Origin of the sequence: Acinetobacter sp. 102 (assembly GCF_037028485.1) — a bacterium.
Classification (GTDB): Bacteria; Pseudomonadota; Gammaproteobacteria; order Pseudomonadales; family Moraxellaceae; genus Acinetobacter; species Acinetobacter higginsii.
In genome coordinates, this window is the sequence record NZ_JAZEZK010000003.1 from 172,219 (window position 1) to 229,889 (window position 57,671).

At 38.9% G+C, this 57,671-nt stretch carries 59 protein-coding genes and 2 pseudogenes (2 of these 61 only partly in view); 34 read left to right on the forward strand and 27 right to left on the reverse strand.

What is annotated here, in order from left to right:
• From zapE to WA352_RS04460, 4 genes are all read left to right on the forward strand, one after another.
• Positions 1-129 carry the end of a cell division protein ZapE gene (gene zapE / locus WA352_RS04445; RefSeq protein ID WP_005313475.1) on the forward strand. The gene continues 1,017 nt to the left of window position 1, outside the view, so the window shows 129 of its 1,146 coding nt (coding positions 1,018-1,146); the start codon falls outside the window, past its left edge; its stop codon occupies positions 127-129.
• Positions 130-418: 289 nt separating this feature from the next.
• Positions 419-2,581: a malate synthase G gene (locus WA352_RS04450; RefSeq protein ID WP_033132911.1), complete on the forward strand. Its 2,163-nt coding sequence runs from the start codon at positions 419-421 to the stop codon at positions 2,579-2,581.
• A gap of 184 nt (positions 2,582-2,765) precedes the next feature.
• Positions 2,766-3,386 carry a 2OG-Fe(II) oxygenase gene (locus tag WA352_RS04455; RefSeq protein WP_005313478.1) on the forward strand — a complete coding sequence of 207 codons (621 nt, stop codon included), beginning with the start codon at positions 2,766-2,768 and terminating at the stop codon, positions 3,384-3,386.
• Between the two features lie 76 nt (positions 3,387-3,462).
• Complete coding sequence (locus WA352_RS04460; protein WP_005188056.1) at positions 3,463-4,125, forward strand: SOS response-associated peptidase; 663 nt, start codon at positions 3,463-3,465, stop codon at positions 4,123-4,125.
• Between the two features lie 66 nt (positions 4,126-4,191).
• On the opposite strand, the gene WA352_RS04465 is transcribed toward WA352_RS04460, so the two are convergent.
• On the reverse strand, positions 4,192-4,656 hold the full coding sequence (locus WA352_RS04465; protein ID WP_004653790.1) for a MarR family winged helix-turn-helix transcriptional regulator: 465 nt from the start codon (positions 4,654-4,656) through the stop codon (positions 4,192-4,194).
• A gap of 702 nt (positions 4,657-5,358) precedes the next feature.
• Positions 5,359-6,216, reverse strand: coding sequence for an alpha/beta hydrolase family protein (locus WA352_RS04470; RefSeq protein ID WP_336141387.1), 858 nt, complete (start codon positions 6,214-6,216; stop codon positions 5,359-5,361).
• Positions 6,217-6,351: 135 nt separating this feature from the next.
• On the opposite strand from WA352_RS04470, the gene WA352_RS04475 reads away from it, so the two are divergent.
• Positions 6,352-6,807 (forward strand): hypothetical protein, encoded by a 456-nt coding sequence (locus WA352_RS04475; protein WP_033132909.1) that lies wholly within the window; start codon positions 6,352-6,354, stop codon positions 6,805-6,807.
• Between the two features lie 11 nt (positions 6,808-6,818).
• Here the strand turns inward: WA352_RS04475 and WA352_RS04480 are convergent, their stop codons facing one another.
• Both WA352_RS04480 and brnQ read right to left on the reverse strand, forming a co-directional pair.
• Positions 6,819-7,079, reverse strand: a complete 261-nt coding sequence (locus WA352_RS04480) for a hypothetical protein (protein ID WP_005204103.1) — start codon at positions 7,077-7,079, stop codon at positions 6,819-6,821.
• 414 nt (positions 7,080-7,493) lie between these two features.
• The gene (gene brnQ, locus WA352_RS04485; protein ID WP_005204102.1) at positions 7,494-8,795 is read right to left on the reverse strand and encodes a branched-chain amino acid transport system II carrier protein; all 1,302 of its coding nucleotides are present in this window, start codon (positions 8,793-8,795) and stop codon (positions 7,494-7,496) included.
• A gap of 359 nt (positions 8,796-9,154) precedes the next feature.
• Between brnQ and map the strand changes: the two genes are divergently transcribed.
• Entirely contained in the window at positions 9,155-9,949 is a 795-nt protein-coding gene (map, locus tag WA352_RS04490; RefSeq protein ID WP_005313487.1) for a type I methionyl aminopeptidase, read from the forward strand.
• Between the two features lie 26 nt (positions 9,950-9,975).
• On the opposite strand, the gene WA352_RS04495 is transcribed toward map, so the two are convergent.
• Both WA352_RS04495 and WA352_RS04500 read right to left on the reverse strand, forming a co-directional pair.
• Positions 9,976-10,896 carry a LysR family transcriptional regulator gene (locus WA352_RS04495; RefSeq protein WP_004806707.1) on the reverse strand — a complete coding sequence of 307 codons (921 nt, stop codon included), beginning with the start codon at positions 10,894-10,896 and terminating at the stop codon, positions 9,976-9,978.
• A gap of 55 nt (positions 10,897-10,951) precedes the next feature.
• A complete protein-coding gene (locus tag WA352_RS04500) occupies positions 10,952-11,380 on the reverse strand; it encodes an HD domain-containing protein (protein ID WP_033132907.1) in 429 nt (142 codons plus the stop codon).
• Positions 11,381-11,459: 79 nt separating this feature from the next.
• Between WA352_RS04500 and WA352_RS04505 the strand changes: the two genes are divergently transcribed.
• A complete protein-coding gene (locus WA352_RS04505) occupies positions 11,460-11,783 on the forward strand; it encodes a hypothetical protein (protein ID WP_336141388.1) in 324 nt (107 codons plus the stop codon).
• Between the two features lie 51 nt (positions 11,784-11,834).
• Here the strand turns inward: WA352_RS04505 and grxD are convergent, their stop codons facing one another.
• Positions 11,835-12,176: a Grx4 family monothiol glutaredoxin gene (grxD, locus tag WA352_RS04510; protein ID WP_004639270.1), complete on the reverse strand. Its 342-nt coding sequence runs from the start codon at positions 12,174-12,176 to the stop codon at positions 11,835-11,837.
• 163 nt (positions 12,177-12,339) lie between these two features.
• Here grxD and WA352_RS04515 point away from each other — a divergent pair, with 163 nt between their 5' ends.
• Complete coding sequence (locus WA352_RS04515; protein WP_033132905.1) at positions 12,340-13,554, forward strand: aspartate aminotransferase family protein; 1,215 nt, start codon at positions 12,340-12,342, stop codon at positions 13,552-13,554.
• Positions 13,555-13,616: 62 nt separating this feature from the next.
• Here WA352_RS04515 and WA352_RS04520 read toward each other — a convergent pair whose 3' ends face one another.
• The 3 genes from WA352_RS04520 to WA352_RS04530 form a co-directional block, all read right to left on the reverse strand.
• The gene (locus tag WA352_RS04520) at positions 13,617-14,048 is read right to left on the reverse strand and encodes a CBS domain-containing protein (protein ID WP_005313493.1); all 432 of its coding nucleotides are present in this window, start codon (positions 14,046-14,048) and stop codon (positions 13,617-13,619) included.
• Between the two features lie 138 nt (positions 14,049-14,186).
• On the reverse strand, positions 14,187-14,564 hold the full coding sequence (locus WA352_RS04525; RefSeq protein ID WP_004806719.1) for a DUF2750 domain-containing protein: 378 nt from the start codon (positions 14,562-14,564) through the stop codon (positions 14,187-14,189).
• Positions 14,565-14,870: 306 nt separating this feature from the next.
• Complete coding sequence (locus WA352_RS04530; protein ID WP_004653777.1) at positions 14,871-15,104, reverse strand: hypothetical protein; 234 nt, start codon at positions 15,102-15,104, stop codon at positions 14,871-14,873.
• 226 nt (positions 15,105-15,330) lie between these two features.
• On the opposite strand from WA352_RS04530, the gene WA352_RS04535 reads away from it, so the two are divergent.
• From WA352_RS04535 to WA352_RS04575, 9 genes are all read left to right on the forward strand, one after another.
• A complete protein-coding gene (locus WA352_RS04535; RefSeq protein WP_004806721.1) occupies positions 15,331-15,690 on the forward strand; it encodes a hypothetical protein in 360 nt (119 codons plus the stop codon).
• Positions 15,691-15,801: 111 nt separating this feature from the next.
• Positions 15,802-16,131: a hypothetical protein gene (locus WA352_RS04540; RefSeq protein ID WP_004806727.1), complete on the forward strand. Its 330-nt coding sequence runs from the start codon at positions 15,802-15,804 to the stop codon at positions 16,129-16,131.
• Positions 16,132-16,249: 118 nt separating this feature from the next.
• Positions 16,250-17,368, forward strand: coding sequence for a signal recognition particle-docking protein FtsY (ftsY, locus tag WA352_RS04545; RefSeq protein WP_005212624.1), 1,119 nt, complete (start codon positions 16,250-16,252; stop codon positions 17,366-17,368).
• A gap of 182 nt (positions 17,369-17,550) precedes the next feature.
• A complete protein-coding gene (locus WA352_RS04550; RefSeq protein ID WP_033132896.1) occupies positions 17,551-18,147 on the forward strand; it encodes a nitroreductase family protein in 597 nt (198 codons plus the stop codon).
• A 392-nt stretch (positions 18,148-18,539) separates the two neighbouring features.
• A complete protein-coding gene (locus tag WA352_RS04555) occupies positions 18,540-18,740 on the forward strand; it encodes a hypothetical protein (protein WP_004806733.1) in 201 nt (66 codons plus the stop codon).
• Between the two features lie 227 nt (positions 18,741-18,967).
• Positions 18,968-19,429 (forward strand): hypothetical protein, encoded by a 462-nt coding sequence (locus WA352_RS04560; protein WP_033132895.1) that lies wholly within the window; start codon positions 18,968-18,970, stop codon positions 19,427-19,429.
• Between the two features lie 82 nt (positions 19,430-19,511).
• Positions 19,512-19,748, forward strand: a complete 237-nt coding sequence (locus WA352_RS04565; RefSeq protein ID WP_033132894.1) for a hypothetical protein — start codon at positions 19,512-19,514, stop codon at positions 19,746-19,748.
• Between the two features lie 873 nt (positions 19,749-20,621).
• Complete coding sequence (locus WA352_RS04570; RefSeq protein WP_005204082.1) at positions 20,622-21,305, forward strand: YccT family protein; 684 nt, start codon at positions 20,622-20,624, stop codon at positions 21,303-21,305.
• Positions 21,306-21,368: 63 nt separating this feature from the next.
• Positions 21,369-21,887, forward strand: coding sequence for a GNAT family N-acetyltransferase (locus WA352_RS04575; protein ID WP_033132893.1), 519 nt, complete (start codon positions 21,369-21,371; stop codon positions 21,885-21,887).
• Positions 21,888-21,940: 53 nt separating this feature from the next.
• Here WA352_RS04575 and WA352_RS04580 read toward each other — a convergent pair.
• Positions 21,941-22,497: pseudogene (locus WA352_RS04580) on the reverse strand (PepSY domain-containing protein); the annotation flags it as partial.
• 389 nt (positions 22,498-22,886) lie between these two features.
• Here WA352_RS04580 and WA352_RS04585 point away from each other — a divergent pair.
• Positions 22,887-23,720 (forward strand): LemA family protein, encoded by an 834-nt coding sequence (locus tag WA352_RS04585; protein ID WP_033132891.1) that lies wholly within the window; start codon positions 22,887-22,889, stop codon positions 23,718-23,720.
• A 100-nt stretch (positions 23,721-23,820) separates the two neighbouring features.
• Here WA352_RS04585 and WA352_RS04590 read toward each other — a convergent pair whose 3' ends face one another.
• The 8 genes from WA352_RS04590 to WA352_RS04625 all read right to left on the reverse strand — a co-directional run bounded on the left by WA352_RS04590 (position 23,821) and on the right by WA352_RS04625 (position 29,671).
• Entirely contained in the window at positions 23,821-24,117 is a 297-nt protein-coding gene (locus WA352_RS04590) for a cyd operon YbgE family protein (RefSeq protein WP_004806745.1), read from the reverse strand.
• A gap of 4 nt (positions 24,118-24,121) precedes the next feature.
• Positions 24,122-24,223, reverse strand: a complete 102-nt coding sequence (cydX, locus tag WA352_RS04595; RefSeq protein WP_004653762.1) for a cytochrome bd-I oxidase subunit CydX — start codon at positions 24,221-24,223, stop codon at positions 24,122-24,124.
• 14 nt (positions 24,224-24,237) lie between these two features.
• Positions 24,238-25,383, reverse strand: coding sequence for a cytochrome d ubiquinol oxidase subunit II (cydB, locus tag WA352_RS04600; RefSeq protein ID WP_005204073.1), 1,146 nt, complete (start codon positions 25,381-25,383; stop codon positions 24,238-24,240).
• Positions 25,380-26,957 carry a cytochrome ubiquinol oxidase subunit I gene (locus WA352_RS04605; RefSeq protein ID WP_004806748.1) on the reverse strand — a complete coding sequence of 526 codons (1,578 nt, stop codon included), beginning with the start codon at positions 26,955-26,957 and terminating at the stop codon, positions 25,380-25,382. Before WA352_RS04605 ends, cydB begins: the two co-directional genes overlap by 4 nt.
• Positions 26,957-27,148: a cytochrome oxidase putative small subunit CydP gene (gene cydP / locus WA352_RS04610; protein ID WP_004806751.1), complete on the reverse strand. Its 192-nt coding sequence runs from the start codon at positions 27,146-27,148 to the stop codon at positions 26,957-26,959. Before cydP ends, WA352_RS04605 begins: the two co-directional genes overlap by 1 nt.
• 553 nt (positions 27,149-27,701) lie before the next feature.
• A complete protein-coding gene (locus WA352_RS04615; RefSeq protein ID WP_162180560.1) occupies positions 27,702-28,313 on the reverse strand; it encodes an OB-fold-containig protein in 612 nt (203 codons plus the stop codon).
• 22 nt (positions 28,314-28,335) lie between these two features.
• Positions 28,336-28,641: a Rieske (2Fe-2S) protein gene (locus tag WA352_RS04620; RefSeq protein ID WP_017402009.1), complete on the reverse strand. Its 306-nt coding sequence runs from the start codon at positions 28,639-28,641 to the stop codon at positions 28,336-28,338.
• A gap of 16 nt (positions 28,642-28,657) precedes the next feature.
• Positions 28,658-29,671: an adenosine kinase gene (locus tag WA352_RS04625; RefSeq protein ID WP_033132888.1), complete on the reverse strand. Its 1,014-nt coding sequence runs from the start codon at positions 29,669-29,671 to the stop codon at positions 28,658-28,660.
• Positions 29,672-29,791: 120 nt separating this feature from the next.
• On the opposite strand from WA352_RS04625, the gene WA352_RS04630 reads away from it, so the two are divergent.
• The 4 genes from WA352_RS04630 to WA352_RS04645 all read left to right on the forward strand — a co-directional run bounded on the left by WA352_RS04630 (position 29,792) and on the right by WA352_RS04645 (position 35,034).
• Entirely contained in the window at positions 29,792-30,241 is a 450-nt protein-coding gene (locus WA352_RS04630; RefSeq protein WP_033132887.1) for a GNAT family N-acetyltransferase, read from the forward strand.
• A 132-nt stretch (positions 30,242-30,373) separates the two neighbouring features.
• Positions 30,374-33,313 (forward strand): insulinase family protein, encoded by a 2,940-nt coding sequence (locus WA352_RS04635; protein ID WP_033132886.1) that lies wholly within the window; start codon positions 30,374-30,376, stop codon positions 33,311-33,313.
• A 23-nt stretch (positions 33,314-33,336) separates the two neighbouring features.
• Positions 33,337-34,506, forward strand: a complete 1,170-nt coding sequence (locus WA352_RS04640) for a phospholipase A (protein WP_033132885.1) — start codon at positions 33,337-33,339, stop codon at positions 34,504-34,506.
• On the forward strand, positions 34,507-35,034 hold the full coding sequence (locus WA352_RS04645; RefSeq protein WP_005204061.1) for a cysteine peptidase family C39 domain-containing protein: 528 nt from the start codon (positions 34,507-34,509) through the stop codon (positions 35,032-35,034). It abuts the gene before it with no gap.
• On the opposite strand, the gene WA352_RS04650 is transcribed toward WA352_RS04645, so the two are convergent.
• From WA352_RS04650 to ilvA, 3 genes are all read right to left on the reverse strand, one after another.
• Positions 35,022-36,359 (reverse strand): TrkH family potassium uptake protein, encoded by a 1,338-nt coding sequence (locus WA352_RS04650; protein WP_033132884.1) that lies wholly within the window; start codon positions 36,357-36,359, stop codon positions 35,022-35,024. The genes WA352_RS04645 and WA352_RS04650 overlap by 13 nt on opposite strands.
• A gap of 1 nt (position 36,360) precedes the next feature.
• Positions 36,361-37,011 carry a potassium channel family protein gene (locus WA352_RS04655; protein WP_005204057.1) on the reverse strand — a complete coding sequence of 217 codons (651 nt, stop codon included), beginning with the start codon at positions 37,009-37,011 and terminating at the stop codon, positions 36,361-36,363.
• A 156-nt stretch (positions 37,012-37,167) separates the two neighbouring features.
• Positions 37,168-38,712, reverse strand: a complete 1,545-nt coding sequence (gene ilvA / locus WA352_RS04660) for a threonine ammonia-lyase, biosynthetic (RefSeq protein WP_171061068.1) — start codon at positions 38,710-38,712, stop codon at positions 37,168-37,170.
• 98 nt (positions 38,713-38,810) lie between these two features.
• Here ilvA and rpiA point away from each other — a divergent pair, with 98 nt between their 5' ends.
• Together rpiA and WA352_RS04670 are read left to right on the forward strand one after the other, a co-directional pair.
• On the forward strand, positions 38,811-39,482 hold the full coding sequence (rpiA, locus tag WA352_RS04665; protein WP_004806773.1) for a ribose-5-phosphate isomerase RpiA: 672 nt from the start codon (positions 38,811-38,813) through the stop codon (positions 39,480-39,482).
• Entirely contained in the window at positions 39,482-40,174 is a 693-nt protein-coding gene (locus WA352_RS04670; RefSeq protein WP_033132883.1) for a M48 family metallopeptidase, read from the forward strand. Before rpiA ends, WA352_RS04670 begins: the two co-directional genes overlap by 1 nt.
• 18 nt (positions 40,175-40,192) lie before the next feature.
• Here WA352_RS04670 and WA352_RS04675 read toward each other — a convergent pair whose 3' ends face one another.
• Together WA352_RS04675 and WA352_RS04680 are read right to left on the reverse strand one after the other, a co-directional pair.
• Positions 40,193-40,804 carry a CDP-alcohol phosphatidyltransferase family protein gene (locus WA352_RS04675; protein ID WP_033132882.1) on the reverse strand — a complete coding sequence of 204 codons (612 nt, stop codon included), beginning with the start codon at positions 40,802-40,804 and terminating at the stop codon, positions 40,193-40,195.
• A gap of 187 nt (positions 40,805-40,991) precedes the next feature.
• The gene (locus WA352_RS04680) at positions 40,992-42,512 is read right to left on the reverse strand and encodes a hypothetical protein (RefSeq protein WP_241345084.1); all 1,521 of its coding nucleotides are present in this window, start codon (positions 42,510-42,512) and stop codon (positions 40,992-40,994) included.
• A 274-nt stretch (positions 42,513-42,786) separates the two neighbouring features.
• On the opposite strand from WA352_RS04680, the gene argC reads away from it, so the two are divergent.
• The 8 genes and pseudogenes from argC to WA352_RS04720 all read left to right on the forward strand — a co-directional run bounded on the left by argC (position 42,787) and on the right by WA352_RS04720 (position 51,107).
• On the forward strand, positions 42,787-43,836 hold the full coding sequence (argC, locus tag WA352_RS04685; protein WP_033132904.1) for an N-acetyl-gamma-glutamyl-phosphate reductase: 1,050 nt from the start codon (positions 42,787-42,789) through the stop codon (positions 43,834-43,836).
• 81 nt (positions 43,837-43,917) lie between these two features.
• The gene (locus WA352_RS04690; RefSeq protein ID WP_004806783.1) at positions 43,918-44,667 is read left to right on the forward strand and encodes a DUF6776 family protein; all 750 of its coding nucleotides are present in this window, start codon (positions 43,918-43,920) and stop codon (positions 44,665-44,667) included.
• A 21-nt stretch (positions 44,668-44,688) separates the two neighbouring features.
• Positions 44,689-45,102, forward strand: a complete 414-nt coding sequence (clpS, locus tag WA352_RS04695; RefSeq protein WP_004806784.1) for an ATP-dependent Clp protease adapter ClpS — start codon at positions 44,689-44,691, stop codon at positions 45,100-45,102.
• Positions 45,103-45,520: 418 nt separating this feature from the next.
• Positions 45,521-45,681: pseudogene (locus tag WA352_RS21825) on the forward strand (ATP-dependent Clp protease adaptor ClpS); the annotation flags it as partial.
• 44 nt (positions 45,682-45,725) lie between these two features.
• Positions 45,726-48,011 (forward strand): ATP-dependent Clp protease ATP-binding subunit ClpA, encoded by a 2,286-nt coding sequence (gene clpA / locus WA352_RS04705; RefSeq protein ID WP_004806787.1) that lies wholly within the window; start codon positions 45,726-45,728, stop codon positions 48,009-48,011.
• Positions 48,011-48,373: a YnfA family protein gene (locus tag WA352_RS04710; protein ID WP_005204046.1), complete on the forward strand. Its 363-nt coding sequence runs from the start codon at positions 48,011-48,013 to the stop codon at positions 48,371-48,373. Before clpA ends, WA352_RS04710 begins: the two co-directional genes overlap by 1 nt.
• Positions 48,374-48,446: 73 nt before the next feature.
• Positions 48,447-48,737 carry a hypothetical protein gene (locus WA352_RS04715; protein ID WP_227505269.1) on the forward strand — a complete coding sequence of 97 codons (291 nt, stop codon included), beginning with the start codon at positions 48,447-48,449 and terminating at the stop codon, positions 48,735-48,737.
• Between the two features lie 186 nt (positions 48,738-48,923).
• Positions 48,924-51,107, forward strand: a complete 2,184-nt coding sequence (locus WA352_RS04720) for a TonB-dependent siderophore receptor (protein ID WP_336141405.1) — start codon at positions 48,924-48,926, stop codon at positions 51,105-51,107.
• Between the two features lie 99 nt (positions 51,108-51,206).
• On the opposite strand, the gene WA352_RS04725 is transcribed toward WA352_RS04720, so the two are convergent.
• On the reverse strand, positions 51,207-52,781 hold the full coding sequence (locus tag WA352_RS04725) for an ATP-binding cassette domain-containing protein (protein WP_033132879.1): 1,575 nt from the start codon (positions 52,779-52,781) through the stop codon (positions 51,207-51,209).
• 618 nt (positions 52,782-53,399) lie between these two features.
• On the opposite strand from WA352_RS04725, the gene WA352_RS04730 reads away from it, so the two are divergent.
• Positions 53,400-54,443, forward strand: a complete 1,044-nt coding sequence (locus tag WA352_RS04730; protein ID WP_033132878.1) for a 3-deoxy-7-phosphoheptulonate synthase — start codon at positions 53,400-53,402, stop codon at positions 54,441-54,443.
• A 54-nt stretch (positions 54,444-54,497) separates the two neighbouring features.
• Here WA352_RS04730 and WA352_RS04735 read toward each other — a convergent pair whose 3' ends face one another.
• A complete protein-coding gene (locus tag WA352_RS04735) occupies positions 54,498-55,418 on the reverse strand; it encodes an alpha/beta fold hydrolase (protein ID WP_033132877.1) in 921 nt (306 codons plus the stop codon).
• Positions 55,418-55,978, reverse strand: a complete 561-nt coding sequence (locus WA352_RS04740) for a PadR family transcriptional regulator (RefSeq protein ID WP_005313568.1) — start codon at positions 55,976-55,978, stop codon at positions 55,418-55,420. Before WA352_RS04740 ends, WA352_RS04735 begins: the two co-directional genes overlap by 1 nt.
• 124 nt (positions 55,979-56,102) lie before the next feature.
• On the opposite strand from WA352_RS04740, the gene WA352_RS04745 reads away from it, so the two are divergent.
• Positions 56,103-57,671 carry the 5' portion of an NADPH-dependent 2,4-dienoyl-CoA reductase gene (locus tag WA352_RS04745; protein WP_033132876.1) on the forward strand. The gene runs 456 nt beyond the window's last position, so the window shows 1,569 of its 2,025 coding nt (coding positions 1-1,569); the start codon lies at positions 56,103-56,105; its stop codon lies beyond the right edge, outside the window.

Sequence of the window (57,671 nt, forward strand, 5' to 3'; positions counted from 1 at the left end):
ATCGATCTGTATGAAGGTGAGAAACTGGCATTTGAAATTGAACGGACGCGTTCACGTTTATTGGAAATGCAATCGGATGATTATCTACATTCGGAGCACCGACAAATTCAGGTCGCACAGACTTCATAAATGAAAAGGCATTCTTCGGAATGCCTTTTTTTATAAACTTACATGGATAAGGCTTTATTCTTGGTCAAATTTTGCTATAACTAGATGAGTTTGAAAAAGGGAGTGTGTCGCATAAAGATAGTAAAAAACTCATTATTTGATATTTTGATAAGTATAAAAATTTGTGTTTGTCAATACTTCTAATGGGGAAAATGCTTACTATTTAGGAATGTGATATTACTATTCAGGCTAGTATAAATCAGTATACTAGAATTCTTGTTATAAAAAGTTAGCACCATCAGGAAAGACAATGACTGCACGTATTCAAAAAGGCAAGCTAGCGATTGCTAAAGAACTTTACGATTTCATCGAAAATGAAGCTTTACCAGGCACTGGTTTAGATAGTGAAACTTACTGGAAAAACTTCGAGCAAGTCGTTGTAGACCTTAGCCCAAAGAACAAAGCATTATTGGCTAAGCGTGATGATCTTCAAGCAAAGATTGATGAATGGCACCGCAATAATAAATTTGAATTAAATGCTTATAAAGCATTCTTAACTGAAATTGGCTACTTGGTTCCAGAAGTTGCTGACTTTCAAGTAACAACTGAAAATGTGGATGAAGAAATTGCTTTATTGGCAGGTCCACAATTGGTTGTACCTGTACGTAATGCACGTTATAGCTTGAATGCTGCTAATGCACGTTGGGGTTCTTTATATGACGCGCTGTATGGCACGGACGTAATTTCTGAAGAAGGCGGTGCAGAGAAAGGCAAAGGCTATAATTCAGTTCGTGGCGATAAAGTTATTGCTTTCGCAAAAGATTTCTTAAACCAAACTTTCCCATTGGCTCAAGGTTCGCATGCAGATGCAACTCAATATGCAGTGGTGAATAATGGTTTAGCTGTAACCTTAAAAGATGGTTCAACCACTTCTTTGGCACATGAATCACAATTTGTTGGTTTCAATGGCGAAGCTGCAAGCCCAACTGAGATTGTTTTATTAAATAATGGTTTGCATGTGATTATCGAAATCGATGCCAACAGCCCAGTAGGTAAGACAGATGCTGCTGGTGTGAAAGATTTAACACTTGAAGCTGCGGTTACAACCATTCAGGATTTGGAAGATTCTGTTGCTGCGGTTGATGCTGAAGAGAAGGTTGAAGGCTATCGTAACTGGTTAGGCCTAATGAAAGGTGACTTACAAGAGTCAATCGAGAAAAATGGTAAGACCATTACTCGTACCCTCAACAAAGACCGTACTGTTCAGAACCTAATTGGTGGCACGACTAAATTACATGGTCGTTCATTAATGTTGCTTCGTAACGTAGGCCACCTTATGACAAACCCTGCCATCCTTGTTGATGGTCAAGAAGTGTTTGAAGGCATCATGGATGCTCTAGTGACTCCATTACTGACAGTTGCGGATATTCGTGGTCAAAACGAAAACCAAAACTCTCGTAAAGGTTCAATGTATATCGTTAAGCCAAAAATGCATGGTCCAGAAGAAGTTGCATTTGCGGTTGAATTATTTGAGCGTGCTGAACAAGCAATTGGTTTGCCTGCAAAATCACTCAAAATCGGTATCATGGATGAAGAGCGTCGTACCTCTGTAAACTTGAAGAACTGTATTGCTGCTGCGAAAGATCGCACCATCTTCATCAACACAGGCTTTATGGATCGTACAGGTGATGAAATCCATACATCTATGGAAGCTGCACCAGTTGTTCGTAAAGAAGCAGTTAAAACACAAAAATGGATTGCTGCTTACGAAAACCGTAACGTGGCAATTGGTTTAGCATGTGGTTTACAAGGTAAAGCGCAAATTGGTAAAGGCATGTGGCCAAAACCAGACAGCATGAAAGACATGTTGGCGACGAAGACTGCACATCCAAATGCAGGTGCATCTTGTGCATGGGTTCCATCTCCAACGGGTGCGGTACTTCATGCATTGCATTATCATCAGATTAATGTAAAAGCACGTCAAGATGAGTTGGCTGCTGAAAACATGTTGTCATTAGATGACTTGTTAACACCACCGTTTGCACCTGAAACTAATTGGACTGCGGAAGAGTTAAACAACGAACTTGAAAATAACTGTCAAGGTATCTTGGGTTATGTGGTTCGTTGGGTAGACCTTGGTGTTGGTTGTTCTAAAGTACCAGACATCAATAACGTTGGTTTGATGGAAGACCGTGCTACTTTACGCATTTCATCTCAACACGTTGCAAACTGGTTACGTCACGGTATCGTAACGCGTGCACAAGTTGAAGAAGTGCTTAAGCGTATGGCTGTGATTGTTGATCAGCAAAATGCCAACGATCCACTTTATACGCCAATGGCACCAAACTTTGATGGTATTGCTTTCCAAGCCGCTTCTGATTTGATCTTTAAGGGCGCAGAGCAACCATCTGGTTATACAGAGCCATTGTTGCATGCTGCACGTTTAAAATTAAAAGGTTATACAGGTGATTAAGTTCATCTAAAATAAAAAAGCCTCTTCGGAGGCTTTTTTATTTGGTATGCAGGGTATGAACTTTAACTGTAAAAATATAGGCTCAATTTAAGTGCGCCAATTCATCTAGAACAGGATAAAACATCATCTTGATGAAATTTTTGTTATAATTCTCGAAGTTTGATCATTTAGCCGAATCATAACGATGTCACAAATTTTAAAATTAGATGCTTTAAAACAAGCGCAAGTTTCTACTTCGCCGTATCCTTACTTTGTCGTAGAAAATTCGATCATAGACAGCGAAGTGAAAGCTGTTATTCAGGATTTTCCAAAGATTGAACAGGGTGGTAGCTACAACATTGAAGATGTTGAAATTAAACCTAATTTTGATCGTTTCTTAAAATCATTAGATACCAAAGAATTCCGTCAGATTTTGACTGAAAAATTTGATGTGGATGTGATGGAACATCCGATGATGATCACCTTACGTGGTTATTCACGCCAAAAAGATGGTCGCATTCATTCTGACTCGAAAACCAAACTTCTGACTATTCTTATTTATCTAAATGAGTCTTGGGATGCACCTACAGGTCGTCTACGTATCTTGAATGATGAAAAGAACATGGATGACTACGTCGAAGAAATTGATGCGGGTCCCGGTACATTGGTTGCATTTAAAGTGACTGATAATGGTTGGCATGGTTATGTACCTTTTGAAGGACAGCGTCAGTCAATTCAAATTAACTTTTTAACCAGCGATAAAGCCAATGCCAAGCACCGCTTTATCCACGGTTTAAGTGCAAAAATGAAAAAGTTATTTGGCTAATTTATGCGATTAGAAAGAGGAGGCTTGATACCTCCTTTTTTTAACTTTGTTTTTAAGGATAAATACTCAACAAACTATGTGTGCCAACTATAAACCATTAACAGTCGAGCAAGCTCAACAGCTTGGTTTACCTTTGATTCCATTTGAATATGGGGAAGAAGTTTACCCAAGTTATACAACGCCTTTGCTATTTAAATCAGAGCAAGGGCTGGAGTGGCGGGAAGTATTGTTTGGTTTGGTACCAAAGTGGTCGGAAGATACCAATATTTCCAAGCATACTTATAATGCTCGACATGAAACTATTTTTCAGAAACCTAGTTTCTTGGAGGCGGCTTCAAAGTGCAAATTTGGTGTTATTCCTGTTTCTGAGTTCTATGAAAGTAAATACATTGATAATAAGCCTCAAAGATGGGGTGTACGTCGTAAAGATGGAAAGGCTTTCTTTATCGCGGCTTTATATGAGATCAGAAAGTTGGGCGATCAGGTGATCCGTTCGGCAACCATGCTTACGATGGATGCCATAGACCATCCGATGATGAAAGATTTCCATGAGCCGGGAGACGTAAAGCGGTCAGTGGTGGTTATTCCACATGAGCGCTTAGATGAATGGTTAAGCTTAAAACAACCACATCAACTCTATGAATTTATGCAGGGTTTTCCTGTAGAAGAATTTGAGTGTTCCCATGTTCCTAAAGCAAAGATTGTAAAAATAACACCGCAACTGAATATGTTTGATTGAGCTTAATATTTGAGTTGATGAGATTAAAAAAGGCTTCCTATCGGAAGCCTTTTTGGGATCAGTTGCTTAGCGCGCAAGATTTTTAAACATATGGCGCAGAATTTCCATTGTCTTTTCAATTTGCAATGGCGTTAAGCCATCAAATGATTGTTCGAGGATAACTGAGGTAAGATCATTAATTTTGGTAATCATTTCCTGACCTTTGTCTGTTAGATAGACGCGAGTGATACGACCATCTTCCTTGCATGAATACGTATCGATATAGCCTTCATCTTTGAGGCGATAAACAATTTTGGTTGTGGTCGACATTTTGGAAATGACCATGTCGGAAAGCTCTGACACACTGGCATGGGGTTTGACATGCAAGGCAATGAGAATACGGCGACGAGAATTGTCTAAGCCATATTTTTTGAGCACGTTATCGATATTTTGAACGTACTGAGCATTTACTTGAGAAATCCAGTAAAAAGGAAAGTCTTCCAGGTTAAATGAATCGGCTGTAGGTAAAAAACGCGCATATTTTTTTGGCATCACTTATTTCCTATACTTGCACAAGGAGCCACTCCTAGTCGCTCCTAGATTCCATGAAATGTCTATAACTTGCCTGTTAAAAAAATCGATCCTCTGATTTTTTTAGCATTCCATTTTTTAACAAATCTGTTCAAAGATAACGGTGAAATTATCTTTATTCTCAACGAATAAGTCATCATAAAATTCACATAAATCAGCTATTAATGATGTACTATCCAGTCGTCTTTCCTTCAAGGTTGTCCTACAGCCTTGCATTACTGCTTATTTGTAGAATAATCATATTGTAGAAAAAAAATACGATTTTTGACGTGACATTTTTATAATATTTTCTGTCTAAAATGTCATAAATATACGAAATCAATATATTTATAAAATAAATAACGCTTAAAAAAATAGCTAATACAACTATTTGAATTAATCAATTGGTTAAAATATAGCACATAAAAATTTTTTAAAAAGTTGAATAAATACATTCTTTATCACATTTTTTCGATGGAATTTTAAAATTTGTAGCTTTGAATAGATTTTGATGGGGCAATTTAGACATAAATTTGGTGTGTAGGACGAATTGTAGGAAATTAAAATGAGATATGAAAGGGATAACAATTGAACTTCGGAGATTAAATAGATAAAAAGACGCATCTAAACAGGATTACAGGTTTAGATGCGTAAAGTGCAAAATTGTGATGACTCATGTTTTTCTTAAAGCTTAAGTTCACTTTCCATCAGGGGCCATAGCTTTTGATGTGACTTTTTAAACATCGACATATGTCCAATTTGTTTGTAGCCATGTTGTTGTGGATTCAGTTCAATTAATTTGGTTGGTGCATTGGGGTATAAGCGCAATAAGTCTTTGACATTGGCTTGGGTGGTGATTTCATCATCAGTTGCCCAAAAAGAAGTAATCGGGCATTGAATTTCCTGATGATAATCTTCGAAGATACTTTTACCAATTGCATTCATGACATAACCAGGTTTACTGCAAAACTCAGCCCATTGTTTTGCAACATTTTTAGGGAGGTTTTCTCCCATCCCAATAAATTGAGTTGCGCCATAACCTTTCAAGAAGCTGGAAACTGGGAAAATAACGTTAAACATAACGGGCGCAAGGATTTTAGTTTTACCTTTCAAGCCTTTGACATGACCTGTAGAGCCAGCGATCGCCAAAACCTTAGCAACCTTGTTATAGTTTGAAGTAATCCCAAGTAATTGCCCACCAGCACTATGCCCAACAATAATCACTTTTTCAGCTTGAGTTCGCTCTAATAAGGTCTCAATTGCGGCTGGAATATCATAAATTCCCCAGTCATTTATACTGGCCTTAGAATTCTTGAGCGGGCCATGAAGCGATTCACCTATACCGCGAAAATCAAAGCTTAAAACGCTATAACCTTGTTTGCTCAGCCATTCTGCGAAAGCATGATAGAAATTTTTAGTAATTCCTGTCGCTGGACAAATCAAGATTGGGTAGGGTTTGGTATGATCTTGTGCAGGATAAAATTGTGCGGCAAGTTGATAGTCATCTTTGCAGCTCATCCAAAAAGATTCATAACTCTTCATTAGAAAGATACTCTTATATGTGGATAGTATTACTTTACACAAGTTCCAAAAAGAAACTCGTTTAAAAAATGACTTAAAAGTCAAATTTTATGTAATATACGCACACAAAAGGAATATTTTAATTTCGGGGATGTTATGTACGCTTTAAATACTGCAACACAGCTTGCTATTGTATTTAGTGGGATTTTTCTATGGGTGGGGATGCTGACTGGAGTTTGGAAATATTATCAAATTAGACAAACAGCGCAGGCAAGAGCACATTATTATGTGGATATTGCACATCGGAGTAGTCTGCTTTACGCGGCAGCCAGTTTGATTTTAGCAGCATTAAGTTTTTTTACAGTTCTATCTGATTCAATCGCATTATTTTGTGTTGTTGCAAATCTATTCTTCTTTGCGATGTCGATTTTAATCTATATTTTGCATGGATTATTAAGAGATACAACCAATCAATTCAAACAGCCGCATCAAGTGGGGAAATGGACTTTACCAGCATGGTGTATGACGTTGATGATGTTGAGTTTAATTCTTGTAGAGTTGGGTGCAACTGGGATTTTAGTATTGGGAACTATTGCTCAATTTTTACATTAAAAAATGGATGATCACTCATCCATTTTTCCTAAAGAATTTTTTTGGCGCACTGCGCTTAACTGTCGAAACTTTCGATCAACGATCGCCCACATACAAAAGGCCAGAGATACAATCAATGCATATGCAAAATATTCGGGTTTTAAATTACCTTTAATTGTGCCTTGAAATAACAACGTGACCATTAAGGCAAGCGTTGTAGTTGCATATACGATTGAATCATTTGCCTTCAGAGCGTTAATGAAGACTTGCTTGTTGAAATGTATTGATAACATCTCCATCCCTCCTTGTTGTGACGACAAAACCATGTGTTTTTGTCTGAATTGTTTTTTAAGTTGTACTGCTATTTTCTGAGCATTTCAATAGGGATAGTGACTATTTTGAAAATAAATTTCTAAATGTATTGATTTATATAACTTTTAAGTATTTTTTATATTGATTTATACTATTTTTTAGTAAAATATTAGCCATTATTTTTACATTTTGAAAAGTTTGCCAATCAACTAATTCAATTGAAATAGTTGTTTTTAGATCACAAATAAAGACATTGAGGCATATTTGACAGCGTCAGCTTTAAGTTAAGAAAAGAAAGATTTGTCGTAAACAAAAAATGAGCGTTGGATAAAAGAACATTTCTTGTATAGCTAAAATCATGTTTGGGTAAAACATCATTTTAACGACAAATCATTTTAATCTTTAGATGCCGATACGCGATCGACCACAATTGCAAAAACAAGAACGATCAGCGATGGGAGTAACCATGCGAGATTTTGTTCGTTCAATGGTAAGTGCTGAATAAAAGTCGGTAATTGTGCAGTAAAACCAGCCGCTTTAATTGCTTCAAAAATACCAAAAAGGAAAGCAACAGCAGTCACAGATCCAACCACGATCGACGGATTGTTCCAACGTTTCCAGAAGAAGCTGAGCATGATCACGACAATCGCTGGCGGATAAATTGCACTGAGTACAGGAACTGAGATTGCAATCAGCTTTGTTAGACCTAGATTAGAAATCAACAAAGAAAAGCCAGTCAGGATAAAAACAAGTAACTTATAAGATAAACCTGTCAATTCGGTAAAATATTCAGCGCAAGCACATGTAAGACCAATTGCGGTTACCATACATGCAAGGAAAATTAAGATGGTTAAGAAATACGATCCGTAATCACCAAACGCGTGTTGTACATAAGCATGCAGAATGATTGCACCATTGGCTGCATTAGGCGCGACTTCATGACTGCCTAAGCCAAGTTTAAACAAGCTGACATAGACAAGCGTGAGTCCAACACCCGCAATCAAACTTGCGATAATGGCATATTTGGTAATCAGTTTTGTATCTGTCACACCTCGTGATTGGATCGCTTGAATAATTACGATACCAAATACCAGTGCGCCTAAGGTATCCATGGTCAAATAACCACTAACGAAACCTTCAGAAACAGGACTTGCGATATAGTTGTTGACTGGAGCTGAAATCATACCTGTTGGAATCGCAAATGCGGCGATACCTAAGATTGCCAAGGCAATGATTTTTAAAGGAGCCAGTACATGACCAACCGTATCGAGTAGTTTATTTGGATACAATGAAACTGCAGTCACAAATGCAAAATACACAATACTATAAATAAGAAGGCTGCTACCTGATGTACCAAAATACGGTGCGAAGCCAATTTCATAAGAAACTGTTGCAGTACGTGGTGTTGCAAAGAGTGGACCTACAGACAAATAGCAAACAATGGTGAGCAGTAAGCTAAAGAAGCGTCCAAGTGGAGAGCTGATGATTTCGATTGAACCTTTCATGCGAGATAAGGCCATAATCGTAATGACAGGCAAACCAACTGCGGTAATTAAGAAACCGAAGGCCGCAAGCCAGACATGTTCACCAGCCTGCTGAGCAACGATTGGAGGAAAGATAATATTGCCTGCGCCAATAAATAACGCGAAGGTCATAAAACCTAAAGCAATGATATCTCCTGTACGAAGTTGATTCATAAAGAGGGAGGCATAAAATAAAAGTGCGAAGTTTAGAACAAAAATGCGTTCTTTTGAAACTAATTTATGTGAAATTTGGTTGATTTTTGACTAAAAAGAAATGATGAAAATCATATAATTAGTAATGGTAAAGCTAATGTGTTGAAAAGCTTTCCAAAACTCGAAAATGCAGAAGGGTATAGATTCTTTCCTATTGGCCTAACTGAATTTAAATATCAAAAATAAAATGCTCTTTTAGTCTTAAATAGATTGAAGATTTCAATGGGAAGGCGTACAAATATTGAAATACTTTATGCAGTCCCCATATTAATTTTTCTGCATGTGATTTTAATCTGATTGATGAATAAGGAAAATCTCGAATGAGAGCTTCTACTGTGACCATTAAAACTGAACAAGATCTGGAGAAATTACGTATCTCTGGGCGGTTAGCGGCACAAGTGTTAGAAATGATCGGGCCTTATATCAAGCCTGGCGTTTCAACTGAATATTTAGATGATATCTGTAATGATTATATTGTGAATACGTTGCAGGTGATTCCAGCCAATGTGGGCTATCACGGTTTTACCAAAACGACCTGTATTTCTGTCAATGAAGAAGTGTGTCACGCCATTCCTTCCGCGAAAAAGATTTTGCAAGAGGGTGATATTTTAAATATCGATGTTGCTGTGATCAAAGATGGTTATTTTGGCGATACCAGCCGAATGTATTTTGTTGGTGAGCCAAAGCCTGAAGCAAAAAAACTGGTTGAAACCACTTATGAAGCGATGTTAGCGGGTATTCATACAGTGAAACCTGGGGCAACTTTAGGTGATATTGGCTATGCCATCCAATCTGTTGCACAGCGTGAAGGTTATAGCATTGTGCGTGAATACTGCGGACATGGTATCGGCCGTATTTACCATGAACAGCCGAACATCTTGCACTACGGTCAGAAAGGTCAAGGTTTGGTCCTAAAAAAAGGCATGGTGTTTACCATTGAGCCGATGGTGAATGCTGGAAAACGCCATGTCCGAGAGCTGAATGATGGTTGGACTGTGGTGACACAAGATAAATCATTGTCTGCTCAGTGGGAGCACATGGTTGCTGTAACGGATGATGGTTTTGAGCTATTAACGCCATGGCCGAATGGCACAGGACATTATCCAGCCGTTTAAGTTATCCGATAAAAAAAGCGCGATTTCTAATCGCGCTTTTTTTTAGTTGAGCATTGGGTAAGTTGTTCAACCAAATAATCAATAAAAACACGAACAGCGGGCAATAGACCGCGTCTCGATGGATAAACTGCGTGGAAAATACCGTGTGGTGCCGTCCATTCGGGTAAGACAGTCACAAGTTGCCCTGTTTTTACAAAGTCTTGGGCAATACTGTCGGGAAGCAGGGCGATCCCACAGTTTTGAGTGGCTAATTCCGCCAGCATCAGTAAATTTGAACCCATAATCACGGGGTTTACTTTGATTTTTTTCTGCTGATGGTCAGGGCCTGTCAACAAGAACTGTTGATCGAGATGATCTTCTGCCATGCTGATAATACGATGTTCTGCCAGTTGTTCAGGCGTAGTTAGATTACCAAACTCATTTAAATAGGCTTGGCTGGCAAAAAGACGTTGTTCAATTGCTTCAAATTGACGTAATACTAGGTTCGGATCATCATCTAATTTAGATCGAACACGCAACGCCAGATCGACACCTTCGTTGATGACATCAATACGGCGGTTGCTGATCATCATTTGCACCCGAACTTCAGGATATTTCTTCAAAAAGGCGGGTAGGATTTTCGCCATCTGATTTTGAGCAATATCGACTGGTACACTGACTTTGATGACACCACGTGGCTGACTACTCAAATGATTGACCACATCATGCGCTGCTTGGGCTGCATTCATCATCACTTGTGCATGTCGGTAAACATCCATTCCAATATCAGTCACGGCAAAATGACGCGAACTGCGTTGAATTAGACGTACACCCAGTTGTTCTTCAAGATTGTAAACCCTACGGCTGAGTTTAGATTTAGGAATGTCAGTTGCACGTTCAGCAGCACTAAAGCCACCATGTTCTACTACCAGCGCGAAGCAATAAAAATCATCTAAATCCGTTAGCATTACGCTATAAACTCCAGCTTATTGTGATTAAGTTAAATGAATATAAAAGTGATTATTAAACATTGTGGGCCAACAATATAGCCCGAACCTGCTGATATTGTTCCATTCGCTCAAAATCCTTTGCGGTTGGCGATGGAATTCGAGATAAGTCCATATTGTCAGTGATATCAGCCAATTTCACAACACGTGCCAAAGGGTTTTGTACAGTGCGCTGAGCGGCTTCGATTCGAGACTCACCATCCTGTTTTGTGAGTGCAACGATTGCATCGATAATGTGTGCCTGGAATCCTAAAGCTTGTAAATCTTCAATGCTTGTTTCTGTATCTTCTAAGACATCATGCAGAACAGCAATGATTTTATGATCCATACTGGGTACATTCAGCATCACTCTGAGTGGGTGTAAAATATAGGGGGCATTAGCTTTATCTACTTGCCCTGAATGTTGCTTTGCGGCAAATGCAATTGCTTGTTCTAATGTCGCCATCAGCTAAATCCTCCGCTTCAAGATAGATTAGCGCGTCATATTCTTTTAAACTGGCTGAAATTTTTTTCGCTTAAGTATTATGTCATATCAACTTATCAATATTGTCGATGCGACCCAAAACATTGTATGTCCTTTTTGTCAGCATGTGGTTCTAGACTGGGATCAAGAGCAGTATATTCAACCTTGTGAGCATACGCTATTTATGGCAATGGATTTAGGTTTTGAATTTATTGCTGATCGTTTTGAAGAAGTTTTACCCCAGTCAGTAGATGAAATTCATGAAGATCCAAATATGAATATTTTTGCTAGTGTTACTCAAGCACACTATGCCGACATGCACATTTATAAAGCAGATCTAGGTGTAGAGGGGCTATTTCGTTATATTGGATTTAGTCAACATTAAAATCCTTCCAATAAAAAAGCCAATCATTTGATTGGCTTTTTGCTTAACAGCTTATGCTTCAGGTGCTGGGCTGTACTGTTCAACTAATGGTTTTAACTCACCATTTTGGAACATTTCAAGCATGATATCGCTACCACCAATGAGCTCGCCATTGATCCATAATTGTGGAAAAGTAGGCCAGTTCGCAATTTGAGGTAAAGTTGCACGAATATCTTGATTTTCCAAGATATTTACATAGGCAAATGGACGACCAATTTGGCTAAGTGCTTCTACTGCACGAGCAGAAAAACCACATTGCGGGAATTGTGGAGTGCCTTTCATGTAAAGTAAAACAGGGTGTTTCGCAATTTGATCACGAATTAACGCTACTGTATCACGCGCTTGTTCCGTCATAGATAGATCCTCAACTAATCTCCTTGCATTATACCTAAAAAAAAGCGTGGCGGAGGATTGCGAAAGATTTTTCTTATATAAATGTGACTTTAGGCTTTCAATCTACGCAAGTTTTTGCTTATATAACTTTTTTCACCACAACTACTGATAGATTGAGTTTGTTATGACTAATATCACTCTTGCTCCTGTGCAACCTGATCAACCATCACATCTTATGGCAACCTATGGTCGCCAAGCGATCAGCTTTGTACGAGGACGAGGGGCGTATCTATATACGGCAGAGGGTACAGAATATTTGGATGCGTTAACGGGGATTGCTGTGTGCGGTTTAGGACATGCACACCCTGTTATTGCAGAAGCGATTGCTGAACAAGCTGCGACTTTGGTGCATACCAGCAACCTATATGAAATTCCTTGGCAAACAGCTGCGGCACAGAAACTGGCTGCAGTTTCAGGTATGGAAGAGATCTTCTTTTCAAACAGTGGCGCTGAATCAAATGAAGGTGCGATCAAAATTGCACGTAAATTTGGCGCTCAACAAGGCATTACATACCCTAAAATTTTAGTCGCGGAACAATCTTTCCACGGCCGTACCTTGGCAACCTTATCTGCAACTGGCAATAAAAAGGTTCAGGAAGGTTTTGCGCCGTTGGTTGAAGGTTTTATTCGTGTGCCGTTTGGTGATGTGGAGGCAATTCAAGAAGCAGCCATTAACCATCCAGATATTGTTGCCATGCTGATTGAGCCTATCCAAGGTGAAGGCGGCGTGAATACCGCACAACAAGGGTTTAGTTACTTGGAAGATGTACGTGCGCTATGTAATCAACATAATTGGTTGATGATGCTAGATGAGATTCAAACAGGGAATGGCCGTACAGGCAAATACTTTGCTTATCAACACACCAGCATTATTCCTGATGTCATGACTACAGCCAAAGGCTTAGGAAATGGCTTTCCAATTGGTGCCGTCATGACACAAGGTAAAGCAGTCGGTTTACTGGGTGCAGGTAGCCATGGTTCAACTTATGGTGGAACAGTGTTAGGTTCACGTGTGGTATATACCGTGCTTGATACTCTGGAAAAAGAAAATGCAGTTGAGAATGCTGCTACAGTGGGTGCCTATATTGTTGATCAACTCAGAGCACAATTGGCCGATTATAACGTTCAAGTGCGTGGCTTTGGCATGATGATTGGAATTCAGCTGCCAAAAGACTGTGCTGAACTGGTTGCGATTGCACGTGATGAATATAAGCTGATTATCAATGTAACGGCAGGTTCAGTGGTACGTTTATTGCCACCCTTAAACATGACACAAGCACAGGCTGATGAGTTATTACAACGTCTTGTTCCTGTGATTCAAAACTTTTTAAAAGCATAATCGTTGTAGATTGAATAAAAAAAGGGCAATTCATTTGCCCTTTTTTTTATTTGTATGGGGTATCAGCCAGAAATATATTGTTGAAGCTGCTCAATAAGAATACGTTGATCATCCATCGCAGCTTTAACTAAGTCTCCGATAGAGATGAATCCAACTAACTTTTCTTGATCAAGCACAGGTAGATGGCGTAAATGACGGTCAGTCATAAGGTTAAGGCATTCTTCGACAGTATGGTTTAAACCTACAGAAATGACCTTGGCCGTCATAATGTCAGCAACAGGGGTGTTGTTTGAAGAACGTTCCATTAAAGCAATCTTACGGGTGTAGTCACGTTCAGAGAAAATTCCAACGACTTTCTCATCTTCGGCAACGACTAAAGCACCAACACCTTTTTCTGCCATAATTTTAATTGCTTCAAGTACAGTCGCATTGGGTGAAATGGTGAAAATTGATTGTACTGCTTTATTCTTGATGACTTGAGCAACGATTGTCATTGTTTATCCACCTGTGTTGTATTGTCATTTTCATTTAACTTAACGGTATTTTTTTTAAATGCAAAGCCCTAATTTCATTCCAATGATAACTTTTCTTCATGAGTGTCTAAAAAGTCATCATTGGAATAGAGAGAATAATTAAACCGTCACTGCTGATTGATGTGGCATAAAGAAGAAATGCTGCATTTGCTGAGTTGAAAGTTTAAATTTACGATGTGAAGAGTTAAATAAAGCAGGTTCAACTTGTAAACGGGTTAAAGTTGGAAGCAAGGACTCATGGAAATCTTTCGGCGTAATCTTACGTGGTGTGTAGTTTTTCCAGTGTGCTTTAGCATAGCGATGAGCTTGTACGCCGTTTAGCCAAAAGGGGAATACGTGACCATCTTGATCCGATTTGATTGCCCAACCCTGATGGTATAAACCCCAAAGAACGCCACAATACATCATTGTTTTTAGAATTGAAATTTTAAACATCAACTCACGTGAGACTGGTTGGAAATGGCTAAAACGATACATGTTATTAAACTAATATTCTTAAACTTATGTTTTATTATAAGAAAGATAGATGGCAGTTATGTTTAAACAATTGATCTAAATCGTAAGCAAATATTGTAGGTATCTCATCCAAGCGGTTAAAGCTTTACTGCAGCGTAAGTCAAAATATGAAGAACCATGTTGATTAGTTTTATGCAGGTATTAAAAAACGCCACCTGAGCAAGACAAAGCGATTAAGCTTTGGCACAGCGCAAGTTAGGAATATGAAAGAACCATGTTGATTCGTTTTATGCAGGTATTAAAAAACGCCACCTAAGTGACGTTTCATTATGCTTGTAAGGTTGCCATCTTCTGCCAATACTGTGCTTTCAAGGAATCACGTTCTACTCGGAAGCCTTGATAATACAACTCTGCTAAAAATAATGCCGCTTTACCGTGACCTGCTTTAGCTACTTCTTCAAGCTCTTTCACTGCATCTTGGAAGTTTTTTTGCGATTGAATTGTATTTACCGCATTTGCATATACATGCTCTAGTTCATGGTGTGTAAATTGTTGAATCATATATAACTCCTTATTTTAATTATGATTACCGCAAATTCTATTCAAAGTTACTCTACTTTGAATTTAAACTACTTTAACTTAGATTTGTTAAATTATTATGACAAAATTGATTGAATTGTCAAATATATTCGGTGTCATTACGTAAATAAAATCTTACACGATTAAACATTTGTCGCAAATAATTTTAAGTAAAATCAAAGTGAGAATAATAGAAAAGGAGAATAACATGTCCAATGTCATTGATGGCGTAACTGTGGATGTTCCACCATTAGAAAGTCAAATTATTGCGTTAGCTCATCATCATCGTCAATTACTTGATGAAGCCATTTTCCATCAAGAAATTCACTTGGGTGATTACTGCTTAGCACAACGTAAACGCGTGTATGACTTTGCCAGTCATTTAAGTCCTGAACAAAAAGATCAGTTTTATCGGATCTATGATGGAGAGTTGAAAAATATTGCCGATGATGATGACTTACATCCTGCAGATGCTGAAAGTGGTGTAGGGATGTTTGCCATTTTTATTACCTTAGTCATCATTGCATTTATTTTGTACTTTTCCTTCGTTCGTACATTAGTCAGTTAATCATTGCTAAAGTAGTGTGCGTTCAATAAGTTGTGGAATTGTGACTTATTGAACGTTGTGCTTGTCCTTAGCGAATCAGAGACTTACACTACCTCTAATTCGAGGTAGATTATGTTGTCTATAATTTTTAAACATAAGGTTATGCAATCCAAATTAGGATTTAAGTTGGACCAATTTTACAATGTTTTGGTCGGTATTATTATTTTGTCTATTTTTATACTTGCGTATAACGCATTGCAACGTCCAATTAACACAGCGCAGTACCAAAAAGTTGTTCAGTATGCACAACAGGCCAGCCATCCAAGAACACAGCATTTGGCCGAAGATACTTTGGAGCAGGCTAAAATTCGACGTGTAGATTATCTAAAGCTTTTAAATGCTTACCAATTTGAATCTAATCGTATTAAACAATATCCCGCAATGGCAAAAGAAGATGAGTGAGTTTTAAACGACTCATTTCTATTGATAAATGAATGGCTTGTCACGGTCGGGAAAACGAAATCAATTTATGCTAGACTGACCGTCTTTTTTAAAGCTGCTTTATTCTCAAGGAATCGACATGCAACAGCAATCGAATATGCAAAATAAATTCTTGATAGATGCTGACATTGGTGATGATGATGTCACATTACCGAATTTACCTGCTGTCGATGTTCCCATTATTGATGAGCCAGTTGTAAAAACTACAGTTGAGACGCCAGCACCTGTAACAATTGCAGCAACAGCACCTGTTGTTGAAGAAGAAACCCAAGCTACGGGATTCTTTGGCCGCATGAAAGATGGTTTGACTAAAACACGTCGTAGTTTCACCGATGGTATGGTCAATATCCTGATTGGTGGCAAAGAGATTGATGACGAGTTATTAGAAGAAGTTGAAGAACAAATGTTGGTTGCCGATATTGGTGTAGATGCAACCAAAACCATTATTGCCAATTTGACTGAAAGAACAGCTCGTGGTGATTTGATCTATTCCCATGCGTTGTACAAAGCACTGCAAGAAGAATTAGTCGCTTTACTCGCACCGCGTGTTAAACCACTGCATATCGATCCTAACAAATCGCCTTATGTGATTCTCATGGTCGGTGTAAATGGCGTGGGTAAAACTACAACCATTGGTAAATTGGCGAAGCGTTTACAAGGCGAAGGCAAGAAAGTCATGCTTGCTGCAGGTGATACGTTCCGTGCGGCAGCGACTGAACAACTGCAAATTTGGGGTGAGCGTAATGACATCCCTGTGGTTGCTCAAGGTCACGGTGCAGACAGTGCTTCGGTTATTTTTGATGCTTTTGAAAGTGCGCGTGCTAAAGGCATTGATGTCTTGATCGCGGATACTGCAGGGCGTTTGCAGAATAAAGCCAACTTGATGGAAGAGCTGAAAAAAGTGAAGCGTGTGATGCAAAAGATTGATGCAACTGCGCCACATGAAATTATGCTCATCGTTGATGCTGGTACGGGGCAAAATGCAATTAACCAAGTTCAGCTGTTTGATGAAGCGGTTGGCTTAACTGGGATTACCATTACCAAGCTTGATGGTACAGCAAAAGGCGGCGTGTTATTTAATATTGCAAGTCGTACCCATGTGCCGATTCGTTATATCGGTGTGGGTGAGAAGATTGATGATTTACGTCCTTTCTCAGCTAAATCATTCGTTGCTGCATTATTTGAAACCGATAAGTAATTAAATTGTGTTAAAAAAGACTCCACGACATGTGGAGTTTTTTATTTCGAATAAAAAATAAGACTTTTTCAAAAATAAAACGATCTGTCATGTTTTTTAGACTATTCCTAAAAAATGCGTCGTTATACACTACATTCAATCCAAGATAACGCCCCAAAGGGCACAAAGGTAGGAATAACAACATGAGCAACTTCTTAAATAGCATTAAATCACGCCGTACCATTTATGCGATTGGTAAAAACCTTACAGTTGACCAAACTAAAATTGAAGAGACCATCCGTGAAGCGGTAAAACACAGCCCATCATCATTCAACTCGCAAACCTCACGTGTTGTGACTTTGTATGGCAACTCTCATGTTAAATTCTGGGAAATCGTACGTGAAACTTTGCGTAAAATGGTACCAGCAGAAGCATTTGCAAATACAAGTGCAAAAATTGATAGCTTTGCTGCTGGTTTTGGTACAGCGTTATTCTATGAAGATCAAGATGTTGTAAAAGGCTTACAAGAGCAATTCGCATTATATGCTGATAACTTCCCAGTATGGTCAGAACATTCAAGTGCAATCGCTCAGTTCGCAACATGGACTGCTTTATCTGAAATTGGTGTGGGTGCATCATTACAGCACTACAATCCAATTGTTGATGCAGAAGTTGCAGAAACTTTTGATATTCCAGCAAACTGGAAATTACGTGCTCAGCTTGTATTCGGTTCAATCGAAGCAGCGGCAGGCGAGAAAACATATATGGATGATTCTGCACGTTTCAAAACTTTTAACTAAGTTAAAACGGGTAGCGAAAAAGAGCACTGTGTATAGTGCTCTTTTTTTATTTCTACGAATGGAGTTTCAAGTAGTACTGACGAAATGGGCAGCATTGTACATACTTTGCGAGAACTGGTAATCCAAAATGCTGAGTTAGAGGGTAATAGAAAAAGAATGATTGTAGATCATTTAGTTTAAAAGATTGATTTAAATGGAAAATTTATAGGGCAAAGTATTGGGTTTAGATGTTATCAAAGATTTGCACAAAGAGGTGTTGAGAATAAATAATATGATTGCTAGAGTTGTTTCAAAGATTACTTTTAAAAAAGCACTTTAAAGTGCTTTTTTGTTGTCTTGTTATTTTCATAATAGTTTGCTTTTATGGTTGTTCAGATTAATAGGAATTCATCATGAAAGAAGCAATAGAACAATATCGCCAAGAACGAGCAACATTAGAAAATGAGATTTCAGATTTCCTTGAGAAGAAATTTGCAGAATTCAAAGACAAGACTGGTGCGGAAGTCATTCACCTTGAGGTAGAGTTTGATTCAACTGATGATGAAGAAGCGGAATTCTTTATTTCGAGTGTGTTTATTGGAACTGATCTTTAATTGAATCAAGAAATAGAAAGCCTCCTTCGGGAGGTTTTTTATGGGAAATTTATTTCACTTATGAAGTAAAAAATTATAAGAATTACATCATCATGGATCTTTAGTAAAAGGGTTATGATTTTTTATAGTAATCATAAGTTTTTGTTTTTAATATTTAATTTGAAATAATAGTGAGTAAATAATAAAATATACACTTGTCTTTATTTATTTTGTGTTGAGTTTTTTTGGTGAAAAAATTAGTAATTCTTCTTATAAGTACGGTAATTTGTGGTTCGGTGTATAGTGCAGATGATATCTTCAGCAAAGATAAATCACTTTTAATTCTAAATAATGATGAGTCTCATAAAGAGGTTAAAAGTAGTGAACAGTTTGATTTCTTTGAGTCGATGAAGCAACAAGAACAAGATCGTGTCAATCAACGTAATTATGAATTAGAGCAAGCGCACGTAGCACAACAGCATACATCTAATATGAGTCCTCATGATAGGTCCCAATATTATCTGGAACATAGACATTTCGATGCTTTGAATGCACAAGGACATGAGCAACAGTTCAACTCAATTTTGAAGGCGAAGAATAGAGGTTTAATTTCTGAAAAAGATTATCAGCAAAGAATTGCAAAACATAATCCGGTGCCATTGGATCAGAGAAATAATCAACTTAAATTCTCAATCCCAATTGGGGAATAAGTTAGTTAACGGCAAAGCTCATCAAAAGATGGGCTTTTTGCTTTTCTGTGGTATAAATTATCACCAACTATAAGGGTGATATATGACAGGCAATTCAGCTAAATGGCTTTGTGTTGGTGGTGTTTTAAGTGGTGAGTGGAGAGAACAGCAGTTAGATACATTCGATGTTGATCCCAATGATTTAGATACTCATAGTTATATACCAATGAAACTTATTAATCCTATAACCAAAGAAGAGCAGCATTTCTTTGTATATACAGAATTACAAGAGCAAGCATATGACAGGGCGATAAATTTTGCCTTTTGGAAAAACCAATAAAAAGAGAAAGCCTCCTTCGGGAGGTTTTCTTTTATGCCCTGCAACTGATGGGGCTTTTTATTGGCAAAACTATTGCTGTAAACATTCAGTAATCATTGTTCTGTAATTGTCAGATTCTTTGAAATACGCTTGTTGGCTCAAATTTTATTTATTAAATTCTACAAGTCGTACTGTTTTGAGCTGATTACAGTACGATGGGTTTAGTTGAGACTGACATGACTGAAATTGAACCCCTTTTGCCCATCAGATTAATTTTTTGATGGGATTTTTTTGTTTAACCAGATAAATATTTGGAAGAAAACTTTCTGTAAATCTATTCTTTTAGAAAGAATCTAAGGATTTACTAAGGTGCTTGGAAGGTCTAAAAACCTATTTAACGTGAAATTTTGAGGCTCAATGATGCAATCTGTTTTCTTTGCAAACTTAAATGATAGCAAGTTTACTTTCATCAACGTTGAATCAATGACTGAAGAAATATTTTGGTGCAGTACAAAATTTTGTTTTAATTCAGAGAAAGAAATATATATCTATCGACGGAAGGATCTAACATCAGATGAATATGATGAACTAATTCGCCAGGCACACAAAAGATTTGATTAAGCTATCTGTAGAAGATCCAGTAAAACAATAGTTTGGCTTTATGACAACTAACAGTTTTGTCAGAATTTTGCAGGCACAAGAAAAATTTGTTATTTTTATTTTACAAAACAAAATGTTAGATAAAGTCATTTTCTTTTGCCATATATATGATGTATATATCTTAAATAAGCCGAATTGTTGCAATAGACAGTTTTGGTTTTTGTCATAAAATGGTCATAATCGCGGAGCATAGTGCTTACGATTTCATAAATTGTTTATACTGAGAAGAGTCTAATGTCTTTAAGAGTTGGTGTTGCTGCTTTCGGTTTATTATTAAGTAGTTCAGTTTTTTCTGCAGTCACTATTACTGCCCCTGAAGAAATCGTGATTCTTGCTGTAAATGGTCAAGAAGTAAATAGTGGATTAATTCCATCAAAGAAGAATAACTATCAAGTAGATCCAGGCAATTTAACTGTTAATGTTCGCTATCGTGAATATTTTGAGCATTTAAATGGTGAACATGACATCGTTAAATCAGGCGTTGTGACCATTCAAGCACCAGATTTACAAGACAATCAGTCTTATAGTCTAGGTTTGGTCAATGCACCTAAAAACTTCGATGCCGCAAAGAAGTATGCAGATCAACCTACTGTTGCTTTGTATGATCAAAATAAAAAATTGGTGGTACAGCAAACAGGTGCAAATAATGAAGCACAGCCATGGTTTACTGGCAGTAATTTATTAAGCCGTACTTTGGATTTAACCCAAAAGAATAAGAATAATGCTGCGAATCAACCTGCACCTGTTTATGCAGGAACCACAGCACAAGTAGTTGCAACTGCGCCTGTAGCGGTAACAACAGCAGCGGCAGCCGGTACAGCAAAAACCACAGATCAACAATTGGCAGAATTGTGGCAGAAAGCATCTAAAGCTGAGCGCCAAAAATTTATGGCTTGGTTAGCTGGTCAAACAAACTAATCTAAAATTTAATAACAAAGCCGATGTTTTCATCGGCTTTGTTTTGTGTGGAATAAAATAAAAATGTCTTTAAAGATTAGAACAGCAAAGAATAGTGATTTGGAACAATTGGTTAAGCTGATTAATATCGCTTATAGAGAACAATCAGAACGTAGTTGGACAACTGAAAAAGCGTATGTACAAGGCGATCGCATTTGTAAAGTTCAATTAGAACAAATATTGCAGCAACTAAATTTCGAATTATTGGTGGGTGAACTAGGTAATGATGAGATTATTGCCTGCATTGGATTAAGCTTGAATGCTGATTGTATAGAGATAGGTACTTTTGCGATTGATCCAAGCATACAGAATCAAGGCTATGGGCGTGAATTACTCAATTATGCGGAGTTATATATTGCACAAAATTATCCAAAGATTCGTGATTTAGTCATGCATGTTCTGGATGTTCGTATTGAACTGTTGGCGTATTATCAGCGCCGTGGTTACCAAATAACGGGACGGAAAAGCGAATATCCAATTGAGGCTGATGTAGGGCAACCCATTGTACCTATTCAACTGATTGAAATGAAAAAATCTCTTTAATGCATAAAAAAGCCATGATGAATTGGAACAATCATGGCGTTAAGAACAGGAGGTTATGCTTGGTTTTCAGTAAGCGATGGTACTTGGTCAACTTTTTTGCGTAGACCAAATTGAACCAACTGGTGTAGCTTGAGCACGCTCTCTGGCTTGTTGATAAAAACGTATAAATATTAAAGCAAATACCAAAGCAACGATATCAATCCAAATCAAATGAGCTGTTGAATACCAAAGTCCTTGAATTGGAAACACATAGGCAAGTAGAGAAGTCGCAGGAATCAGTAATAAAACAAGCGCAATGGCGAAGAACAGTTGAGCTAAAGCCGTTGCTGCACCAATAATAAAACTGTATGAAATACAAGCAACAAATGCTAAATAGTAGCTATACATAAATACATAGTTATGACTTTGTAATTGCAATGGTATGATATGGGTCCATCAACCAATCAACATACTGGTAAATATCGCTAACATACAACCTAAGCAAGCACCTATGGTCAGATTGGCAATAAACATGACATCTTTACGCTGTTGTGGTGCTGGTAGGTTCATTCTTCTGTTTACGCAGGCGTGTTTCAATCCACAGAATATTGCCTGAATAGAACAAAAACGAATGGTTCTGAAATCGAAGCCAGTGGTGAAATCCTATAGGTGCTCATAAAAAAAGGCTTTCAAATTTGGCAGCCTTTTATATAAAAATAGCAGTAGATAAAAATATTAAGTTAGATTTTATTTTACATTATGGGACTTTTTTGCATTAATTTTGGCTGGAAAAAGTCTTGTTTTTTGATTTTTTTAATGACTTAAGCATTTGTTAATACAGGTATTTATGCTGATTTTGTTAATCACTCTGAAATTAAACAGACTTGATACAGTGCTCATGTTTGAGATGGTTTTATCCCTTTGCTTTATTTAAGATGATCATGAAAATTTAAAATATTGATTCAATTGATGGAATATTTTGCATGATTTTAAATAATGAGAAAATAGATTGAGGGTGGTATGTTTTGGATTGTATTGTTTGTTGTTTTAATTGTGATTTATCTGCTATTCAAAGCATATAATAGTTTGCAAGCGAAAGCAGAGTTTATTAAATCAAGTCTTTCAAATATTTCTGTATCTTTGCAAAAGAAAGTGAATCTGATTAATCAGTTAATTGATGTGGTAAAGAACTATCAAGATGGGGAGCAACTCTTGCATCTGACTATTTCTAAAGATGCAACCAAGGCAAACGAGATTGTTTCTGGGCAGCGTGAATCTCAGGTGGCTTTGATGGGAATTCAGGGTCTAGTTCAGCGTTACCCAGATCTTAAAGCAAACGAACAATATCAAAGTTTAATGCAAAGTATCAAAGCTGTTGAAGATGAGATTGGTCATCAACGCGAAACGTTTAACCATTACGTTCGAGAATACAATACCAAACGAGGTTCTATCCCAACTGTTTTTATTGCGAATGCACTCAAATTTTCTGAAGCACCCTATTTGGATTTTTCAGTTGAAAATACGGAACAACACATTCTAAAAGATTTTCATACCGATAGTGCTGAGCATTTAACAGCACTTTTGGGTTCAGCAAAAACCAGTTTAGTTGATGGTTCAAAAGCACTTGCCAATAAAGCATTAGATACAAGTAAACGCATTTTGGAGAGTGAGCAAGTTCAGAACTTAAAAGAAAGTGCAGTGTCAAAGTATCAGCAAATAACAGATACACCGAAGCAGGTAGAGCAAAATACTGAAGAGTTTTCTGATGCAACAGCTATTGATCACACTGAACAGGCTCAAATTGATCAGTCTGAAAATGTTGAGCAAGCTCAAACATCGAGTAAGGCAGAATGAGTCAGTTTAAGCTTGATCAAATTTTTTAGCTTTGAGTGTCTCGTAAATAAAAAAAGCTGCCAGATTAACGGGCAGCTTTTTTTATGGTCGGTGTAAGGGGTTAATTTCCAATCCAAATAAAATAGCCCAACACCATTAATGGCCAAGCGATATAAGGACTAAATAACCATTTCCATAACCAGAACCTTGGTATAAACCCAACCCCATGCACGAAGCCACCAGAAATCCCAATCATCACCAACATCAGCAAGCTATGATTGTAATGTCCGTTGGCATCCAACATCAGCGATGGATGGACCAGTAAAATAGCAGCAAGCGGCAATGCCAACAAAAACGAAATGGTCATTGCAAGTACTTGCGCTTTACTATTCTTCGGTGTTGTCATTGCTTCAGCCATTCTATTATTCCTCATCTAAATCTTGATGATGTTCGATATACAGTGCACTGAGTACACCTGCGAAACATGCCATCAAGACGCCTAGAATCCATGCAAAATACCACATGTCATATCTCCTAATTAATACAAACTATGTGAATTTTCTTCGATATGTTTGTTGGTGATGACACCCCACATTTTGTAATATGACCAAGAGGTATAGATCAAAATGAGAGGAACGAAGATACATGCAGCAACGGTCATTACCCCAAGGGTTTTATGACTAGAAACAGCATCCCACATGGTCAAGCTTGAAGTTGGATCAATGCTTGATGGTAATAAGAATGGGAACAAGGCAAAACCAGCAGTGAGAATTGCACCAACTATCATCAGGCTTGTACCAGTAAAACTCACAGCCGCTTTATGTTTCGCTGCACTGACAATGACCAATAGCGCACCGAGGATCGCAGCGATAGGTGCAGCCATGGTGATCGGATACGTTGTATAATTGTTTAACCAACCATGATTGGCATTGGTCACCACATCTTTCGCAAGCGGATTCAGCGCAGCGTTGGTATTGACCGCAGTTGCATAGCTATAACCTGAGATATTGCCAAACAATAACCATGCACCCGCAGCCAAGAAGCACACAAGGAACACGATTGCCATGATTTGTGTTGCTTTGGCAGAACGGTTATGCAAATTGCCATCGGTACGTAGCATCAACCAAGCACCGCCATGCGCACATAGCATTGATAGGCTGACAATACCGCAAATCAGTGCAAACGGATTCAATAGTGCAAAGAAGCTACCAGTATATTGCGAACGTAACGTGTCATCTAAGCTAAAGGGTACGCCGAGGAACAAGTTACCGAATGCTACGCCAAACACCAGCGCTGGAACAGCACCACCGATACATAAGCCCCAGTCCCAAGAGGTACGCCATTGGGTATTCTCTAATTTAGAGCGATAGTCGAAACCGACGGGTCGCAGGAACAGGGCAAATAGCACCAGTAATAAGGCCCAATACATGCCAGAGAAGGCAACTGCATAGACCATTGGCCAAGCAGCAAACAGTGCACCACCTGCTGTAATAAACCAGACTTGGTTACCATCCCAGTGTGGTGCGATGGTATTGATTGCAGCACGGCGTTCAGAGTCAGTTTTACCTACAAATGGCATCAGTGCCATTGAGCCCATATCGAAACCATCGGTAAGTGCAAAGCCAATCAGTAGTACACCAACGAGCACCCACCAGATAATTTTTAGGAGTTCATATTCGATCATGATTGAGCCTCCCCAGTTTTTGCTTCTAGTTTTTCAAAATGATATTTACCAGTATGCAAAGAACTTGGACCTAAACGAGCAAATTTGATCATTAAGTACATTTCAATAATGAGTAGTACGGTATAGAACGCTGCAAGCGCAATAATCGAGCCCCACACATCACCAGCGCTGACGCTTGATGCAGAGAGGTGTGTTGGTAAGATTTCACCAATCGACCATGGCTGACGACCACCTTCAGCTACATACCAACCTGTTTGAGCTGCAATCCATGGGAGAGGGAGAGCAAACAAAGCAAATTTGAGTAACCAAGGTTTATCTTCGGCATTACGTTTTGCCACAGCCCACGTCGCGAACAGGAATAACAACAGCATGAGGAAGCCAGAAGCAACCATGGCACGGAAAGAGAAGAACAGTGCCGCGACGTTTGGAATAGTATCTTTAGTTGCAGCTTGGATGTGTTCTTCAGTCGCATCAACCACATTTGGAGAATATTTTTTCAAGAGTAGGCCATAACCTAAGTCTTTTTGATTTTTCTCAAATGAAGCCAATAAGTCAGGAGAACGGTCACCTGCACGCAGTTTTTCTAACTCGCTATAGGCCACCATACCGTTACGGATACGTACTTCATGTTCTTTCATCAAGTCACGTAAACCCGTTACTTCTTTATCGGTAGAACGTGTTGCAATAATCCCCATCACATAAGGAATTTTAATTGCATAGTCGGTACGCATTTCCTGCTGATTTGGGAGACCAAATAAGGTGAATGCAGCAGGTGCAGGCTCGGTATGCCATTCTGCTTCGATTGCAGCAAGTTTGGTTTTTTGAACATCACCGAGTTCATAACCAGATTCATCACCGAGTAGAATTACAGATAATGTTGAGGCTAAACCGAAGATTGCAGCGATGGCGAATGAGCGGCGTGCAAAAGGTAAATCACGTTTCTTTAATAAGTAATAGCTTGAGATGGCGAGTACAAAGATTGCACCAGTGACATAACCCGCAGAAACCGTATGTACAAATTTGACTTGCGCCACAGGGTTAAAGATCAGCGCACCAAAGTCCACCAGTTCCATACGCATGGTTTCGTAGTTAAATGCAGCACCGACTGGGTTTTGCATCCAACCATTGGCGATGAGAATCCACAAGGCAGACATATTCGAGCCAATCGCCACCAACCAAGTTACACCTAAGTGCTGTACTTTAGATAGACGATCCCAGCCAAAGAAGAATAAACCAATAAAGGTGGATTCTAGGAAGAAAGCCATTAAGCCTTCGATTGCAAGCGGTGCCCCGAAAATATCGCCTACATAGTGAGAATAATAAGCCCAGTTGGTACCGAACTGGAATTCCATAGTCAGACCAGTGGTTACCCCTAAGGCAAAGTTAATCCCGAAGAGTTTCCCCCAGAATTTGGTCATATCTTTATAAATTTCTTTGCCTGAAATCACATAGGTGGTTTCCATGATGGCAAGAATAAAAGCTAGACCTAAAGTTAGAGGGACGAAAAGAAAGTGATACATTGCGGTCATTGCAAATTGGAACCGCGAAAGATCGACCACGCTTTCAGAAATCATCAACGTGTCTCCTGAGTTTTGGACATGTCGCCAGCAATACGCTCGGCAACTTCATTGTTAAAATCTTTTGGAATCGTTGGCGCATCAAACCAGATGTGTTTAATCACCAAGAGAAGTACAACTTTAATAATAAGAATAATCGTGATTTCTCTGATGAGTCGCCGATTTGGATCTTGAGAACTCGTGTTCATAGAACCTAGCCTCATATTTAAAGAAGATGTAAAACATTATTAAATAAAATTCATTGAAAATAAACCTTTAGTATTTTTAAATAATTTAAAATTAAATATTTGTTTTAAATCATATGGATATTCTATTTTTGTTAAAATATTTAAAATAATTATTTTAACCAACTAAAATAATCTGGATTAATTTTTAAATCTGATTGAAACGGTTGTATTTATATTTTTAAATCTGATTAAAAAGATAAGGTTTATACTGAATTAAATAAATATTAAACCAACTAAAATAGTATGAATATAAAATTAATAATATATACAGTGACTTATCGTTTTAATTACATAATTAAATAATTCTTACAATGAAGTCTCTACAAAACCTAGTGTATAGGTAGAGATTATTCTAAAAAATGTGATAGGTATCACTGTTGTGTTTTTTGTGCCAGTGAGATCATGAAAACAACAAGAAGGGAAGAGCTAAATTCAAAACTTTTGCAGGATATATTTGTAATAAAATGTAAAAATTACTGTTTTTCTCTACTCAATCGCAATTTTGAGACAAAAATCAGTCTGGTGCGAATAAGTTATTTGAGAGAGATATTTTTTTCGCCAGATAGTGTGAGTTTGATTTTTGGCTAATTAACAACACTTGGGACTGTAATTCCAATTCACCGTACTCAGGTTCAACTTGTACATAATAGAGTTGTCCGAACTCATCACGCACACGTGCCTGAGCTGAGAAACCAGGGCGCGCATTTCCAGTTGAGATTGTGGCTAACCGACCAACCAAATTGGTATGGGTATGAGTGACTTTGGGTTTGATCACCTGATCTAGGCAGTGAATCATAAATACGGTAAAGAAAATATCGATGATCAGTGCTGGAACAAATAAATAGTAAGGTGAAATGAAGTAGTGCTGCAAAGCAAAGAACGACAGTTCCAGAAAATAGCCTGCAAAACTAAAATTAATCAGTAAAAAAACAAAGATCAGGTATTTAGAAAATTTCGCGTCGAGTAGAGGTGAATTCAGTAACCAATCTGGGGTGAGCTTTTGAACCAATTGACTTGGTCTTAAGCCAATGACAATCCCGATGGTTTCTGCAATGCTGAGCACAATTAAAGCCACGACACTCATATGAAATGGCATCAGATAGTAATTGAGGAAAAACTCAGTCATCGCAGAATTCATGATCTAGGGCTTAATCAATATAGATACCACCATCTGAGTGGACTTCCAAATTTACTTTCTCAAGGAATTCACCTAGACATGGGCCTGAAATACATTCACCTGTTTCGACTGAAAATAGTGCGCCATGAGTAGAACATTGAATATATTCTTTATCTTGGTCCAAGAACTGATTTTCTAAATACTCAAGTTCAGTTTGCAAGTGTGGGCAAACATTTTGATAGGCATAGAAGCTGCCATCTTTTTGAGTAATAAAAATCGTGGTCCCTTTCATGGTGTCGTATGCACGAGACTCACGTTCAGGGACTTCTTCAGTCATGCAAATCTTTTCCATGTTATGCACATTCCTGTTGAGCTTTTTGGAATTGTTCAAAGAGTTTAGCGTAATTGTCCACGCTTAAACGTGGTCCATATTGAGCAACCACTTCACTTGAGATCAAAATAGCAAGTTGTGCTGCAGCTTCCAAGCTTAAACCAGCATTGATTGCATATAAAAATGCACCAGAGAATGCATCGCCAGCACCATTGGTATCTACGGCTTCAACTGTACGACCATTGACATGGAAATGGTGTACTTGATCAACAATCACAGCACCTTTAGCGCCTTGTGTAATCACAATATGTTGATTTTTTAATTTTAGGCTTTCAATTGCCGCATCAAGATTGTCTGTTTCGGTAAACATGAGCGCTTCTTGCTCATTACAGAATAACAGATCTACACCATCATCTAAGAGTTCGACCAAACCTTGACGTGCATATTGCACCATTGCAGGATCGGAGAGTGATAATGCAATTTTAACGCCGTGTGCTTTAGCCAGTTCACGTGCCTGCTTAACTGCAACACGTGCGGTATCGCTGGTTGATAAGTAACCTTCAATATACAGCCATTTTGCGGTTTTAAGCGGTTCAAGGTCGATTTGCTCGTCGGATAATTCAGCGGTAATCCCAAGATAGGTTTGCATGGTACGTTCTGAATCTGGGCTGATCAGCACCATACAAGTACCTGTAACGCCTTCACTGATTGATTGTGTTGTGGTTTTGATGCCTGCTTCGTTTAAGCCATCGAGATAAATGCGACCGAGTTCATCATTCCCTACACGGCAACCATAAAATGCAGTACCACCTAAGGCACTAAAAGCAACGGTTGTATTCGCAGCTGAACCACCACTGGCTTGGCCCTTGTAGCTTTGAGTATCTTGTAATTTTTGATATAAATTTGCCTGTGTTTCACCATCGGCCAAATGCATTGTACCTTTTGGCAATCCTTGTTGCGTTAGAAACTCATTTGAAACCTTAAATTCTTGGTCAATGAGTGCATTACCAATTGCAAAAAGATCAACAGTTGCCATGTTTGTCATCACAGTAAAAATCAAAAAGCAAAGTTTACACGAATGCTACGGATTACAGTAGTTTGTTGAAGAAAATTCAGCAAAGCATAGGGTCATCGTGAAATAAATAAAGGGAAGAAAATGAGGCCAGACCACTTTAGGATTGAAAGAAGCCTGGAATTGCCTGCACAAATCGATGTTTTGATCCAATATTCAGAACGTCAGGGCTTTCGCTTCTTAAATAGATTAAAACAAGAATTTCAATCAGGTACCAATTGTTTTGATCAGATCGGAGAAGCACTTTTTGTTGTGTATGATCAGCATGATCGTTTGATTGCCGTAGCTGGACTGAATCAAGACCCTTTTGCCGAATCGCAGCGAGTTGGGCGTTTACGTCGTTTCTATATCCATCCAGATTATCGTGATAAAAAAATAGGTACTTATTTATTGATGCATATTGAACAATACGTAAAGACTTATTTTGAGCGACTTGAGCTATTCACAGATACCACACAGGCGGCTCACTTCTATCAAAGTCGGGGATATCAATCTATCGTGTCGGTACATTGCAATTTTTATAAGATTTTATGAAACGCTGTTTTGGATTAGCCGCTGCATTTTTCTACAAAAACATAGTAATTTACATGGATATCGATACGTATTCTTCGGTAGACTCTCTATAATCAATTGTAATGAATTTAATAGAGATAAATTGGAGATCACATGACTGTAGATGTTACTGAAAGCATTACTCAAACCACACATCCCGCGTTTCAGCTATTACGTCAACACCATGTAGAAGCACTCGATATTCAAGTTTCAGAATATAAGCACAAAGTGACTGGTGCAGTTCACTACCATTTAGCCACAACGCATGATGAAAATGTGTTCTTGGTGGCATTTAGAACGCAGCCGATGGATTCCAAAGGCGCTGCACATATTTTAGAACATACGGCACTCTGTGGTTCTGAAAAGTTCCCTGTACGTGATCCTTTCTTTTTGATGATCCGTCGTTCTTTGAATACATTTATGAATGCATTCACAGCAGCAGATTGGACGGCTTATCCTTTTGCAACACAGAACAAAAAAGACTTTCAAAACTTATTGTCTGTGTATTTAGATGCTGCCTTTGCCGCGAATTTAAATCCTTTGGATTTTGCGCAAGAAGGCATCCGTATTGAGCTGGAAAATGATCAAGCCGTTTATAAAGGTGTGGTATTTAATGAAATGAAAGGAGCGATGAGCTCTCCTTCAGATCAGCTATATCATCAGCTTGCACATCATTTATTCCCAGAAACGACCTATCACTACAATTCTGGTGGCGATCCTAAAGATATTCCAGACCTAAGCTATGAGCAGTTGGTGGATTTTTATAAAATTCACTATCACCCAAGTAATGCCGTGTTCATGACCTTTGGCAATCAAAGTGCGTATGACCTGCAAGAGCAATTTGAGAAATTAGCTCTACATAAGTTTTCTCAAGGGACAACTTTATATTCAAAACCAGAAAAGCGGTTAACTGCACCTGTAGAAGTAACTGAAAGCTATGCGGTCGATAGTGAAGATCTGAAAGACAAGACTTACCATGTCATGTCGTGGTTGCTACCTGAAACCAGTGATACTAAATTACGTCTAGGTATGCGTTTGGTTGAGGGAATTCTATTAGAAAATTCTGCTTCACCTTTACGCCATTACTTAGAAACTTGTGGTTATGCACAATCAACAGGTCCTTTAATGGGAGTTGATGACAGCAACTTTGAAATGACCTTCTATTGTGGAGTTCAAGGCTCTAATGCTGAACATGCAGAAACATTTAAAAATGGCATTCTCGATATTCTGAAAGAGGTTGCTTCTAAGCCAGTAGATACTGATTTTGTTGATGCCATTCTTCATCAAATTGAATTACATCAACGTGAAATCAATGGTGATGGAACACCGTATGGTCTCAGTCTGATTTTGAATGGGCTAGGTAGTGCGATTCATCATAGCGATCCAGTTCATGTCTGGGATGTAGACTCTGCGATTGAACAAGTGAAAGAAGAGTTAAAAGACCCGATGTGGTTATCAAACTTGATTCAAACCCACTTGTTGGATAATCCGCACCGTGTACAAATGACTTTAGTACCTGATGCAACGAAATCAGTGAAAGAGCAACAGGCTGAACAAGCACGTTTGGCTGAGATTACAGCTCATCTGACGGATGCGCAGAAAGTTGAAATCCAAGAAAAAACGGCTGCATTAAAGCAACGCCAAGACACACCAGATGATCTTGAATTGTTACCAAAAGTTGGTTTAGAAGATGTACCTGCTGAATTGCAAATTGTGCAAGGTCAACTACGTGAAATTATTTGCAATGGCTTAGATACGCCGTTGAATTTATATCATGCAGGAACCAATGGTATTTATTACCAACAAGTATTGATTCAGATTCCTGATGAAATCGTGCAATCTCCATACTTCAATTTACTCTCAATTCTAATGGGAGAAGTTGGTGCGGGTGAGTACGATTATTTGGAATTCCAGCAAATCCAAACCGCAGTAAGTGGTGGTTTAGGTATGGGGGCATCATTGCGCAGCAAGGTCGATGACAAAGACCGTATTAGTGCATGGCTCACGCTGACGACAAAATCACTGACGCAAAAACTAGATGCAATTCAATTATTAAAATTGGCATTTGAGCAACTCCGTTTTGATGAGAAAGACCGTATCATCGAGTTATTGCAGCAACGCAAAACTCGCTGGCAATCACGTTTATCTGGCTCTGGTCATAGTTATGCAATGCAAGCTGCCTCACGTCAAATGAGCGCACTTGCTCGCCGTGATTATCACAATACGGGTTTAGGCGCATTAAACTGGCTCAGTGACTTGGTTGCGAAAATTGATCAAGATGATAGCGCTTATCAAGCATTGATTACTGAATTACAGTCGATTCATCGTAAGTTGCTGCAAGCACCTAAACAATTCTTGTTGGTATGTGAAGAACATCAATCTGATCGTTTAGTTGAAGAAGTTCAAAACGTTTGGGATAAGTTGGTTGTTGATAAAACACCTGTCACTTTAACGCAAGTAGAACAGGTCAATACTTCAGATGATGAAGCATGGTTAATTCAAGCGAATGTTCAGTTCTGTTCATCTGCTTATCAAGCAGTTGATGTCGCACACCCTGATGCAGCACCTTTGATGGTATTGGCAGCTTATTTACGTAATGGTTTCTTGCATAGTGCCATTCGCGAAAAAGGCGGTGCATATGGTGGTGGTGCAAGTTATGATGGCAATGCGTGCTCATTCCGTTTCTATAGCTATCGTGATCCACGTCTAGCGGAAACGTTTAATGATTTTGAAGCCAGTGTGCAATGGTTACTTAATACCGAACAACAACCGCATCAACTCGAAGAAGCAATTCTAGGGTTAGTGGCTGGTATGGATAAACCAGGCTCACCAGCCGGGGAAGCAATTACCGCATGTTATGCCTTATTGCATGCACGTACGCCAAAATTCCGTAAAATCTTACGAGAACGTTTACTTAACGTGGGCTTGGAGGATTTGCAGCGTGTTGCGAAGCAATATCTATTGGCTCAAAAACCAGTGAAAGCGGTGGTTGCGCCATTTGCGAAACGTGAAGAATTGCAGAAACTTGGATTTAATATCCAGCAAGTTAATTAGTAAAATAAAAATCGGAGAAATCTATGGCGTTCAAATCTTTTGAACGTAGTCATTTGGAGCTGAGTATCCTTGCGATACTTGGCTCTTTAGCGACATCGTTGTCACATGCTGAAGCGACAGCACCGGCAAGTCCTGCAACCGTTGATGCCTGTGTGGCCTTGGCCGCAAATGCTGAGCGTCTGGCTTGTTATGACAGCCTTTTTAAAGCGCCGACCATTATTCCAACTCAAGTTCAGACCGATGCCGCACCTATGGTTGCAGCCGCTATGCCTGTGGCTGAATCGAGTGAACCAGCCAAACCAGAGTCGTTGAAAGATAAGGTGGTTCAAAAGGTCAGTGACTTGCATATATTAGGCGCTGCACCAAAATTTGATCCAAATGTTTCATTACTCGATCGCCGTTGGGAATTGTCAGAAGAAAGTAAATTGGGGGTATGGAATATTCGTGCTTATCAACCGGTTTATCTGTTACCAGTGTTCTGGACCAGTGATAAAAATGAATTTCCAAGCAGTCCGAACCCTGAAAATACCGTCAAAAATAAGCAAGAGTTGACCTCGAGCGAAGCAAAGTTCCAGCTTTCGTTTAAGACCAAAGCTTGGGAAAACATCTTTGGTAATAATGGTGATCTCTGGTTGGGTTATACGCAATCTTCACGTTGGCAAGTTTATAACTCAGAGGAATCAAGACCATTCCGTGAGACCAATTATGAGCCTGAAGCGAGTTTGATGTTTAGAACCAATTATGAAATTTTAGGTCTCAATGCTCGTTTGCTTGGTGTGACCTTGAACCATCAGTCTAATGGTCGTTCTGATCCTTTATCGCGTAGTTGGAATCGTGTCATTTTCAATCTTGGGTTTGAAAAAGATAATTTCGCCTTGATGGTTCGTCCTTGGTATCGGGTAGAGGAAGAAGCCAAAGATGATAATAACCCTGATATTAAGGATTATATCGGTCGTGGTGATTTAACCGCATTTTACCGTAAGGGTAATAATGATTTTTCTTTGATGTTACGCCATTCATTAAAAGGTGGTGATCGTTCACATGGTGCGGTTCAGTTTGACTGGGCTTTCCCAATTAAAGATAAATTACGCGGTCATTTTCAAATATTTGATGGCTATGGCGAGAGCTTGATTGATTATAACCACCGAGCGACCTATGTCGGCTTGGGTGTATCTTTAATGAACTGGTACTAAATGAGTTTAAATATTCCAGAGTCCTTATTACAGCTTGAAGCAAATTGTGGTGTCTTTGCACTCTGGTTAATCGTGAAGCAATATCATACCCATATTGATATTGCTGATCTGATTCGCTTGTCTGGTCATGACCGAGAAGATGGAACATTTACCATTGCTTTGGCTGTGGCACTGAAAAAATTAGGGTTTGACGTGTCATTCTATACGGCACCTGACCCTAATATTGATGAAAGGGAAAAGCAAAGTTATCTTGATGCGCAGCGTCTTCAGATTCCCATTCAGGCGGCTTTAACTTATTCAGAGATTCAGCGAGCTTTTGAACAAGGCCATTTCGTGATTGTGTTTTATGACACATTACAAGGTATGGGGAACCAATCCTTAATTTATTCAATTGATGAACACGACATTAGTTTTTGTGATCATTTTGACGTGATGTCTAAAACAGTGTTTGAACAACAACGTCAAAGTGATGAAATTTGTCGACAAGTGATTGTGATTGAACAGCCTTTAGATCATCATCCAATCTGAATATTGGCATTGGCATGTTTTAAGCGACTCTTCTTCGGCGTCGCGATTAAATAAGCCAGTGTTAACGGCCCTAATCGTCCCGTAAACATCAGCAAACTCAGCACAAACAAACTTCCATCATGCAACTGACCTGTTGCACCTCGTGACAGTCCTACAGTACATGCCGCAGAGACCACTTCAAACATCAGATCGAGCACATCTAATTTTGGCTCAAGCAGGAAAACAATAAAGCACCCCACAAAAACGAGCATGCCTGTAATGGCAGTCACTGCAAGTGCTTTATAAGTCGTTTCTTGTGAAACTGAATGGTTAAAAATCCGAATTTCTTCATTACGGCGTAGAAAGGAAATTACACAGAGCAATAAAATTACAAAAGTACCGACCTTAATACCACCAGCCGTACTAAGTGAACCACCACCAATAAACATCAATAACATGGTCAATAAAGCCGTACTATGTTCCATTGAACCTGTATCAATGGTGTTAAATCCTGAAGACCGTGGCACAGTTGCTTGAAACCATGCATTCATGGCTTGCTCACCTAAACTCATCGAACCTAGGGTAAGCGGATTATTTGACTCTAATAACCAAATTAAGATAAATGCAACAAGATTTAAAATTGCAATCGTACTGAGGATCAATTTGCTGTTCGGGGTCAACTTGCTCCAGCGTTTATTTTGTTTAACATCAATCAGAACCAAGAAGCCAATCCCGCCTAAGGTATATAACATACTGATGGTGAGACAAATCAGATAGTGGCTTTGAAAGTTAATCAGACTGTTATCAAACAGGGAAAAACCTGCATTATTAAAAGCTGAGACACTATAGAAAACAGCATAATAAAGGCCGCGATCAAAACCATACATTGGAGCAAACGAGGCTGTCAGAATAATGACGCCAATCAACTCAAAGAACAGGGTATACAGCACGACGCCTTTGGCAACAAAGGTGACTTTAGAAAGGCTGGTTTGACCTAAACTGTCTTGCGCCATCATTTGTTGTTTTAGCCCCAGTTTTGGAGCAAGACTTAAGGCTGCCAATATAGCGAAGGTCATAAAACCTAAACCACCCGATTGAATCAACAAAAGGATAATAAACTGCCCAAGATGATTGAATGAATCATTTAGGTTTACGACTGATAAACCTGTAATGGTCACAGCCGAAGTTGCTGTAAACAAGGCATCCATCCAACTGACATTGCCTTTATTTGCAATCGGCATTTTTAGTAATATCGTGCCAATAATAATAAAACTAAGAAACCCAATCGCGAGTAAAGACGGTGGGCTGAGGTTGAAAATTTTCTGGGAGTTTATTTTGAATGCCATATTATGCGAAACATCCTGAAAGTTTTCGGAGATGACTGAGTAAACCTTCTAGAATGAGGACATCACCTGTTTTTAAAGTGAAGTTGCCGTCTGTTTCATAGAGAATTTCTTGATCTCGTTTTAACAATAAAAGTTTGATATGCGGTTCTTGTTTTAAAATGCCAGATAAATTTACGTTGTTGAGCTTTTCATGCACAGGCACTTTGACAATATAATGATCATGATCAAGCGCCATATAACGGCTTACCATCGGGTAATTTAATGCCTGAGCAACCCGAACACCCATATCTTCTTCAGGATGGATAATCTTACTGACATTTAAATGAGAAAGAATGGTGTGATGTGCTTTGGTTTTAGCCTTGACCAGAATTTTCTCAACACCAAGATTCTTGAGATTCAAAACACAGAGAATACTGGCTTCAATATCTTCACCAATGGCAACAACGACAGCATCGCAATTTTGGATATTGAGTTCTTCTAAAACATGTTCGTCGGTGGCATCGGCAATCACGGCATGGGTAATACGATCAGCAAGACTTTCAACATTGCGTTTAATGGTATCAATGCCAATGACATCATGATTCAGTTTAGTCAGCTCTAATGCAACAGTTGCCCCGAAACTACCTAAACCAATGACTGCAAACTGTGCCATAACTGTCCTTAACTAAATGATAAAAATGTCTTTTTATTCATTTTAAGATGGAATAACTTTCCATTTGTAATGATTTTGTTTGCGCTACACATTTATAAGCAAAACATCGAATAAAAATAAAGCCGACATAATGTCGGCTTTATAGTATTAGAAAGCTTATTTAAGAAAACGACGATAGCCCGTATTATCTGTGATTTCGGCATAAGGATAAGTGATTTTCTCTAAAGTTTCGACTAACCCATCTGGATTTTGCTTCGCATCGGTTGCTTGTAGGCCAACCAGTACACGACCCTCCGCAGCGCCATGGTTACGGTAATGGAATAAGGTAATGTTGTGGGTTGGCCCTAAACGTTCTAAGAAGGTTAACAGAGCGCCTGGACGTTCTGGAAACTCAACACGGAATAAACGCTCATGTTCGATATTGGCATGACCACCAATCAAATAACGAATATGCAGTTTCGCAACCTCATCATCAGACAGGTCATCCACTTCATATTGTTGTTTCAACATCTCATGAATTTCATGACGCTCGGTTTCACCACCTTTGAGGCTGATTCCGACAAAGACTTGAGCGAGATTACTATCACTGGCACGGTAGTTAAACTCAGTGATGTTACGACCTTGTAGAGCACGGCAAAAATGCAGAAATGCACCTTTTTGCTCAGGAATTGTTACCGCGTAGATCGCTTCGCGACGTTCACCCAACTCAGTGCGTTCTGCAATATAGCGTAAACGGTCAAAGTTCATGTTAGCACCACAAACAATTGAGACCATATTTTTGCCAGTCAGTTGGTGCTCTGCGACATATTTTTTGATCCCAGCCAAGGCCATTGCACCAGAAGGTTCAACAATACTGCGATTCTCGTCATAAGTGTCTTTGATTGCAGCACAAATTTCATCTGTATCTACAGTGACTATATCTGGTTCTACGATTGGACCTGAATTATCTGATTTACGAAGACGAATAATGTCGAAAGGTAACTCACCGATTTGTGCAACAGCCGTACCATCAGCAAATAGACCAACATGAGGTAAGATCACACGTTCATTGGTTTCAAGTGCAGCTTTTAAGCACGCGGATTCTTCGTATTCAACACCAATGATTCTGACATGTGGTGCAACTTCACCTAAGTAGGCTGCAACCCCAGCGATTAAACCACCACCGCCGACAGCAACAAAAACGTATTCTACATCACGCCATTGACGCAATAACTCATTGGCAATGGTTCCTTGTCCCGCAATCACCAGTTCATCATCATAAGGTGGAATAAAAACCAAGCCTTCATCTTCAGCACGCTGTTTGGCATATTTATTTGCAACATCAAAACTGTCGCCATGTAACACAACTTGGCCACCTAAACGCTTAACTGCCTGAACCTTAATGTCAGGTGTAGTGCTTGGCATGACAATGATGGCATGAATCCCTAATTTTTTTCCTGATAGAGCGACACCCTGAGCATGATTACCTGCAGATGCACAAATAACACCACGATCAAGCTGATCTTTTGGTAATTGGCTAATTCGGTTGTAAGCACCGCGTAGCTTGAAAGAGAATACAGGCTGTAAATCTTCACGTTTAAATCGAATGTTATTATTAATTTTCTGACTAATTCGTGGAGCTGCTTCAAGCGGTGTTTCAATCGCAACATCATAAACCGTTGCTTGTAAAATTTGTCGTACCACACGAGACAGCATGTTCATCTTCCCTATAACAGTTTAAAATAGGCAATCATTGTAGCAAACCCCTGTGCATTTGCGCTGTTTTCTTAAAGCAAATGTCAAAATAGTTGAGTGAAGTCATGAGTCTATATGCAACCCAAGATGAAAAAAAACAAGCTGCGGCCAAAGCAGCCTTGAAACATTTGCCTAAAGGCGGCATTTTGGGCGTAGGAACAGGAAGTACCGTTAATTTTTTAATTGATTTATTGCCTGAATTGCAATTAGAAGCAGCAGTAGCAAGTTCAACTGCAACAGCTGAACGCCTAAAAAAACTAGGCATTGAAGTGGTCGACATGAATTCTGTCGGTGGTTTAGATGCTTATGTGGATGGTGCTGATGAAATTGACCGTCATATGCATATGATCAAAGGTGGTGGTGCGGCATTAACCCGTGAAAAAATTGTTGCCTCAATTGCAAAGAAATTTGTGTGTATTGTAGATGATTCAAAATGGGTAGATCAGTTAGGACGTGATTTCCCACTTCCTGTTGAAGTGATTCCGATGGCGCGTTCTGCCGTAGCCCGTAAGATTGTTGCCTTGGGTGGTGATCCTGTTTATCGCGAAGGTGTTGTAACCGATAATGGAAATGTGATTTTAGACGTATTTAATCTGAATATTCTAAATGCGATTGAGTTGGAAAAGACCATTAACGACATTCCAGGCGTTGTGACCAATGGTATCTTTGCATTAAATGCAGCAACCATTGCTGTTGTAGCAACTGACAGTGGTATCGAAGAGCGTACAGCACAATAATGCCATTAGTTTCATTAGAAACGCTGTTACCTGAAATTAAAGTTGTTCGACATGCAAGGGCAAGAAATTTGCGCTTGCGTGTTGAGCCAACAGGTATTCGCCTCACAGTTCCTTTGTTCTGTAGCAAACGACAGATTCAGCAGTTTCTGCATCAGTCTGAACAATGGTTGATAGAAACGTGGGGCAAACAACAACAGCAATTTAATCAAACGACGGCATTTCCTGAATCGTTGACATTGTTTCACCATGTGCAGCCTTTTAAAATTATTCAACAACAGCAACGACATATTTTTAAGTTTGATTTCGAGCGACAACAATTACTGATTCGGCATGAACAGTCCGAGCAGGCTTTACAAGCTGCTGTCATGGCTTATGCAAAACAGTTTTTACCTGAATATTTAGCTCAAGTAAGCCAGCAAATCAGTTTGTCTTACCAACAATGTAGTATCCGTAAGCCAAAGACGCGTTGGGGTAGTTGTAGTTCTAAACATGACATCATGTTACATGCTGCATTGGTGCTGATGCCAGAATATATTGTACGATCAGTCTGTGTACATGAGTTAGTACATACCAAACATTTTGATCATAGTGCTGCGTTTTGGAATGAAGTGAAAAAGCATGATACCAATTACCTTGAGCATCGAAAGCAATTGAAACAGACTCAATTGCCGAGTTGGTACTATAAAAAATAATAGAATATACGTTTTGTCTTAACCATTAAAAAAGCGATTGTTCTGAATAGTTAAACCTTTCCGAATACGTATAGCCTGTTTTAGGCTAGGTACATCATTTTGCCATTGTTTGAGTACCAAAATAATGGCAATGATTTCAGCACGTGTCAGAAGACCTAGCCAGAAAACAATCCAAAATAAAATTTGACTTTGGCCTGTAAGTGTCACTTGTACCAATAAGGCAAAGAGAAATAAGGTCCAAATTTTTGCACCAAGACTATGGGTGGCCACTTCTTTACGGAACTTAATAAAGCTAACCATATAAATCGCCACTTCAAATAAAATTAGAACCAGAATCGGCCAAATGTATTGTTTAAAAAAAATAGGTTGTTGTAAGTAAATTGATGCGATTGCACAAATAAAGAAGATTTGATCAATATTGGAGTCTAAGCGACGTAGTTTTTCATCTGACACGCCTAAATGTCTTGCAATGATGCCATCAAAGATATCACTCATTAGTCCGAGTGTTAAAAATACGACTGTATAAAGAGGATAAAAGCTAGGCCGTAATAGTGTTACTACGACAATTAGAAAGCCGAGCAGCAATCTGGAATAAACAAGAAGTGTAGGGATTTGATACTTAAGAGGCATTAAATATAAGATCGATGAGTTTATTAAAGCAGTATATCAGCCGAAGAAGAAAGCTAAGATTGAAATAACAGATTTAAAATAAAACAACAGCTTAGTTAAAGCTGTTGTTTTATTGGAATCGGCAAAATTATTTTGGATTTGGACATTAACGCTTTGGCTAAACATCAATGTTTTAATTTAGCTTGAACTATGAGAAATTGCACTGTAATTGAGTGGTCTGTAGCTGATCTGGCGCTTTACGATTGTCTAAACCAGCACTAGCACTTAACACTTGATTTTTCTTTACTTTTACTTGAATAAAGCTATATTGCAGTGTGCTATTATTTGGTTCAGTTGAGCTGCTGTTTAATAAGTATTCAGCATTGGCTTTATCTACCTGTAATAAATTATCAGTGCTATCGCCATCCAATTTTGAGCTAAAAGTTTGACCATCTTTAACGAGTTCTAACCAGCCATCACCACGAATATTGAGTTGGCAATTACCAGTTGAATCTTTATAGCTACCGATTAAATATTCAATTGAAGGCAAGCCAGCACTAACAATATTGATTCCTGTAATACCTTGTTTACATGGATAAAGAGAACCATTACATGTTTCAGTGGTATCTGCAAACCCGACAGCACGACGATAGTCACCAGCACCAATGACTCGGAAAGCATTAGCTGTATTATTTATAGGGCTATTTCCTGCATAGGACTTTTGCTGTAATAAGGCGTAACCCTGTGGATTTAAAGAAGCCTGACGATAGTTGTCCGCCAGTTGTAGTACCGCTTGCTTTAAAGAACTAGAGAAGGTATCTCTTGCATTCTTTTGATTTTCTGCAATAAATATCAAGTTATTTTTAGCTGAATCAACATTGTCTGGTGTCGGAATCACTAATGAAGTCAGTGTGCTTTGATCACCGCGTAATTTTTTTGCATCAAGATAACCGTCTTTTAAATCAACTGCTAAATTCTTGGTAAATTCAACAAAGCTATTGTTGGGGTAAAGATTTGCCCATTGCTGAATAAAACCGAAACTGAGATAAGTGTTGATGTATACATATGATGTTAACGTCGCATCTTGTGGTGAGAAAGCATTTAAAAGATAAGACGGGTTTAAATTCGGGATATCCAATTGATAGAATGCGCTTGTTAATGCTGAGTTCACATCTTCTGTTGCGAGATTTAATTGAGAAGCACTCACTTTTGTTGGGTTTATATTGCTATCCGTCGGCAGTCCTCCAGAGCGGACTAGGGCACGTTGATAGATTGCTTCTGAACTTGGATTGATATAAATCGTTTGCGTGAGACTACTGGTATTTACTTCTACAAGACTATGTAGAGTCATAGAAATATTTTGGTATTGGCCACTTTGAAAGTCAAAAACCAAAGAATTTGGGTTTGTTGATATCTCAATGCGGTATAAGCGTTCTTTATTTAAAACGCGTGGTAACGTGATGTTGACGTCAGAGGTTGTACTTAAATTTTGTTCCAGAACTAATGTATTATCAAAGTTATCGTAGATTCTAAGAACAACATCACGCATTTCAACTGCTGCTTTGACCTTGAAACTCTTCGGTTTTGGTTCTGATACTGTGGGTGTCGTTTCTACTTTCGCTTTACTTTCACCACTTCCACAACCAACTAATGCCGAACTAAGTAGAAGTGTACTAAGCCCTAAGCAAATATGATGATGTAGTCTTTGTTTTGACATCAAAGAAGGCATTCCAGCTCTCCAAAAAATTTTGCATCCATGAAATTTATTATTACCGCAATTTTTTTATTCTATTCGAATAGTGAAATGATTCAATAGTATTTCTTGACCAATGGTAGAATCAATCCAAATATAATGAGTTTATTTGTATTCTCTCATAAACTTTTGAGTGTTTAATCAAGATTGACAGTACTTTTATTTTGTTAAAAGTTAGGTACTTGAAGATTGTGTAAAATGGGTCAAACTGCCATACTATTTATCTAAATGAAAGCTTGAGGTGTCACGCGTGATTTCTGTTGGTATTGTTGGTGGAACTGGATACACTGGGGTTGAGCTATTACGTCTTTTATTAAGACATTCACAAGTTCAGGTTCGTATTCTCACTTCTCGTACAGAAGCAGGAAAGCGTGTTGCAGATATGTTCCCAAGTCTACGCGGGCATACAACACTCGAGTTTTCAGATCTGGATTTAGATCAATTAGCACAATGTGATGTTGTATTTTTTGCAACGCCACATGGTGTAGCGATGCAACATGCTGAAAAATTGATTGCTACAGGTACAAAAGTCATTGATCTTGCGGCTGATTTTCGCTTGCAGGATTTGGTTCAGTTTGAAAAATGGTATGGTATGCAACACAGTTGTCCTGCCATCTTAAAAGATTCTGTGTATGGTTTAACTGAGTTAAATCGTGAGAAGATCAAGCAAGCACAAGTGATTGGTAATCCTGGTTGTTATCCAACTACGGTACAATTAGGCTTAGCTCCATTACTTAAAAATCCAGACCAACTGATCCAAACACAAAGTATTATTGTGGATGCAAAGTCAGGGGTGTCTGGGGCGGGGCGTAAAGCAAGCCTAGGTATGATTTACAGTGAAAACGCTGATAATTTTAAAGCCTATGGTGTTGCTGGACATCGTCATCATCCCGAGATTGTTGAAGCGCTGGAAAATATTTCAGGACAAAAAGGGCAGTTTGATCAGCTTATTTTTGTGCCGCATCTTGTACCAATGATTCGTGGCATGTTGAGTACGATTTATGTTGACCTAACCGAACAAGGTCAGCAACTTGACTTACAAGCATTTTACGAAGATTTCTATAAAGATGAACGCTTTGTTGATGTCATGCCTACAAATAGTTCTCCAGAAACACGTAGTGTTCGCGGTGCGAACGAGCTTAGAATTGCACTCTACCGCCCACAAGCCAATAAATTGATTATCTTGGTTGCTCAAGACAACCTAGTCAAAGGCGCTGCAGGTCAGGCGATTCAAAATATGAACTTAATGTTTGGTTTTGATGAGGCTGCAGGCTTGGAAGGTATTGGTTTATTACCATAAAAAACGCTTTTTTACTTCACACACATTTAAATTTCGATTTTAATGTGTGCTTTGATGCAGATCATAACGATAGAGATGATGATGGAAAACGTTGAACCGACTACTTCACCAGACAGTTCCGTTGAAAAAAATAAATTCTTAAAAACGAATTTACCTTTGATTATTGGTGCTACTGTTCTTATCGGTAGCAGTTTTTTGCTTGGTTATACTGTCGGCCACCGTCAAGGTTTAACTGTGGTTGGTTATGATGCAGATGCTGAGCAATTGGTAGATGTGGTTCAGAAACAAAAGACTGCATTGGATTCGGTCAGCAAGAGTTTGAATGCTGCTGTTCAAGAGCGTGATATGGCTGTGGGTAATGCGGATGACTTATTCAAAGCAGTGAATCAAGCCAATGCGGATAAGACCCAATTTGAAGGGATGAATGCGATTTATCGTGATATTTTGAGACAACGTGGTGGTGTAAGCTTAACCATTCAAAATATGGCAATTAAATCTTTACCGGAAAATGCCTTTGAATATCAGATTGATCTTGTTCAAGTAAGCCCAAATAAACGCCGTGCTTCTGGTTCGGTTGAGTTGCGCTTAATTAAAGATACTGAAATCTTAGTTGTGCCTTTAGAAGATAAAAACTTCAATTTCGATGATTTTGAGCGCCTAACGGGGCGTTGGACAATGCCCAAAGGGTTTACGCCTCAATTCATTGAAGTGCGTTTAACAGGCGCTGGCACACCTGTAATTAAACGCTTTAGTTGGCAAAGAGGTAAACCGGTTGATGCAGGTTCTGCTTTCGTGTCGGAAATACCTCAAGCTGAAGCAAATGCTCAATAAATTTTAGATTAAGAACTCAATATGCGAAGATATAAACGTCAAATGAATTTAAGTGAAGTGAAAAATTCTTTTCATCAATCTGGGTTTGTCGATTGGCACTTGAATCCACGTTTAAGTGATTCGCAAGAGGATCATGAGGGTGAGGTGGTTGTACAAACAGCCCCTCCAGAATTAAAACGACCGCCGTTATATGCAGTTGTTTTAATGAACGATGATTACACGCCGATGGATTTTGTTATTGAAGTGCTACAAAGTTATTTTGGGTTAGACTTCGATCAGGCCAGTCAGGTGATGTTAACAGTTCATTATGAAGGTAAAGGCACTGCGGGTATTTATCCACGAGATATTGCTGAAACAAAAGCAAATCAGGTGAATAACTATGCCAGAGCTCAAGGTCATCCTTTGTTATGCCAAATCGAGCCTGAGCAGCGTTAATAAAAGCAACGCTCTTGCGGAATTTCATTCCTCATGCGCAAGACGAGCAACTACGTTGCGAGTAACATCGTTAAGAAAAGTAACGCTCTTGCACACCATAGTATGGCTCATAAATTACGAGTGAAAGCGTAAGAAAAGCTGCGGAATATCAACTTTGGGAAATCATATATTGCGAGTGGGTCTTGAAAAAGTAAGGCTATCTTTCGATATGTGATTTAAGCGGTAAATTAAGGCATATCTTGTTTTGTGCTAAAAACATGAAACAATATACTGTGTGTCAATATATTAAACTTATGAATGATTTGTTAGGCTTTAAGCAAGATCATGCAGTATTACAATTTTTCATAGGTTTAATATTGTTTTATAAATGAATAACAAATTCGCTGTCTTTTTGAACGATTAGATAAGTCTTACTCTCTTTGTAATTGAATTTTTACAACAATACTTTGTTTTGAATCTTGACCAAGATAGTCAACTAATGCTAACAGTAGATTATGAAGCAAAGAGACTTGTAGACGTATATCCAATCACGATTACAGAAGCTCAGCGGATCAAGTCAATAATTCGCTTTTTCATTAAAAGATTTTCTTTTTTTGATAGAGCCCAAGATATAAGGGGGTTACATGCTCAGTCGTCAATTAGAAGTATCGTTACGTTTGGCTGTTAGCATGGCTCGTCAAAAGAGACATGAGTTTCTGACAGTTGAACATTTGTTGCTTGCCTTGCTCGATAACGACTCCGCCGTAAATGCATTAAAAGCATGTGGTGCGGACATTGTTACCTTGCGTAAAGAATTAGAGGAATATGTAGAGCAACATACCCCAAAACTTGGTGATAATAGTGAACAGGCCCCTCATCCAACTGAGAGCTTTGATCGAATTTTGCAACGTGCAATTTTCCATGTTCAATCGAGCGGTGGTGACCGTACGGTTGAAGGTGCAGATGTTCTAGTTGCAATGTATTCAGAACGAGATTCTTTCGCGGTTTATTTACTTAAACGTCATCAAATTAACCGTTTAACTTTGACTCAATACCTATCTCATGGGACACGCAAAGATGAGATTCAGGTTGAAGAAGAAGTGGAAGATATTGAGGGTGAAAGTGCGGCTTCAGCAAATGCTGGACCACTTGAACAATATACGTTGAACTTAAATATCGAAGCACAAAAGGGTAAAACCGATCCTTTAATTGGTCGTGAAAAAGAAATTGAGCGTGCAGCACAAATTTTATGCCGTCGCCGTAAAAATAATCCGTTGCTCGTCGGTGATCCGGGTGTAGGTAAAACCTCGATTGCGGAAGGCTTGGCTTGGTTGATTGTCAATGGCAAAGCACCCAAACCACTTGCCAATGCTGAAGTTTATAGCTTAGACATCGGTGCATTGGTTGCAGGGACTAAATATCGTGGTGACTTTGAGAAGCGCTTAAAACAATTGTTGAATGCGTTGAAAAAGAATCCAAATGCAATTTTATTCATTGATGAGATTCATATGATCATTGGTGCAGGCTCAAGCATGGGCAGTACCATGGATGCATCGAATTTAATCAAACCAGCTTTGGCAAATGGCAGCCTACGTTGCATTGGTTCAACAACTTTCCAAGAATATCGTCAAGTATTCGAGAAAGACCATGCTTTATCGCGTCGCTTCCAAAAAATTGACGTGAATGAACCAAGCATCAATGAAACAATTGAAATTTTACGTGGCTTGAAAAACAAGTTCGAAGATTTCCACCATGTTGAATATGATGATAAAGCATTAGTTGCTGCTGTTGAGTTGTCAGCTAAATTTATCAATGATCGTTTCTTGCCAGACAAAGCGATTGATGTGATTGATGAGGCTGGCGCGCAACGCCGCTTGAAAGCAGAAGTGGATGGCACAACGATCTCAGTTGAGAATATCGAAGATATCGTTTCTAAGATTGCACGTATTCCACCGAAAACTGTTTCTAAAGATGACAAGTCTGTACTTGAGAATTTGGAACGTGATCTTAAACGTGTGGTATTCGGTCAGGATGAGGCGATTACAGCGCTTGCATCAGCGATCAAATTATCTCGTGCAGGCTTAAAAGCACCAGATAAACCAGTGGGTAGTTTTGTCTTTGCTGGTCCAACAGGTGTGGGTAAAACCGAGGTCACTAAACAACTGGCTAAATTGCTAGGCGTAGAGCTGGTTCGTTTCGATATGTCTGAGTATATGGAGCGTCATGCGGTTTCTCGCTTGATTGGTGCGCCTCCAGGTTATGTTGGATATGATCAAGGTGGTTTGCTGACCGATGCGATCCATAAAAATCCACATTGTGTCCTGTTGCTTGACGAGATTGAAAAAGCGCATCCAGATGTATTTAACTTGTTATTGCAAGTAATGGATCATGGTGCTTTGACTGACAACAATGGTCGTAAATCTGACTTCAGAAATGTGATTATTGTGCTTACCACCAATATTGGTGCAGAGAGTATTGTTCGTGCAAGTATTGGTTTCACTGAGCAAGATCACAGCGCAGATAACCAAGATGCAATGAAACGCGCATTCTCTCCTGAATTCCGTAACCGTTTGGATGGTGTGATTCAATTTAAAGCACTTCCGACGACAATCATTGATTCAGTGGTAGACAAATTCTTAACCGAATTGCAAGCACAGCTCGACGAGAAACAAGTAGTTCTCGATGTTGATCAAAGTGCTCGTGACTGGTTATCTGCTAATGGTTATGACCGCCTCATGGGTGCTCGTCCGATGCAACGTCTGATTCAAGAACATTTGAAAAAGCCGCTTGCTGAGATGATTTTATTTGGTGAGCTTGCAGAGCATGGTGGCAATGTTGCAGTTTCTGTGAAAACAGAAAATGGCAAAGACGTCGGCTTAAAATTGGAAGTGTTTGAAGATCATATTAACCCGAGTGCTGAACCTGCTTAATGTTTGAATTGTCTTTCTCAATAACCCAAGTACTTAAAGTATTTGGGTTATTTTTCGTTACGGCGATTGCTGAAATTCTAGGTTGTTATTTTCCTTATCTTATTTTGAATCAAGGAAAATCACATTGGTTGTGGATTCCTACTGCATTAAGTTTAGCGGTCTTTGTTTGGTTACTGACATTGCATCCTGCAGCATCAGGTCGTATTTATGCGGCTTATGGTGGTATCTATATTTTTACTGCTTTATTGTGGCTGCGCTATGTTGATCAAGTGATGCTGACACGTTGGGATATTCTAGGTGGTCTTGTGGTTTTGTGTGGGGCTGGCTTAATCATTTTGCAGCCGCAAGGATTGGTGCGGTAAATTATTTATAGATTGAATTAGAATGGAAAAAAGCGAGATTTTCTTTGGTGAAATTAAAGTTGGTGATTTCATATTGAATGAAACTGATTTTCCAAATATTTTTGGGACTATTGAGTGTTCAGAAATCATTGACCCAGTGCTAAAGCAAAAGTTAATGAATTACATTGCTTTTTGGGTTGAAGTTGAAAAAATTGGAACGGATGATGATTTTGGTGATTGTTGGTTGACTTATATTGAACAGCATGAAATTGAGCATTTGAATTTAATTGACTCTGATCAATGGCGCTTGATTAAACCAGATGGAGTGATTTTTTCGATTACGGCACCTGTTTTTCATACAGAAAATCAAATTTCATTCAGATAGTTCTTGTCCAAATTTTTATTAGGGCTAAGAGCAATGCATAACTCTCAAGTGTGCTATACAAACTCAAGACAGAATGATATAGGCACAAAGAGGCTACATTTACGGCCTGTTATGAAAATCAGGCCGACAGAATACTGCTACGATTGATAATGATTTTTATTTTCATTGTTACAATCGAGTGTGTTCATGGAATCCTTAGTTTTCAACAGAAAATTATTTTCTCCCAGAATTTTAGTATCAGCGATTTCCTTGGTAATTGGTTCAGATGTGTGGGCAGCCGACACTGCCAATACATTGCCTACAATAACGGTTAAAGCGGAAAACAATCGTGATCGTTATACTGTTCAATCGAGCCGTAGTTCAGCCAAACTTGATTTAAATTTAAAAGATACTCCACAGAGCTTAACTGTGTTTACTCAACAACAAATAGAGGATCAAAATTTAACAGATATCAGCAAAGTTTTAGAGGAAACACCTGGGGTAAGTAAAAGTCAGCATGGACAAGAAGGCGCTGGCTTTTCAGATTATTATGCTCGTGGTTTTAAGATTAATAATTTTATGCGAGATGGTATTCCAACCAGTGCGGCATCTTTTGGTGGAACTTATAACATTGGTATGGAAGACACGGCTATTTATGACCGTATCGAAATTCTAAAAGGTGTATCAGGTTTGCTTGGCGGTTCTGGTAATCCGAGTGCAAGTATTAACTATGTACGCAAACGCGCGACCGAAGATACACAAGGTTCCATTAAAGTTCAGGCGGGTAGCTGGGAACGATATCGTAGTCAGTTTGATGTATCGGGTGGATTGAACGCAGATAAAACGCTTAAAGGGCGATTGATTGCGGCACATTCGTCAGGAGGTAATCAGCAAGATCGTTATCATAAAGATTCAACCTTACTCTATGGTACGGTAGATTATGATCTCAGTGATCAGACGACATTAACAACCGTACTAAGTTTGCAACAAAATAAAATCTATAATGCTGCACAACATGGTTTTCCATTTGTGAGTGGAGATGGTTTGAAGCAGACGACCTTTGGACCAAGAGATAATCCAGCAACTCACAACTCAAATCTTGCGGTAAATAATCTATATGCATTATTGGGTGTAGAGCATCAATTTAATTCAAATTGGAAAGGGGTGATTAACTATAGTTATTCCAAAACGGACAGCGATCAAATTAGAAACATAGCAGGCTATACTTTAAATTATCAAGATGAAAAGGGTATCGTGAATGGTACTGACTGGGAGGGTAACCCGATTATCTTAAAGCCCAGGGAAATGAGTGTTCATGGCAGTAAGTTTATCAATACACCTGAAGTTCATGCAATTGATAGTTTTGTTTCAGGGCAGTTTCAAGCACTTGGTCGCGAGCATGAATTAAGTTTTGGGATCAATGGATACAAAGTAAATGCCAATGATCCTGCTTATAAAGTCTGGCAATTTTCATCTAGACCGATCCAAAACTACCATGGTGATGTGGGAGACTATATCAACTTGACGCCTATTGGGCGGACGATATCCGATGAATATCAGATTGGTGGATTTGCCTCGGCCAAACTACAGTTAGCAGATCCAGTAAAACTGATTTTAGGCTCACGTTTGAGTACTTGGGAACGCAAAAATACAGGTACTGAACAAAAACAAAGTAACATCTATACCCCTTATGTGGGTTTGATTTTAGATATGAACGATCAGATCTCTGCCTATGCAAGTTATACCTCTATTTTTAATCCATCTACTCGAAAAAATGTTACAGGCCAATTCTTAGACCCAGAAGAGGGAAATAGTGTAGAAATAGGCTTAAAAGCAGAATTCTTTAATCAACGCTTAAATACCAGCCTTGCTTACTTCGAAACCAAGCAAGATAATTTTGCTGTTCGGGATGGTGAAAAGTTTACGACCGATGGTGATTTTGCTTATATTGCAGTGAATGGCGCTAAGGTAAAGGGTGTGGAGTTATCGATTGCTGGTGAATTGAGTCCTGATTGGCATATTTCTGCTGGATATACTTACACAGATGCAAAAGATCGTGATGGAAAAACCTTAACAACAGCTACAGGAAGTTCACTTCCACGGCAGACTCTGAAATTGTTCACAAATTATCAATGGGATAAATTGACATTAGGGGCTGGGGTGAATTGGCAAAGTGAAATTTTTGATACACGTGCACGCGGCGTAGCAACTCAGTTTAATCGACAAGATGACTATGTTCTCTTGAACCTAATGGGGAGATATCAGATCAATCCAGATCTCAGTCTTGCGATCAATGTTGATAATGTCGGAAATACCATTTATAAAAGAACGGCAATCAATACTTGGGGGGAGCTACGTAATTTTATGGCAACTCTGAACTATAAGTTTTGATACGAGTGCTTAAATTATAAAATAATCAGATCGCTTTAGATGAATGTTGGGTTCAGGCATGAACATGGTTTTGCCATGCCTGAATTTGAAAATAAAAAACTATACCAAGATATAAGTTGCTGTCATTCCGCATGCTTCAACAAAAGTTTTGTCATGCGACACCAGTATCACAGCACCGTTAAAAGAATGAATTGCTTGAGCCAGTAATTCACGAGATTCGATATCGAGATGATTTTCGGGTTCATCTAAAAATAACAGTTCAACTGCTTGTTGCTTTAAGGCAAGCAAAGCCACTTTTAAGCGTTCACCGCCACTTAGGCTGGAGATGGGCATAAGTGCTTTATCTCTTCGAATTTGAAGGTTACCTAATAAAGTTCGCCCTTGTTGTTCCGTTAGTCCGGGATCAATATGTTGTAAATATTCAAGTGCTGAAATAGTGTCATCAAGTAGCGAAAGCCTCTGGTCAAGATAAATAGAAGTTACTTTGCAATACACTTCACCTGTAAGTGGTGGGATTAAACCTTGAAGGGTTTTTAATAAGCTTGATTTGCCAGTTCCATTTGCACCACGTAAATGCAATTTTTCCCCAGCCATAATTGCAAGATCAATGGGTTTTGTCTTCGCATAAGGGAGTTGTAATTGATGACAACGTAAGATTTCTCCTGACTTTCTGGCTATATGTGCAAATTCGAAAGATTGTGTTTTGAGATGTTCCAGTTGAGTTTGCTTCTGTTGCAATTCGTCTTTTGCATCTGCAAGCTGCTTACTCTGTTGTTTGCGAAGATGTGAGAGAGATTGTTCTGATTGCTCTTTTTTAGCATCCAGTAGAATGGGAGCTTGTGAACCAGAAGCCCTTAACTTTTCACCTGTTTTTTGACGTTTTTGGGCTTTCATCTGACTTTGATGTTGCTGCTCTTTCAGCTGTTTTAATTCACGTTTTTCTTGCTGTACTGCGTGTGATAATGCGTCGACGTGTAACTGATACTGCTGATGATATAGCGCATAATTGCCACCATAATAATGTAGTCCCAGCTGATTTAAGGAAAAAATCCCCTGTACGTGAGACAGTAGTTGCCGATCGTGGCTAATGATGAGTCCACCTGTAGGATGTTGAGACATTTGCTCAATCAACCATTCTCGTCCCCGTGTATCTAAGTGATTACTCGGTTCATCCAGTAATAGATAATGATCTTTGAGTAGAAATAGGCGACACAGTGCGAGTTTGGTTTTTTGGCCTTCACTCAAATATTGAATAGGTGTATCAAGATCTATCGGTAAATCCGCACTTTGCAAAAGTTGTTGCCATTCTGTTGGTAAATGCCACAGATGTTCGACTTGGTCATAATCGGCAAAAGCTGCAGTACCGTGCTGGATCCGTTCGAAGCATTGGTATAAATCCTCAATATGCAAGGCTTGAGCGATTGTATCTGCTTGTACACGCTGAAGTTGAGCCAGATATTGATGCGGACACTGCCATGAGATTTGGCCTGAATAAGGGAGCTTGAATTTTGTCTGTTCATGCAGAAGAGACATCAATAGTGATTTCCCTTGGCCATTGCATCCAATCAATCCTGTGAATTGATGTAATGGAAGTTGAAAGCAAAGCGAGTCGAAGTGTATTCGCTGTGCGAATTCAAGGGATAAGTTGGAAACAATACATGCCTGTTGAGTCATAAGAAACCTCATAAACAGGATATGCAAAATAGAGAGATCGAGATAAGTTTTAGAATAAAGCAGCGCTAAACGATAGCTAAGTCTATTTTGCACATCAAAAAGAAAAATGAACTTTGATGATGGAAATAGAACTTACTTCATTGGCGTGATCTCAAATTGGTTTATTTTTACACTATTCTATGGGGGAAGTGATGAAAGGTCAAATTTTAAGATTTTGAAGAGATGATTAAAAAAACATAAAAAGTGCTTGTCAAATGCTGAAATAGTGCGTAATTTAATAGTTAGACACCGTTTTTTAGATATTTGAAATAAATATGTTAAAGCATACTGTAAACACCAACGCATACTTTTACTTTTGGCAATATTGATCGTTGCCTGATGCGTTTCGGGCAGCAAAAAGGTTGCCCAACCAGTTAATACCTGATCGGCAACACCGATCAGGTTTTTTTATGCTTTAACAATCATGATTTTAGGAGAAATACCATGTATACATTTAATTATTCATATTTTAGCAAGATTTCTTGGTTTTACTTTGCAAAAAAATCAACATCGCTTAGATCACACTTGCTCAAATAAATGATAGGACTGCGAAGAAGGTCAGTCCAAAGGAATTGAAAAATGAATGCTTTAAATACTGCTTTGACACAACCACAAACACATACAAAAGAATCAATGCTTAGCTTGCCATCACAACTCAAAGCGCAGTATCCCTTGTCTGCCACTTTAGCGCAGCAAATTTCAAAACATCGTCAAACGATTCAGAATATTTTATCTGGACATGATCATCGCTTAATGGTGATTACTGGTCCTTGCTCGATTCATGATCCTATCGCAGTACTTGAATATGCTGATCGCCTACAACTATTACAAGAACAGGTTAAAGATCAAATATTCTTGGTGATGCGTGCATATATTGAAAAACCGCGTACCACGGTGGGTTGGAAAGGTTTCTTATATGATCCAAATTTAGATGGATCATCAGACTTACAACTCGGTTTAGAAAAATCTCGTCAGCTTTACTTGCAGCTAATCGAGAAAGGTTTGCCAATCGCAAGTGAGATTTTAAGCCCAATGGCAACAGGTTATTTTGATGACCTATTGGCTTGGGGCGCAATTGGTGCGCGGACTAGTGAGTCGCAAATTCATCGTGAAATTGCCAGCCATATGCCATACAGCATTGGCTTCAAAAACGGTACCGATGGTTCGATTCAAATTGCGTTGGATGCGATTCAATCAGCACTGCATGGTCATCAATTCTTGGGAATGACTCAGCAAGGTTTGCCTGCGATTTTACATAGTGAAGGTAATCCATTACCGCATTTAATTTTACGTGGTTCAAATCAGGGTACCAACTATGATTTGGCTTCGATTCAAGCGATGCATTTCAAACATAAACAATTACCTGCACTGGTAATTGATTGTAGTCATGGTAATAGCGGTAAAGATCCACTACTACAACCACAGGTTTTACAGCAAATTATTGCAGAGCGTGCTGAATCGAAAGTGCGTGGTGTAATGATTGAAAGTCATCTGGTTGATGGTAATCAAAAAATTTCCTGCGATATGACTTATGGCCAGTCGGTTACGGATGGTTGCCTAGGTTGGGATAAAACAGCACAAGTGTTGTTGGATGTTGCTGAGAAAATGCGACATAAAAAATAAACCAGACATAAAAAAGCCAATCTCAATTGATTGGCTTTTTTCTTTACGGTCGACTTAAGCTGCTTGGGTCGATTGAGCCGCAAGGAAGTGGCCAATCTCTTGGCTGAATTTTCTTGGTTCAGTAATCAGTGGTGTATGTCCAGAACGTTCAAAATAAATCGCTGTAGCATTGCTTAGACTTTCAGCAATCAATGTTTGGCCAGTTTCTGGGTAAAGGGTAGATTCACGACCAATAAAGAAAGTGGTTGGGCAATTCAGTTGACTGATGGCTTCACGATAGTCTTCATTATGATTAAGATAATTTTCGACATACCACAGTAAATAGTCTAAACGCTGAATTGGCAGTAAGTATTTTTGCAGGAATGGGCGGTTTAGAGCGAGCTTGAAAATTTTAGGGCTATAGTTGTTGCTGCCTTGCAGTTCAATGAAATCACCCCACAAGCTGACCAGCTTATAGCGGATATCATCGGGTAAGTCCTCTAGTTTCTGAGCATGTTTATAGTCGAGTAATAGCGTTTGAATCTCAAGCAATAAACTTTTAAATTGAGGATGCTTTGGACCAAACAATCCGTATTGCCAAGAATCATCAACTGCAATTTTAGGGGTTTGATCAATATGCAGATAGGCTTTGAGTTTCTCAGCTAAGCCACCATGCTTCATACCATGCATAGCTGTAGTTGCACCCATGGAATAACCCATCAGGATGAATTGATCGAGCTTTAATTGTTGGATCAGCGAGTCTACATCATTCCAATGACTTGAGATCGCATCGAGCTCTGGAATTGCACAATTTTTTGAACCGCCGAAACCACGCCAATCGGGAATGATAAATTCATATTGTTTACGATTGGCAAATAAGAAAGGGAGCCATTGCCAGCTTTGCATGCCCAGTCCGGATAAGACGAGCACAGGTTCGCCTTCGCCAACGCGTCGCACAAATAATTTTTCTTGATCGGGCATGCTATAGAACGGCATTATTTTTCTCCACTATTGTTGGCTTCTTCAAACTTTTTCAGTTGAGGAATCATTTGTTCCAACCATTTTATCCATTCATTTTCTTTAATGATACCGAGTTCTAGAATCATCTTATGGATAAACAAAACGCGATTGGTTGGTTGGTTATCTTTAAAATCTTTATCATGAATAGCTTGATAAAGGCTTAATTTTTCCTTATGCAATACTAAGTGACGCTCTAATTCGGGCAAAATATTATTGCCACCGAGTTGAGCTTCAGCTCTTAATCTAACCATGAGATCATCACGGAGTTGAGCAGGTTCACTTTGTTGTTCAATCCATGATGCCAGTTGTATCCTTCCAAGTTGTTCAACTTGATAAGTTTTTTTACGGCTGTTGGCAGCTTGTTCTTCTAATGTAGAAATCCATCCTTTTTTCAGCATCCCGTTGAGTTCACGATAAATCTGCTGATGAGTCGCATTCCAAAAGAAGCCCATTGAACGGTCAAAGCGACGAGCCAAGTCAAAACCTGTACTTGGTTTTTCCAATAAGCTGGTCAGTAAAACATGGGCGAGTGACATGATGTTCCATAATAAAAAATGACTCATCAGAATTATGCAATATGTTGCATAAAAATCAAATCTTGTTTATAACTTTATGCAACAAGTTGCATTAGCTAGCAGAGTGCGAGCCAAAGGAGAAACCATGTCAGCTTATCCACATTTATTAAAGCCACTTGATTTAGGCTTTACCACCTTAAAAAACCGTGTCTTGATGGGGTCTATGCATGTTGGCTTAGAAGAGGCGCATCAAGGTTATGAACGTATGGCTGCATTCTATGCAGAACGTGCCAAAGGTGATGTTGGATTAATCGTCACAGGTGGTATTGCTCCAAACGATGCAGGTCTTACCTTTGCACATGCATCTAAGCTAGATAGCATCGCAGAAGCAGAAAAACATAAAGTGATCACCCAAGCGGTACATGATGCGGGTGGTAAAATCGCGATGCAGATTTTGCATACAGGACGCTATTCTTATCAGCCTGAGATCGTTGCACCTTCTGCGATTCAGGCACCGATTAATCCAATTAAACCTAAAGCATTAAGTTCAGCTGAAGTACAGCAAACCATTGATGACTTTGCTAACTGCGCCAAGCTGGCACAATATGCGGGCTATGATGGTGTCGAAATCATGGGCTCGGAAGGTTATTTAATTAATGAGTTTATTGCGGCACGTACCAATCATCGTGATGATGAATGGGGTGGTAGCTATGAAAATCGTATCCGTTTCCCGATTGAAATTGTAAAGCGTACCCGTGATTTAGTCGGCGAAAACTTTATTATTATTTATCGCTTATCGATGCTGGATTTGGTTGAAGGTGGTTCAAGCTTAGAAGAAGTCATCCAACTGGCGAAAGCAATTGAAAAAGCTGGCGCAACCATTATCAATACAGGGATTGGTTGGCATGAAGCACGTATTCCAACCATTGCAACTAAAGTACCGCGCGCTGCATTTACATGGGTGACTGAAAAACTGAAAGGTCAAGTTTCAATCCCATTGATTACCTCGAACCGTATTAATACCCCTGAAATGGCAGAACATGTATTGGCTTCTGGTCATGCAGATATGGTGTCTATGGCACGCCCAATGCTGGCCGATCCTGAGTTTGTATTAAAAGCCAGTGAAGGTCGTAGCGATGAAATCAATACTTGTATTGGTTGTAACCAAGCTTGTTTAGACCATATTTTCTCAATGAAAATTGCCACCTGTTTAGTCAATCCACGCGCTTGTTACGAAACTGAGCTGATCTTTAAAGAAGCCAATGCGGTTAAAAATATTGCGGTGATTGGTGCGGGTCCAGCAGGTTTGAGCTTTGCAGTATATGCAGCAAGTCGTGGGCATAAAGTTAAGGTCTTTGATGCAAGCAATCAAATCGGTGGTCAGTTCAATATTGCCAAGACCATTCCAGGTAAAGAAGAATTCTACGAAACTTTACGCTACTTCAAACGTCAAATTGAATTGCAGCCGAATATTGAGTTGGTACTGAACCACACAGCGACTTATGAAGAACTTAGCCAAACTGACTATGATGATATCGTGGTTGCAACTGGCGTGACGCCGCGTCAGTTGCAATTTGAAGGGATCGATCATCCAAAAGTATTGAGCTATATCCAAGTGTTGAAAGAGCGAGTATCTGTAGGCAAGCGTGTTGCCATTATTGGTGCAGGTGGTATTGGCTTTGATACGGCAGAATATTTAACCCATGAAGGTGAT

What these genes read in the sequence shown, in the direction of transcription:
- WA352_RS04450 (WP_033132911.1), top strand. Translation starts at nt 419, where the DNA reads ATGACTGCACGTATTCAAAAAGGCAAGCTAGCGATTGCTAAAGAACTT.
- WA352_RS04455 (WP_005313478.1), top strand. Translation starts at nt 2,766, where the DNA reads ATGTCACAAATTTTAAAATTAGATGCTTTAAAACAAGCGCAAGTTTCT.
- WA352_RS04460 (WP_005188056.1), top strand. Translation starts at nt 3,463, where the DNA reads ATGTGTGCCAACTATAAACCATTAACAGTCGAGCAAGCTCAACAGCTT.
- WA352_RS04465 (WP_004653790.1), bottom strand. Translation starts at nt 4,656, where the DNA reads ATGCCAAAAAAATATGCGCGTTTTTTACCTACAGCCGATTCATTTAAC.
- WA352_RS04470 (WP_336141387.1), bottom strand. Translation starts at nt 6,216, where the DNA reads ATGAAGAGTTATGAATCTTTTTGGATGAGCTGCAAAGATGACTATCAA.
- WA352_RS04475 (WP_033132909.1), top strand. Translation starts at nt 6,352, where the DNA reads ATGTACGCTTTAAATACTGCAACACAGCTTGCTATTGTATTTAGTGGG.
- WA352_RS04480 (WP_005204103.1), bottom strand. Translation starts at nt 7,079, where the DNA reads ATGTTATCAATACATTTCAACAAGCAAGTCTTCATTAACGCTCTGAAG.
- brnQ (WP_005204102.1), bottom strand. Translation starts at nt 8,795, where the DNA reads ATGAATCAACTTCGTACAGGAGATATCATTGCTTTAGGTTTTATGACC.
- map (WP_005313487.1), top strand. Translation starts at nt 9,155, where the DNA reads ATGAGAGCTTCTACTGTGACCATTAAAACTGAACAAGATCTGGAGAAA.
- WA352_RS04495 (WP_004806707.1), bottom strand. Translation starts at nt 10,896, where the DNA reads ATGCTAACGGATTTAGATGATTTTTATTGCTTCGCGCTGGTAGTAGAA.
- WA352_RS04500 (WP_033132907.1), bottom strand. Translation starts at nt 11,380, where the DNA reads ATGGCGACATTAGAACAAGCAATTGCATTTGCCGCAAAGCAACATTCA.
- WA352_RS04505 (WP_336141388.1), top strand. Translation starts at nt 11,460, where the DNA reads ATGTCATATCAACTTATCAATATTGTCGATGCGACCCAAAACATTGTA.
- grxD (WP_004639270.1), bottom strand. Translation starts at nt 12,176, where the DNA reads ATGACGGAACAAGCGCGTGATACAGTAGCGTTAATTCGTGATCAAATT.
- WA352_RS04515 (WP_033132905.1), top strand. Translation starts at nt 12,340, where the DNA reads ATGACTAATATCACTCTTGCTCCTGTGCAACCTGATCAACCATCACAT.
- WA352_RS04520 (WP_005313493.1), bottom strand. Translation starts at nt 14,048, where the DNA reads ATGACAATCGTTGCTCAAGTCATCAAGAATAAAGCAGTACAATCAATT.
- WA352_RS04525 (WP_004806719.1), bottom strand. Translation starts at nt 14,564, where the DNA reads ATGTATCGTTTTAGCCATTTCCAACCAGTCTCACGTGAGTTGATGTTT.
- WA352_RS04530 (WP_004653777.1), bottom strand. Translation starts at nt 15,104, where the DNA reads ATGATTCAACAATTTACACACCATGAACTAGAGCATGTATATGCAAAT.
- WA352_RS04535 (WP_004806721.1), top strand. Translation starts at nt 15,331, where the DNA reads ATGTCCAATGTCATTGATGGCGTAACTGTGGATGTTCCACCATTAGAA.
- WA352_RS04540 (WP_004806727.1), top strand. Translation starts at nt 15,802, where the DNA reads ATGTTGTCTATAATTTTTAAACATAAGGTTATGCAATCCAAATTAGGA.
- ftsY (WP_005212624.1), top strand. Translation starts at nt 16,250, where the DNA reads ATGCAACAGCAATCGAATATGCAAAATAAATTCTTGATAGATGCTGAC.
- WA352_RS04550 (WP_033132896.1), top strand. Translation starts at nt 17,551, where the DNA reads ATGAGCAACTTCTTAAATAGCATTAAATCACGCCGTACCATTTATGCG.
- WA352_RS04555 (WP_004806733.1), top strand. Translation starts at nt 18,540, where the DNA reads ATGAAAGAAGCAATAGAACAATATCGCCAAGAACGAGCAACATTAGAA.
- WA352_RS04565 (WP_033132894.1), top strand. Translation starts at nt 19,512, where the DNA reads ATGACAGGCAATTCAGCTAAATGGCTTTGTGTTGGTGGTGTTTTAAGT.
- WA352_RS04570 (WP_005204082.1), top strand. Translation starts at nt 20,622, where the DNA reads ATGTCTTTAAGAGTTGGTGTTGCTGCTTTCGGTTTATTATTAAGTAGT.
- WA352_RS04575 (WP_033132893.1), top strand. Translation starts at nt 21,369, where the DNA reads ATGTCTTTAAAGATTAGAACAGCAAAGAATAGTGATTTGGAACAATTG.
- WA352_RS04585 (WP_033132891.1), top strand. Translation starts at nt 22,887, where the DNA reads ATGTTTTGGATTGTATTGTTTGTTGTTTTAATTGTGATTTATCTGCTA.
- WA352_RS04590 (WP_004806745.1), bottom strand. Translation starts at nt 24,117, where the DNA reads ATGGCTGAAGCAATGACAACACCGAAGAATAGTAAAGCGCAAGTACTT.
- cydX (WP_004653762.1), bottom strand. Translation starts at nt 24,223, where the DNA reads ATGTGGTATTTTGCATGGATTCTAGGCGTCTTGATGGCATGTTTCGCA.
- cydB (WP_005204073.1), bottom strand. Translation starts at nt 25,383, where the DNA reads ATGATCGAATATGAACTCCTAAAAATTATCTGGTGGGTGCTCGTTGGT.
- WA352_RS04605 (WP_004806748.1), bottom strand. Translation starts at nt 26,957, where the DNA reads ATGATTTCTGAAAGCGTGGTCGATCTTTCGCGGTTCCAATTTGCAATG.
- cydP (WP_004806751.1), bottom strand. Translation starts at nt 27,148, where the DNA reads ATGAACACGAGTTCTCAAGATCCAAATCGGCGACTCATCAGAGAAATC.
- WA352_RS04615 (WP_162180560.1), bottom strand. Translation starts at nt 28,313, where the DNA reads ATGACTGAGTTTTTCCTCAATTACTATCTGATGCCATTTCATATGAGT.
- WA352_RS04620 (WP_017402009.1), bottom strand. Translation starts at nt 28,641, where the DNA reads ATGACTGAAGAAGTCCCTGAACGTGAGTCTCGTGCATACGACACCATG.
- WA352_RS04625 (WP_033132888.1), bottom strand. Translation starts at nt 29,671, where the DNA reads ATGGCAACTGTTGATCTTTTTGCAATTGGTAATGCACTCATTGACCAA.
- WA352_RS04630 (WP_033132887.1), top strand. Translation starts at nt 29,792, where the DNA reads ATGAGGCCAGACCACTTTAGGATTGAAAGAAGCCTGGAATTGCCTGCA.
- WA352_RS04635 (WP_033132886.1), top strand. Translation starts at nt 30,374, where the DNA reads ATGACTGTAGATGTTACTGAAAGCATTACTCAAACCACACATCCCGCG.
- WA352_RS04640 (WP_033132885.1), top strand. Translation starts at nt 33,337, where the DNA reads ATGGCGTTCAAATCTTTTGAACGTAGTCATTTGGAGCTGAGTATCCTT.
- WA352_RS04645 (WP_005204061.1), top strand. Translation starts at nt 34,507, where the DNA reads ATGAGTTTAAATATTCCAGAGTCCTTATTACAGCTTGAAGCAAATTGT.
- WA352_RS04650 (WP_033132884.1), bottom strand. Translation starts at nt 36,359, where the DNA reads ATGGCATTCAAAATAAACTCCCAGAAAATTTTCAACCTCAGCCCACCG.
- WA352_RS04655 (WP_005204057.1), bottom strand. Translation starts at nt 37,011, where the DNA reads ATGGCACAGTTTGCAGTCATTGGTTTAGGTAGTTTCGGGGCAACTGTT.
- ilvA (WP_171061068.1), bottom strand. Translation starts at nt 38,712, where the DNA reads ATGAACATGCTGTCTCGTGTGGTACGACAAATTTTACAAGCAACGGTT.
- rpiA (WP_004806773.1), top strand. Translation starts at nt 38,811, where the DNA reads ATGAGTCTATATGCAACCCAAGATGAAAAAAAACAAGCTGCGGCCAAA.
- WA352_RS04670 (WP_033132883.1), top strand. Translation starts at nt 39,482, where the DNA reads ATGCCATTAGTTTCATTAGAAACGCTGTTACCTGAAATTAAAGTTGTT.
- WA352_RS04675 (WP_033132882.1), bottom strand. Translation starts at nt 40,804, where the DNA reads ATGCCTCTTAAGTATCAAATCCCTACACTTCTTGTTTATTCCAGATTG.
- WA352_RS04680 (WP_241345084.1), bottom strand. Translation starts at nt 42,512, where the DNA reads ATGCCTTCTTTGATGTCAAAACAAAGACTACATCATCATATTTGCTTA.
- WA352_RS04690 (WP_004806783.1), top strand. Translation starts at nt 43,918, where the DNA reads ATGGAAAACGTTGAACCGACTACTTCACCAGACAGTTCCGTTGAAAAA.
- clpS (WP_004806784.1), top strand. Translation starts at nt 44,689, where the DNA reads ATGCGAAGATATAAACGTCAAATGAATTTAAGTGAAGTGAAAAATTCT.
- clpA (WP_004806787.1), top strand. Translation starts at nt 45,726, where the DNA reads ATGCTCAGTCGTCAATTAGAAGTATCGTTACGTTTGGCTGTTAGCATG.
- WA352_RS04710 (WP_005204046.1), top strand. Translation starts at nt 48,011, where the DNA reads ATGTTTGAATTGTCTTTCTCAATAACCCAAGTACTTAAAGTATTTGGG.
- WA352_RS04720 (WP_336141405.1), top strand. Translation starts at nt 48,924, where the DNA reads ATGGAATCCTTAGTTTTCAACAGAAAATTATTTTCTCCCAGAATTTTA.
- WA352_RS04725 (WP_033132879.1), bottom strand. Translation starts at nt 52,781, where the DNA reads ATGACTCAACAGGCATGTATTGTTTCCAACTTATCCCTTGAATTCGCA.
- WA352_RS04730 (WP_033132878.1), top strand. Translation starts at nt 53,400, where the DNA reads ATGAATGCTTTAAATACTGCTTTGACACAACCACAAACACATACAAAA.
- WA352_RS04735 (WP_033132877.1), bottom strand. Translation starts at nt 55,418, where the DNA reads ATGCCGTTCTATAGCATGCCCGATCAAGAAAAATTATTTGTGCGACGC.
- WA352_RS04740 (WP_005313568.1), bottom strand. Translation starts at nt 55,978, where the DNA reads ATGTCACTCGCCCATGTTTTACTGACCAGCTTATTGGAAAAACCAAGT.